Here is a 57,671-nt window from a genome sequence, read left to right on the forward strand (position 1 = left end):
AATAAACCAATTCGGAATAGCTCTTATTTTTCCTGAATTTTGTTCCAGATTACCAGACCTAGATTATTCTATGTCTAAGAATAATACAAATCCGAAATACCTTACAAAGTCTAAAAATTCTTTTTTTGAAAATCTAATAGTAAAACAACAGTTTTTAAACAGACCCAATGCCACTTTTGAGTGGGATGAGCTGCTTGCCGAAAAGGAGACTCTAAAAAAAATAAAAAGAGATCCAAACCATCTTGAATTCTTCGCCTACATTGAATCTCGATTTGCTTATGACCATGCCAAACTTTTTGATGTCAAATTAAGAGAAAAACATTCAAGTACCGAAGAACACTTAAAGGTTCGAGAAACCTTACAATATTTTATTAGAGAAGGCATCAGCAAGCATGCTTCTCAAGATGTGCAAATTCATGCTTTTCGCCGATGGATTGATACCGCAACCCGGTTAAGGCAAAGGCATAATTATGAGGGCTATTTTTTAGTACGTGATACCTTAATAGAAATGGATAAAGAGTATCAATTAACAAAAGATAAGGCATTTAGGCCCTATCTCAAAAGGTACCATCAACTAGTACACGTCGATGCGACACTCATTGATGAGCAATTAAGAGCAGATTATAGCAAAATTCCACTAAGCGATTTTGCAAACCCTGAGGGCTTTTCCAAGAAACCAAAGGCAAGCGCAAACCTTAAAACATTTTTAGCCGGTAGAGACTACTTAGAAGATGAGCTGAAAAGGAATATTATGGAAGCTCAAGGAAAGGCGCGCATTAAGGCTTTTTGTCGCTGGATTGATATCGCCGTTGAACTAAGGAACAAGCATAATTATGAAGGATATGTTTTGGTGATTATGAATTTGAGCTTGATAGATCAAATAACTACAAACAAAGATTTCCCTAAATCCTATTTGCAAACCTATGCTCGACTTCTTAACCATGCCGATCCCTCCATCAACTTTTTAAAACTTAGAGAGTTATGGAATAAAGATAAATCTCCCAATAAATTAAAAGCTACATTTTACTGGTCTAAAGAATTAACGAATCTTAATGAAAAGATTGAGATAACATGCAATCCCGGTGCGCAATTATCTATGCGACAAGAAAAAAATAGAAAACTTGCGGAGATCGATAGAGAACAGCGAAGTTTTAGGGATAGAGCAATGACTTATTCAACCAACATACCAGACCATTTGGAAGTTCAATTTGCAATGATGCAAGAAGAATACAACGATGGCCCAAAAGAACAAGCAGCCTCGCAAAGCAATACGCCCGTAGTTTAGTAAGCAATAGCCTGGTTGCTTGCAACCAGGACACCTTAATCTCTAAACTCAAGTAGCTAGGGCCTTGGCTCAACACATACGTTATCAGATTGTTTCAATAACGCTTTTATGTAATTAAAAATGACTATGAAATAAACCGCTCGAGAACCATGAGTTTTGCTAAAAGGACCGCCGCAAATTGATTGACGAGTACTAACCATGCATCACATAATTCCATGGGCTCCATCGCTTGCAAATGTATTTTTTTGCAGCGAATTTGATCGAAAAGGAAAGGAAGCATCAATTTGTTTGTGAGTTATTTCGATGGCAAATACTAAATAAGTTTAACCAGAGAACTTTGGACTCTCAAGCAACAATCAACACGGAATCATTTAACGGAGGTTAAATAGTTATGAAAAAGTTTCTTGATATTAGGCACATTGGACATCCTAATGTAGCAACAGTTATCAACTTTGGTAAGAAAAGATCGATCCCTCAAATGATGATAAAGCCAGCTCGGTATACTTTGTCCAAACCATACCGTTTGCTCACTATGTAAAAAATCGAATTATCGACGCAATTACTGCAAATTAACGTGACGAAAGTTGCTGATGTCTAGGCCAGTTTCTCTAGTTTTATATTGTTCTGCTTACACTGAGCACACAATCCCTTAACTTCTACAGTGCAATTGATAATTGAAAACTGAATTGAGTTTGCAAATTCTGTAACGGATGTGAAGTCAACGATGCATTCTAATTCTTTGACGAAATCACATTGACTGCAAATAAGAAATTGGGCTTGTCCTACATGATGTCCATGCAAACAAGCAACATAAGATTTAAGACTATCAATACAATGAATAAAACCCTCTTGATGCCAAAACTGAATAGCGCGATAAACTGTAGGCGGTTTTGGATTCTCAATTTGTTTGGATAATCTTTGCAGGATTTCATAAGCACCAAGAGGTTTTCTCTCTTCAACCAATATTTTGAGGACGCGCTCTCTTGGCTCCGTAAATCGATAACCATGTATTACACAGTGCTTATAAGCCTTGTCCAGCAAATTGTATTTCATTAATCATTTTTAAGTTTAAATACGCTGATATTCCATTGTACCACAGTCCTTATTTTACAGAAAAATAATCAAATCACTTTCTTGAGTAATCTACAAAAATTCTTTTGGTTTAAAAATCACTAAATGTGTCTTGTTCTTTGGCAACAGAATGTTACAATGTAACACTTTTAGGTATTAAGCAAAATGAACAGTCACCATCCTAGTGATTACGAACCGGATTTCTTTGCTTAGCCAGATTTTTCTATCGTTAGGTTGCAACGTTACTGTAATGGTCATGATATGTATGAAATTAATATTGACGCACAACTGATTAAATTAAGCAGGCGCTCTGCCAGCAGGTTTTTGCAAAAAATAGGTAGTTGCCTCTCATTCACCTCTATATATCCAGTAAACGGAGGAAGCAATGCATCTTAATTATTATAGATTCCATCTTGCCGGTGACCCAGAACTTTTCGCTGACCAACAAACGGCAGACAAAATCGAACAAATTTTGCAAGAGATAAATGACCTGCAGTTAGTGCGCACAGCAATCGATTTGACGCCCCCTAATCCCAGCATCAGTTTGTTATGTAAATCCTCAGATACTGAAGCCATCGCAACGAAAGTAAATCAGCGCCTATGGGAAGAGAAGATCGCATTTGCCGAATTGATAGAGACAGAAGTAATTGAATATAAAGCAGAAAATGGGCATGCAGATCATGTTTCTTCCTCCACCCCAGAACATTCTGCACATGGTAAAAAGAAACGAAAAAAACGTCTTGCTCACGCCTCCGCTCATGACCATGAGCATGACCACTCTCATGACCATGAGCATGACCACTCTCACGACCATGCGCATGGCCACTCTCACGACCATGAGCATGGCCACTCTCATGGCCATGAGAATCATTGGCTTAAAGCGGCATTAGGTTTGATTTGGGGAGTAGGTCTACTTGCTCTTTCCATTGCCAGTTTTAATATTCCACTGATTGCCTATTTACTTATCACCGGACTTACCACATTGATGACATTATATTTAGGATATAATGTATATAAATCAGCATGGTATTCATTGCTGGAAAAGAAATGGGATACCGCAGCTTTATACACCATTAGTACATTGACCATCGTCGCCGTGTCAATTGCAAGCATGTTTATTCCCGGACTACCGATGATGTTCGAAGCAGCACCATTGGTTTTGGGGTTTTGGCATTTAGGTGAAGGTATTGAACATACTTTAGTCGGTGAAATCCAGAAAAAATTAGATGTCCGTGACTGTTTGCCTCTCTCAGTCTTATTAAAGGGTAATCCCGATAGAGAAATTTCGGTCAAAAACTTAATCCCTAACGATAAGATAATCATTAAAAAAGGCGAGGTGATCCCTGTTGATGGCATATTAACGGAGAGAGCGCTTCTTTATACTACTCGCGTTGATGGTTCGCCTGATCTGAAAGAATTTAACCCCGGGGATGAGGTGCTTGCCGGCATGCGTTTAGCCGATCATCTTCCTTCCGTGGCAATGCGCGCTACCAAAACATATCAAAAATCTTATCTTTCATTAATCGCTGAGAATAATGCTAAAGCAAATAATGAAAAAGCACCAGTGGAACGATTTGCAAACACCATATTGAAATATTTTGTTCCTGGCCTCCTCCTAGTCGCTCTTGTTTCGGGTATTGTTATAGGTTCATTGTTTACCCCCGCGCTTGCTATTCAATGTGTCGTCTCAGTTCTTGTCAGTGCATGCCCCTGTGCTTTGAGCTTGATTACGCCCTTGGCAGTTAAAATCGGCATGAAAAAAGCATCTGAAAACGGAATTCATTTTAATAATGGCAAGGCCTTACAAGCAGCTGCAGATATAGATGCTACCGCTTTTGATTTAAATGGCACCCTGACTCAAGGGAAAATTGTGGTGCAAGCAGTAAATGTCCAGAAAAAGTATTTGCCGTATCTCGCATTATTAGAAAGTCAATCCGACCATCCGTCAGCAAAAAAGATTAAGTCTCATATAATAAATCGTCTAGGTATTGTTATCGACGAGCAGTTAAAAATAGACCGTGACTCCATTGACCGCCATCATGCGGGCATAAAAGCCGAAATTAATGGTGAGACATTCATGGTAGGCAATAAAAATATGCTCTTGGAGCACGGAGTTACAGTTTTTAATAAGCCTTATGATGACCCTAGAAAGGGTAACATTTATATGGTGCGCAGAACAAAAGTACACGATAAAGAAGAAACTGAAGTAATAGGACAAATTGACTTATTTGACCCTCTCCGTGAAGATGCTTTTGCTACCGTGGCGCAATTAAAAGAGCTCGGTATAGCAATATATATTATAACAGGAGCAGATCAAGATACAGCAGAAAGATATGCTGAGTTACTGGGTATTTCTCCAAAGAATATTTTTGCCAATACAGTTGGGGCTGTTACTAAAAAAGGGTGTGACCTTCATTTGCTGTCCGAATTACCCAAAAGGCCTGCACAATACAAAAACAGCTATGTATTTATCAAAAAGAACGATACTCAGGAACTGTATTATGTTAATCCCAATAGGGAATATGAAAAAGTAAAAATTTTAGATTTCGATTTATTTGAAGAAAAAATAAACACCATTAAAAATAAGGATGAGGCCACATTACATCTCAGTAAGAAGCAAATTAAAGAAATTATAACAGCAAACGGAAGCCACACCCCTAAAAAATGGCAAATATCTAAAGCAAGTTGCATTAAAAGAATACAAAGAAAAGGCCATAAAGTGGCGATGGTAGGTGATGCCGCGAATGATGACACCGCCATTGCCACCGCGGATGTCGGTATTGCGGTTAAATCAAATATTGGCGACACCGCTACCCAGCAAAATGCAGGCATAGTACTTCAGCAAGGCTTATTATTTCCTATCGCTACTGCATTTGATATCGCTGCAAAAGCAAAACAAAATATTGCTCAAAACCTGTTCGTAAGCTTAACTTATAATTCAGTCATTACTCTAGTGGCTGCCGGGTTGTTTGTTGCCATAGGTTTTGCACTGAATCCCGTGATTGGTGTTGCCTTAATGGTGCTTGAATCTGCTATTGTTTTATCCAATTTATACCTGTTTAAACAACAGGACGTGGTGTTGGCAGAACGGAAAACGCCCTCACCTGCTGATGAAGTTGCTGGAGATACAACCACCAATATGTTGCATTCCTTAGGCCATAGTTTTCAACCTAAAGCAGAAGTTACAGAAACACAAACAGCTGGCTCTTATGTTAAAAGTTTATTTGCTGGAGAACCTCAGTATTCTCCGGATAAAGATACACCTGAGTATGCATCATCATGTATCATGCAATAAAATTGAGGATATTGAAACATTGTAATTTACAATGAAGTCCTCGACTAAATAGGGCCACTGGTTGGCTCATTATTATCAGCGGGCCAAGACTTCTTTTCATTTTCAGCCCTATTCATGTCCACTTTCCAAAAAAGTAATCTTCGGTCTATAGACTCATCCAGGCACTGATTCTCAGTAAACTCCTCCCAAACCAAGGAACATGGGTCCTCGAGTTTATAGTCCGCTAAATTGGTTCCTGGAAGTAATTTATTTTTAAATCGCTCCCCATATAAAACGCACTCATAAACAGAAATAAATTTTTGATACTCCAGAAAAGTAAAATGCGCATAATGTTTACTTCGATGCTCATAAAGGATACACAATAAATCGTGCACTGTAGTTGATGATTCCAGGTCCAGGCTTATTGATTCCGCACTATTTTTTTTATTCATTATAAGTTTCATTGAAGTCCATTTCTCAAATGATCCTTATCCATTAATATATTTTAAATCGCGAAAAATCAATAGAACCTGGCTGTACTTCATATGGTCACATCTCGCACATGTCTACATGTGTATCAGGCCACACGCCACATTGAACTTGCCCGATATGCTTTTTTTGCAACATCAGCATCACCAAACGAGATTGGCCTATTCCCCCACCAATGGTTTGCGGCAAAGCACCCGAAATCAAGCGCTGATGCCAATCAAAATCCAAACGTTGTTGGTAGCCTGTTAATGCCAGTTGATATTTCAATATGACTTCATTGACGCGAATACCCATAGAGGAAATTTCAAAAACATCTTCGAGCACGGGATTCCAGACTAAAATATCACCGTTTAACCCGGTAAATCCTACTTCATTGACTGAACTCCAATCGTCATAATCTGGAGCACGTAAATCATGTGGTTTGCCATTGGATAGCGAGCCACCGATTCCAATTAAGAAAACAGCACCATACTTTTTAGTGATGGCCCGCTCCCTATCTTTAGGCGATAGATGAGGATATAAAGCGAGTAATTCTTCTGTATACATAAAATGAATATATGGTGGCAAAAATGGCGTTAAACCATAAAGCTCGCTCACCATTTTTTCCGTTTTTTTTATGGCATCAAAGAGTTCAATGACCGTTTTCTTTAAATAACTCAAACTACGGTCTTTATTGTCAATGACACGCTCCCAATCCCATTGATCCACAAAAACAGAATGTGTCGCACTTAATACCTCCTCATCAGGTCTTAACGCAATCATATGCGTATAAATGCCTTCCCCGGATTGAAAAGCAAATTCTCCGAGTAGCTTTCTCTTCCATTTTGCTAAGGAATGTACGATCTCAAAAGTACGATCTGGGATGGCTTTTACCTTAACTGAGACTGCTTGTTCTATGCCGGACAAATTATCTTGTACGCCATCGCCAACGCAAGCCAATAACGGTGCTTGTACTTCAATGAGACCTAATCTTTGTTCTAATTCTCGAGAGAAAAAAGATTTAACTAAACTAATTTGTTTTTGTTTTTCAATAAATGCCTGCTTCATTATACTACCCCACAATAAATTGATTTAATATTATATTGAATTTTTCGAGTATTTTTATTGTAAAAATAAAATAAACATGGATAAAAAACATAATATTTAATAAAATATCAATTTTATTAAATACTATTTAAAAATAGCTTATGAAAGACCTAGAAAATTATCAAATCGATGATCTTGACAAAAAAATACTCCAGACATTAATAAAAAATGCGCGTACCGCTTATGCGGAATTAGCTAAGGCTTATGCGGTAAGCCCGGCAACGATCCATGTACGCGTCGAGAAAATGCGACAAGCAGGTATTATTGAAGGGGTACATGTACACATTAACCCCAAACGATTAGGCTATGATGTCTGTTGTTTTATTGGAATTACCCTGAATCATGCGAAAGACTACCAAGCCGTTCTAAAAAAACTGGAAGATCTAGAAGAGGTTATTGAGGCTTATTACACTATTGGGCATCATTTTAATATCTTTATTAAAGTCATGTGCCAATCAATAGATGCCTTACAGCAACTATTAGTAAATAAAATCCAGCTTATCGAAGAAATACAATCAACAGAGACTCTTATCTCCCTACAAAATCCAATCATGCGTTCCGTAACGCCCTAATCGTTCACGCCCCCGCCATCTACAAAAAAAGCTAAATAAACGTAAATGCGATGAATGCTTCAATGGCTGCCGCCAAAAAACAAAACGAAGCAGCACAACAGCAAATATTACAAACCGAAATTAATGCAATGCCTGTTGATAACTCCAACCAATGGTAGTACTTAGCCTGGGTGAATCGTGAAACTCGGGAGTTGGTTCTTCACCCAGACTACCTTTAAGTTGGCATGAGTACGTGTGCACCTAAAGTTTTGGGCTGCTGCTCGATTCCGATAATGTTGGCTCGACAAAGTTCTTCATTAACTCATCAAGAGCTTTTTTTTGCTCCCTAAATTCCGCTAATTGTTTTTTCATCTCATTTACCATTTCAGAACTTTGTTCTAAAAGTTGATCACATTGACTGATTCGAGCGTTAATTTTGACACTGTCAGGAAAATCCTTTTTTAACTGAGACAAAGAAATTATTTCTTTTCTCAATTGGAGCATAATTTCAAGCATTTTTTTCTGTGCTTGAGCCGTTTGTTGAATTAATTCTTCCCATTTATTTTGCTGCTCTAGCAGCTCATCGATTTTATCCATTGCCATTGTTTTTCTCATATAAATTTGGCTACAATTGGAAGATTATATCATTAACCTCAAAGCATATGTCTTCTCAACCTGATTTTTGAGTCAGTATTTGTGATGGTTGTGCATCATCGTTCTTAATTCCATTGACTCTCTCTTTAAATTTCTGCGTGAGTTTTTCCATTTGCAAATGCATTTGTCTCATCCGCACTTCAGTTTCTGCAGTTAAGGTTGCACCAGTACTCTTAATTTTTGCCAGCTCTTGTTGTAACTTTTCCAACTCTTTACCTAGGGTAAACTCGCCTAACTCTGGTTCTTGGGCATGTGGCATATTCAGTTTTTGCAGCTCTTGATCATTACAATACATTTCTCCAGTATTCATATTAATTTCGTAATTCATTTGTGCAGGAACACCATCGATAATCATTTCAACCGATAATTTAAAACCTTCAGCCTGATAGCGCTCGCTTCTTGCAAGAGTAATTGACTGGAACACAACCTGCGTATCATCAGGAGACTTTTCAACAATAGAGCGTTCTAAGTAGTACAATAGCTCTCTGTAAGTGTCCGCTTGATTGACTTTCAGAAATAACGGTGACTTGATTCCTTGATTAATCAAAGAGTGATCATCACTTAATTTGAACGTGACACTTCTATCTCGATAATTAAATTTGCCATTGGCAGGAAGATTTAATTCCGGTGAAATATCCCTATTCATTATGCGTTCGAAATGTGCTGCAGCAGCTTCCGAAGCCGCTTGATATACTTGTATAGAACGTCCTTCATTGAGAGAACTATTTTTATCGCATTGAGCAAAATAGCGCACCATTTGTAATTTCGTTTGTTGGCAATAGGATTGAAAGGCATCCCAGTTATCCTTCTTGACCCCTTTAGGTTTATCCATGTATGCAACGTTGCTAAAAAATACAGAGAACGTCTGGTATTTTTCTTGTGGTGTTGCTGCTTTTTTATCAAGAATACCAGCAGTTATTTCTTCACTCTTAATACCTAAGAGAGCAGCCTGCTGTAAAACAAGCTTGACATTATCAAACGTATTATCGGTATTAGTATCCAGATCTTCTGGAGCCATTGCCGCCTGAACTTTAAGCTCCAGTTCATTCAGGTATTGATACAAACGACCATGAACACTGCTTTTCAATGAACGAGAATGTGTTACATCATGCTCCAGCAATCTTTTTCGGGCTTCAGCAATATGCTCTAAAATTTGTTGCGGACTTTGATTTTCTTTTTGTAATTTTTTAAGCAACTTGGTAACCACCTCTTTGCGATCAAGACTCACATAACCTCGAGACCACCAATTGTCTCGATAAGCAGTTAACCAATTTACAGCTTGCGTTTGTATGCCTGGAGCTTTATCACCTCCACGCCACCATGTGGCAAAATCATCTTTCTTCCATTGGTGAGCCTCTTTGGGCAATAGCCTACGTCCTTCAGCCATAAGCGTACTTAAATACTTCACTTTTTGAGATTCATGTTCACTGCGATGATGAGTCAATATGTTAAAATGTCCCTTCCGTGCTTGAATCACAGCGCCAAGCAATTTCTTATCCTGGCTCCATAGCATTTGCTTTTCAAAACGTTGACACTCCTGACTAAGACGTACATACGCAACGGGATTCCCATCACGATGAGCTTGGTACCTTAAATAAAGTAATGCCCCCATGATTTCCTTGACATTCTTTTCAGTAAAATCTCCGACAGCTATGTCAAATTTGCCCCTTAATTTTTGGCGATGGGCCTGAGAACTTAACCATTCGATTTTCTTGGTAATGTAAGCTTGGGTGGCCTCGGTTCTTGCTTGAGCTACTGCTTCTCCCATCATACTGAATTTAGAAGCAGCCATAAAATCACTATAAACTGCCGCCTCGGGTACTGATGGGTCCACTTTGCCATATTGTTGTCTTCTTTTTACATAGAACCGCTCTAGGCGAGGTTTTTGGGCTCTAACCGTTTCGAGCAACTCCAGGGAATCCAGCGGTTTTATCTCAGGGAGCTTTAGAGACGTCAGTTTATTGTATTCCGCCCAACCCTTTATATCAGCTCGCAAAGCCCCATTGTCTTTAGCAAGTTCATTCCATTGCGCACATGCAAATTTTGCGATCTCTTCCAACTGCTGACTCATGTTTCCCTTTAAGTTAGGATCATGTTGTAACTCTTCCCAGCGGTCATCAATGCGGCTTAATACAAGATTCCATTGTTTGGTTAATTTCTCACGGATTGCTTTTTTGGGAACATTTTCAGCAGTTGCATTAAGCACTTGAATGTATTTGAAAAACTCTTGATAAATAATGTCTTTCACATCATCGAATGATTCTCGCAATTGCCGTTCGACAACACGTTTTTCATTACGTACTCGGTTTAATTCGTAAATGGCTTGATCAAGACCTTCTATGGTCTCTGGAATTTTGCGCATTTGCTTGGGCGTGTAAATATCCGAAAACTCACTACGTCGAACAATTAAACGGGTAAAGCCTTGCTGACCAGCACGCCCAGAACGACCAATTTTTTGCCGTTTGGAGCGCTCTAGGTCTTCGGAAGAATAAGGATTGGTATCAACAAACGTATCTATCGTATACAAGCCATTGTCATGTGTTGGTTTTATGTCAGTTCCCCGACCAAACACCGTAGAAATGGTAATCATTCCATCTTGACCTGCCTTATCTTTTATAGCTATTTCTTCTGCATTTCGCGCTGCTGGCGTAGATTGTTCGCTGCTGTAAAAGCGTTGAATACCTTGAGATACACCTTGAAATTTAGACTTATATTTCTTTGGATCTTTTTCAATAGCCTTTTTCAGGGCATCATAAATTTTCTCCCCTTGTTCTTTATCCGCACAATGGATCAACATTGGCCCGGCGAGTCCTTTCTCTTGGCTTTTTAAATAATGAAGCGTTTCCTTAACAATACGATTAATATGATCGCGACTTTCTGCCTCTGGATCGGTTACATACTTTGGATTTGTCAGAATCGGTTGTAAATCCTCACGGTTGGATTCATCGAAGGGTGGTATATCCACAAAGCGAAAACCATATTTCGCATGTTGCTCTTTAAGCTCTTCTCTTGAACCGACGGTTCCGCTCATCCCCAAACGCTGTTTATAAGTATTGAACAAGATTTTACTATTCAGGGTGGTAATATAAGTTTTTTCAGGCTCAACCAGAAAATCAGGCATTTTTCCTGCATCAATTTCACTACGGTATTTTTGACGTAGGCGCACATGCAAAAATTGCTGAATTGCATCACTGAATTCTGCTTGAATATTAGGTCGTCCACCCGCTAGAATGCACGCCTTGGAAACTGAGCCATATTTTTTATGTTCTAAAGGAATTACTCGGAAGCGAACCTGCTCCATTTCAACCAGCTGATTGGTCTTGCCTGCTGCAACCAACCAAGTTTCCAAGCGTTTCTTATAAACCTCTGGCTGCTCTTCCAGAACTCTGAGCTGTTCCTTTTCTTCTTTAGTTTTAGCGGTGTTTCTTAACCAGCTTTTTGCTTGTGCCAAAAACTCTTCATCGCTTTTGGGTGCCTTCTGAGAGTCAACAAATTGCACCAATGACTCGTAAATCCATGTATACGGACTTTTATAGGGATCGGTTACCGGATCAAGGGAGGTTGCATAACGATAGCGAGTACTATCATCCAAAGTTGAAAAGTCAACTTCATCGGCAATTAAAGTACAATTTTCTGGGAATACTTTACCCAACAGCTGCATTTTGGAGCGATGCAACGCCAATTCTGACATGCTGGAATAATGAATTGCTCCTTCTTCATATTCATCCTTTCCGGAGTTTGCATGAATAAGTTTGGCCTTCATCCCCAAGTATTCGAAAAAGCCATGATTTTCCTCTAATCCTTCGTTCGCCAAAAACAAGCTGCTTGTGCAAATATCAACAGTTTTTCCTTCTACATTTGCCATTGCCGCAGCCAAACCTGCCGTCATTGACTTGCCTTGGCCTGTTTGAATTTGCGCGACAAAATCCTGACCACTCTGCATTGCAGTCAATAAATAAAGAATTTGGGTGGGCCTTGGGAATTTACCAGTGCCGCGGTACATTGCTTCACGCAATAGGGCAATGGTTTCAAGGCGTATCTTAAGGCGAGCTTCTTCAGAGAGGGAAGTCGTGTCTTTTAACTGAACACGGTAATGTTTGAGTAAGCCTTGTATTTCCTCATGGGACATCTCTTTAACAGGCTTACTCGCGCCACCTTCGGGAGTCCATGGCTGAGTTGGAATTCCCCGATTGTTACCAATGGCATTAATATATAAAAACCACCGCTGTAGCTCTTCCCGTTGTGAGAGCAGCAACGGGCGCTCGTAATTCAGGTCCTGCAGATTATCGAGATACTTGGCAAGCTGATTGGCAATAAACTGGGAGTGGCCTCGCTTTGATGTTTCTTTAAGAACAAGGCTGCACACCTCATGCATTGTACATGGGGATGGCCTCGCAGCGGGCTGGTCAAAATTTTTATTTTTAAGTACAGCCTTGATCGCCTGGTCATCTAAATAATGATTTTTATTGTCTTGCGTCTTGTAATAAAATCTTTCAGTTGCGTCTTTATATAGATACAGGTGATTTTTATCTGATTTCTTGATGTTCAAATTACCTGACATCAAAAAGAGGTCACACCCATAAAAATTCCTATGCATGTTCTTAGTTTTCAGCCAGTAATCACGATCATAATCTGCCTGCAAAGTTTCCAAGACCTTCGCATTCAGAGGTGTGAGTGGATCAGAAAGCAGAACATTTAAAGAGGACAACTCAGGATGTTTGGGCGAGCGATACAATGCATCCAGCTGCTTCAGAATTTCTGGGTCAAGCTTGTTTAGATTGATTATTACCTGACGAAGCAGGTCACCTTGATAGGTCTCAGGATTTTGTTGCGCGGCTTTCAAGGCAATAGCCAATACCAGCGAACGTTTTGGTTTATCAGCTATCTTACCAAGCTCCGTGATGACCGATAAAAAATCCCTTCCTCTTTCCTTGTCTTCGGTAAAAAAGCCCACAGTTTTTGCATTCAGTTCAGCTATCGTCAGCTCATTAAGAACCTTAAAGGCATCGTCTATATCGGTTAGATTTTTGGCTTCGACTTTTGCAAATCCAGAAAGAAGTTTCATCCGGGCAGCAAATAAATCACCGTCAGCTGCTTGATAAGCTAATATTTTCTTTATATATTCTGGAGCAGTTCGCGGATCGACGGCAGCGTCACAATAGCGAAGGGCCAATTCGCAAAGCAATTTTTTTTCAGTATTTTTTAAAAGACTCGTCTTTTCTTTATCTAAAGCTTCATCAACAATACCTTTTAATGCTTCTATGCTCTTCGGATTAACGTCCTTAACCGCCAGGAATTGATACAGCAGATCGCTGGGGAAAGGAGTGTTTTTATCAAAATTTGTTACCAATGCACTGGTTATATGAGCAAGCAAAGGTAAAGGATAGGCGTTAAGATTCGGGCTGTTATCTAATGCATCAAGAACATTGCCGAAATCAATAGGCCATGCTTTATTCATAATTTGCAAGTTACCCAAGAATTGGTTAAGGGATTGCAACTCTCCTGCATATCCCTTACAAAACCGCTCAAAATCATCCTCTTTTTTAATTGGATGATTCATTTTATTGTTAAGGATTTTAGCTAAGCGCCCCTTAGCCACATTATCTTTTATGCCGATACGCTCTTGACCATCACTCACCACACCATCATAAACTTTGAGCATCACGCCTTTAATTTTTCCCTGGACAATCCCTCCAAGAAGTCCAGTCATATCAGCAATATTTTCCAGGCCATCTAATAATCTTCTTGTGCCTTCAGGAGTAGCAAGACCGTCAAAAAATCCTTCGCCAAGCTTGGCATCAATTTGAGTTTTGTAATCGACTAACTCCGCTCTAATCTCAGCCATATATTTGGTAATAATCATATGTAAATTACCCGCGGGCTCGACTGGGGAGGCAGTCACCTTTTCCATTTGTATCACGCAGGATTCCGGCAAGTTGCTTTTTACAGTGCGTTCAAGAGTGTTATAGTCTGGTTTAGCATGTTCAGCTATTCCTTGGATAAGTGTGGTGAGCTCTTTGAGTGATGGTAAATCCTTTGACTTCTCCACATCAATATTGCCAAGCAATTCGAGTAAATCATTTGTTGTTTGGGCTCCATGAGCCTTGAAGCATTTCTCCACTTCCGCATATAAGGCTTTAGCCGTTACCAGCGCGTTAGACTCATCTACGCCTGTTGAATTACAGACCGCCAGCAGTTTTGCTGTAGCAGACCTTATTTTAGGTTCCAGGTCTACTTCTGCTTTGACTTCTCGCATACTATTGAAAGGAACATTTAGTCCTTCGAGTTGATAAACAATATCTATAAAATTCTTGGCACCCAGGTTTTGCTTATTCTTGCTTAATATCATCAAAGCTTCGAGAAAGTTTTCTGCGGATTTTGTGCCCTCTTGGCTCATTAGAGTATTATATTTACTCATGATGCTTTGCACCCTTTTAATGCAAATCCTTGGCATACCGGTAGTAAAAACCAGTCTGGAAATATCTATTATCTCCGCAATAGTAGGACGAATAGATTGCGCCAGTAATGAGCGCCAAGAAGAGAGCACTTTTTCCATCTCCCCAGATTCATCAGAAGGGCATTGGCCAACCCAATCTATAAGGCGCGTTATTTCATCTTGAGTGAAACATTTACCTCGTTTTCCAACTCCAAAACCTGCGACTATAATTATCAAATCCTCCTGTTTCTTACCTTCATCCTCCTTACTTTCTACTTTTAAGATCTTGTTGAATGCCTCATGGTATTCGCTTAGTGGGGCACGATGATTAAAAGTTGCGATATAACGTAGAAACAGCGACTTTCTTTTTTCATTTGAATCGACAGCATAGTCAGCAAAATTTCCTCCAAATTTAGTTTTATCGTTTCGGAAACAAAAACCTTTTAGTGCAAACACCATATTTGCTTTTGCTCTTTTTTCAGGTGTAGGAGCCTTATGATAACTATTTTCTAAATCCAGCATCATCTCAGCAGTCACTAATTTATACCCTTCATAACGTGATGCATAAAAAGGTCCTAGTGGTGCGAGAGACAATCCCTGTAATCCCTGGTAAAATTGCTCATCCACATCCAAGGCATTGGGTAAAATAGTAGTTAACAAACGATCCAGGGCCACCCGCATATCGGCGACCTCCGTTAGAGGACAATACTCAGTCAGTGCAAGTCCAGGACTAACCTCGTCCAGTTGACCGCAAAAATAGAGAAACCCATCGGTCAATTCCGCCAAATTCGCCCAACGTTTGCCCGGAGCTTGTAGTACGGTGAAATCACTTTGGTCGGATTCGGGCTCATACAAAAGATTGCTGGAATGTTGCTCTGTTAATGAAACCCACCACGCGGCCTGTGCGGATGACAAAGTTAACAACTTCTGCATCGCAGCACGGGCGCTGTCCGTCGTCAATTCGTTAAGATTTTTTGAGGGATCGATAAAACACGTCTTAAAACTTGCAAAAAACTTCTCTCCTTTGATTGTCTTAATCTGATTCAAGTCCTCTAACAGGTTAGATAAACCTTTCGGACCTTGCTCATAAAGCACTTCGCTTATTGCTTTGATATTAGATGACGTCAGTTTCGCGCCAAAAATGTTTTCAATTTGTCTCTGGATGGTGCTGGCCTCTTCTTTGCTGACCATCGCAGCAATGAAACCATTTAAAATTTTGACTCGTTGTGAATCGTTTAGAGTGATATCTTTGTTTTCTACAGTGAAAGTATCACTTTTTAAAAAGAAAAATTGACTGATGCAGGCATCCAAAGTAGGTCGTTGTTTCTTCATAGGTTCTATGACACTTTTATAGAGACTTTCAGCCTGTTCACGAGTCATAAACTGTAAGGCATTACCAGACCATTGATTAGGAGCCATTGGTTTGCTGAAGCGAATCGTCAGTGGCGATTCATTAGGATTGACTGCTGGATTAAACGCGGTATAGGCAAGCACCAGCTCCCCATCCTTCTGTTGCTGCAGCGAAAATCCTCGGGGTAAGTTATCTGGATGCAGTCCATACTGTACATCTTGCAAGTTTTCAATCAAAACTTTGGCGGCAGAAACTGTCATATTCTTAATGCCGTACTTAAATAAATCGGCATTGGCTCCAGTAATCAAATCCCAACATTGATCAGGAGTTAAATGCGGATGACGCTGCGCAATAAAAAATGCCAGGCGTGCAATTGTTACTCGATTGATTAAATCCTCAGTGCCCGCATAGGGGAGAAACGGTTCTCCTGGAAGCTCTTCTTCTTCCGGAAGCTCCTCATCATCGAGCGCCGTTTGTAGTTGCTGTTGGACTTGTTGTTGCTGTTGTTCCTGAATCTGAACTTCAGTATCCAATCCTGCCAACCCTTCTGTTTTCAGAATGGCTTTACCAACTTTACCAAGAACAACCGCTTCTGTTGTTTTAGCCTTTAGAGCGTGATGGCTAGGGCTCGCAGTAGAAGCCAATCCTAGGCGTCGGTTAGATAATGCAGCATTCTCCAGCTCCTGCAATTTTGCCTGCAGAGTAGGGCTAATGGTACCCTTTGCTGCCTTAAAAGAAAGAACTGTTGGATATTTTTTCTCTCGTATATGAGTAATTAAGGTGTCTATAGTTTGTTCCGGAAACTTTGCCAGAGAGTCGGTATTAATTTGCAATTTTTCAAGCCCTGGCGCTTTCATCGCTGCCAGAATTGCAGTTAGCTCTTGATTCAGTGTTTCATGATTCGCTGCCAAATTGGGTATGTCAAAATTGAATTGTTTAAAAGGAATGTAGGGCTCTTCAGATTGTAAATGTGCTCTTAAAGCAACCAAAAAGCTAAGACCGTCCTCTATACGTATAGGCTCTTCATGCTGAGGATTGACCTGAGTCATATCGAATTCTTTGAACGGAAAGCCACTATCTTCGCAGCGATCTTCATGAGTCGCCATGTACTGTAACAGTTTGGCAAATCCTGTCGCCCCCATGGCAGCTACAGCTTTAGCATTACTTTCGTAGTAGTGGTTCATCCATTCAAATCGCTCTCCAGTCGGAAAATCAGCAGGCGTAAACAGGATGTGTTCAAACAAAGAATCCCAGGGGTCGCTTCCTTCAGGCACAACAATCGTTCTGCCATCAATTAGCGTATTGCGTGCATTGATGAGTTCTAGATATTTCGTTAATTTGGGTTCGTCAGAAGTTAACTTAATTCGGAGTGGCAAATTATCAATTTTTTCATGCAAAAGTTGCTGCCCTATTTTATCAGTTCCAGAGAGCTTCAATGTTTCTAAATCCATGTTTTTTGCAACTTGCTCAAAAATAACTCGTAACACCAAATTGGGATCCGCCACTTTTACTGCTACAACATCAAGAATACTTTGTAAGTTTAATTCAAGCGGCTCATCCTCAGATGTAGCGAGACTCTTAATAACCTCCATGTCACGTAAAACATTAATTTTTTTATTTTGTTCTACTAGCTTTTCTAACTCTTTCAATTGTTCGTCGTTGAGTTTTCCTTGTTTTCCTTCTTTCTTCACTTTTGGTTGCGAGAAAGTGAGCAATTGTCCTTCAACCAGTGCAGGCTTTACAACAAACACACCCCCGCTCGCTGCTTCAAAAACACTTGCAGGTAAGAAGTGTTGCAGTACTTCTTTTGTTTCATTTGAAATAGATTGATTTCCCAACAAAGAACGATACACGAAGTTACGAAGACTGGTAGCGTCCGCACAATCCAGGAATTTTTGATAGTCTTCTTTATCCCCGACCTTGATCACATTCTTCTGAATCAGATCGGCGAGAATCCCTTTTAACGCGCGATACCCACATGTGAATCCATCTCTTTGCTCACCTGAGCCACTTATATTAATCGTTGGATTATCACACTCCGGAAAAGCTTTATAAACTTTTAATGGTTCATCCCTTGAGTATCCGCCAAGCTCTGTCCGATACTGTATCGCTTGATTAAGGACTTTTCTAATTTTTTCTTGGCTACTTTCATGTAAAAATAATTCATCATTGTAATCTACAGTAATCGTTGGTGGCGCAGTCCTAGGATCTACTGTAACCATCATGCGAGTCCAGTGAACTCCGCGAGAATCAAGGCGACTGTGACCATCTTCTCCAAGATTAACGATTAAAGGAATCACATAGGGTTCCTGGGGATCGTCAAGTTCATGCTTTTGCCTTTCAAAGTGCAGAGCTAACCCGATATCATCTACTTTGAAAGGAACAATATGAACCAGGCGCTCTAACCCCAGGAGGGCCAGCTCACGTCGAATGTCCAGATCGGAAAGCCATTCATCTCTTTTTAGCTGCCCCCCCAGAAATCTTTCAAAAATACCAGGATGCTCGCTCTTAGAGGGATCAAAACGAATATGAGTTGGGCGAGTACTTTGCCATCGCAACCAATCGGTTCCAGCGGCCAGAGGGTCAAAATCAATTGTATACTGATCACCCAATTCTCCTGGTTCCACTGTGTAACTCATATGTTTGATAAAAACATTGTAAAACGTTGCAAAATCATTGAGGCTTACTGCAAGGGTTTGATCATTCTGTATGGCCAATGGCGACAAAGGTAGATAATCACCATGTTCACTATCAAAACGCTTGAGCCCCTCTATTAAGGGTGTAGCATCTTTTATAGATACAGAAGGGGCTTTTTTTATAACATCATATAGTTTTTTTAACGAATTATTCGGTGAAGTACTGATATCAAGGCTACCGTTTACCAGAGACTCCCATTTGCTTTCCAAAGAGACGGTAGATTGCTTGCTAATGGTTTCCAGTTCTTCAACACTTATAGCCCCGTCTTTAACCGCTTTGGAAAGAGCTATCATATGGTTAATCAAAGTGGGGGTGCGAGATTCAGAACGGTGATCATCAAAAAAAGGCATCGGCATATCGAATTCAACAATTTATCTATCCTTATTATAAAAATAGCACAATTACCTGATTACAATATTAAGACAGGAGAAAATGGGCATGAAGAATATAAATTGCAAAAAAATCTGAGAATTGAGCCTAAAAATGCTTAGGATTCATTCCTTGGGCATGAAGCTCTTGAGATACGGCCTTATTTTTATGTAAATTTAAATTCATCCCCGATAGCATTTTTCGGGTACGCATACGTTTACGTATGCGCATGTAAGGCCAGAATCAGCATATGTTGTATGGTCTTTAATGTTCATCATTAGGCGGTACTACAATCGCAAAGGGCTCGCTGGCACTACCATCGATGGATTTACTTAGAAGTTGTACTCTGACTAAAACCTTCATTGTTTTGCTGTCCTCAGAACAGTTGGTTGCCTGTGGTTCGCGCTTACAATTTGCAACTTGATGCACTGTATCTATAGGACTGTTGTCGCTATCAATCTCCTTTTGGTGTTCCAAATCAATAAGCACTAACGACAAATGACTCAGCTTCCACTCATTGCCTTCTGCACCATATCCCACGCGTCGTTCATGAACTAAGGTAACTTTTTGTCCTCTTTTCAGCGTGGTTTCATATTCCCATATTGGTTTTTCAACAGTTAACTCGCTTTCTATAATATTGTCTTTCTGTTGATAAGCTTTTTCCATATTGAGATAACCCCAACCATACGTTCTATTCCATGCAGAACCCATGATTTCCGAATGCCCAGAATCGGCTGTACCGGCATCAGCCCAGGTATCGGCGCTATTAATAAGTAAGGCTTTGATGGCCATAGGATTCTGAATACCAGCATCTTGCAGTAACAATGCCGAAGCACCTACATGCGGTGCCGCAGAACTGGTGCCACCCATAAGACGATAGCCATCTTTGTACTTCATCGCATTAGAATAGACAAAGCCATATACTTTGGGATCAGGCGCGCAGGTAAACGTATCATGGCCTGGGGCCGTTAAATCAGGTTTACGCCGACCAAATGGGGTAGGCCCTCGACTGCTGGTTTGCTTTATTATATGTTTGCTTCTATCTGCAGTTTTTACTACAACCGATTCATTTTCGGTAATCACTGTATTCATATTAGCAATCGTCAGCCCATTATAATTATCACCAGGCACTGTTAGCGTGGAAGCAAAAGTATACTGATGTGCGGGTTCTATGTATCCCGCATTTCCTGCCGATTTGACCCAGAGAATTTTTTGCGTATTCACCACATAGTCTATGACTTTTGCAAGCCCACTCCATTCAGGGCACGCAGGACAATTTAAATCCAATCGACCATTGCCCATACTGTAATTAATGATAGTAGGCTTCTGTTCCGTGCGGCTCAACATCCAGTCCAAAGACCCCATGGTGCGCATAATACTTGCAGGATCAGCTGTTTCCTCTCCCGCCAGTCCAGAAATAATGGTGGACGCACCATAAGCCATGCCTTTATATTTTTCATGATTACTCGTATAAATACAGGCTACACCTGTGGCATGTGGCTCTTTCACGCCATTAAGATGATTTGAATACCCAGAACTTCCATCCTGTTGCAGGATTAATTTTTTATTAGATAATGAAGGGTGCAATGGATCTACACCGGTATCGATTATACCAATAATCCCTTTTTGACCAGTGTAACCATGATCCCACCAATTATTTACATTAGGATAAAAGGATGAAGGAGTAAGTTTTAAAACTTGCGCATTAATATCCAACTCTGGCGTTGCGGCAGTATGTGAAGAAATTTGGGCTGCTGAATCCAAATTGGCAATTTGATAGAGTAAACCGCGATCTCGTGGAACTTGTATTGCTACTGCAGGCATAAAACCTAAATCTTGTATGTACACACCCTCAATTTTTTTTATTTCTTCAATAAACGATACTTTTTCTGTCTGATTATGTAAAAAAACTACCAGAGATAATGTGCCCCGCTTTGATCCTTTAGGATATTTGAACTTTTGGATAACGTCCGCGTCAATAATGGCCCTTGCAGAAAGAAGGGGGCTTATAGCGATTAAAATCATTGCCAGATAAGATCTTTTGAATGCATGCCACATAGAGTGCCTCATTTGCGGGGTTAACATAATAAAATAAACAATTTCTTACCGTTCTAATTGGCAACTTATTGTTTTTCATCCTGTATGTTAGAGAGATTTTAAAGCAAGGGGGAACAAGAGAAAAGCGGTCGATATAAAAAATTTTAGCCAATACAAGCCTATAGCCTCAATTTTCCTTTTAATTCAGTGGCCTGAAAGTACTGTGAAGATTTTGGCGAAAAAAATGGTCATTTCCTCTCGGGGAACTTTTTTCACGGTTTTCATTGTCGAGATGAAGCGCATGCGGTGAATGTGAATCGGCTTGGGTTATTGCCATTACTGCATAAAAAATAATCTTGAGATTTCTTCGCTTGCAGAAATACACCACGAAATATTGAGTGCATCCGCGTATTGTAAGGGCTTGATAATGCAACCAGATACGTGTAACTCACTTTTAGCAAGCTTTTCTTTAGTGGTATATTCACCTGTAAGTAAAAAAACCTTAACTTTTTCAAAATCAAAAGATTTTCTAACTTCTTTCAAAAAATCGATGCCGTTCATCCTGGGGAGGTTGAGATCAAGTAATATCACCTTCGGCCTGAGTTTAGGCTTACCATTTCGTCCATACAACATATCCAGTGCTTCTTTCCCATCCTTGGCGATAGCAATATTGACCTTTTTTTCCATTTTGGCAAACTCACGTTGCATCGATTCAATGTCAACGTCATCATCTTCTATATATAAAATATCCGCGTTCATAGCCATAATCTCCCTATAAGTGAGCAGAGCAAACTGATGCTATAAATTCCTCAGTTACTTTATATTATAATATACATCGAGGCCTTCAGCTGATTTAGCCACCAAAACACGTGGCCTATCCGTATTCAGCAATTATTACACCAAACTGAATGAGTCTGAACCTTCAACTGCAGCAATCTTATCATTGGAGCCTGTTTGTTGATGTTGAGATGCAGATTTCCAGAACATATCTCTGGGGAGAGTACTAGAGGTAGCTGGACACGTGCTTAAGCTTTTACCTGCTTCATCAATAAGCAAGCTAATTAATTTATCATTTGCACTCTCTTGTGGGCGGCGTAGATTTGCAAATTTGGCGGATAATCTTATTTTTTCATTGAGCGGCTTAATTTGACTAAGATAATAATTCAGTTGTTCTTCAAGATTATGTGCATCTGCTGATTTTAAATGGTTGGCCAAACAAAGATCGGAGTCTAATTCGATAAAGACCTTGATATCAAACCTTGATCGTAGTTTCTCATCTAAGAAAATATCTGCTCCAAAAACAATAACATCACCGGATGCATCATTGATAGCAGATAAAAGTAACTCGCTAGAATTATAAGCAGAACTATCAATGAGTAAGGTGCTCTTTTTATTTAATAAAGAATAACATTGCTCACTCAACGCTTTAAAGCCACTACCTATAGGTCCACAAACGGCCAATACTGTCATATAAATTACCACGCTGTTTAAAATGGCGGCAATAATACCAGTTTGGAGCAGTTAAAACAAATGATATTCGAAAAACCTGATGTATCCCGCCCAAATTAGACAAGTGTATTGATATTATCCATAGGATCTGGTCTTCAAACCAGATAAGATATACTGGCTTATTGGATTGGTCTCATTACTTCACTATGTCTAATATGATAAAAATTTGAATGGAATTCTCATTAATTAAATAAGGAGTTTATTATGAAAATAAGCTGTTTATTAGGCGCTTTGTGCTTATCCCCCTTTCTTGCTTTTGCCAATTCGGCTCACAATTTAGAGGGTCTTATTTTTTCCCCTTTGCCGAAAAATAAAAATACGATAGTCAAACATTATAGTAATGAACAAGAAATACCTGATCTGCAGCAAATGGCGCAAAGAACCGTTGATTTTCCAACTCAAATCGTTCGCGTTCGCGGAAATGTTGAAGGATTAGGACTCAGTTGCGAAGAAGTAACAGATAAAATAGACCAGGTCTTTTCAGAAAAAATCTCTCCCAACTTGTTTACCTACAACACCTACGTCAATTGTGGTTATGATCAAGATAGCCCCGAGGAATATGCAACCAGTTTTTCCATCCAGAGTTATTTTGATCCATTAACCGATAAAGCCGTTGATTATTTAAAATCCTATCTCAAAGAATATAATGGCTACAACTTATTTAATACCGCAACCTTGCATATTGAAAATGCCAAAGGTGTTATTATATCAATGAATCTCAATGCGGGTTTAAAAAACAACCCTGATAAAGTGCCACTGATGCTTTATCGTCAAGATAGAGGCAATTTTCATTTCAAAAGTAATTTTGACATGAGAAAAGAATTAATTGCCGATATTTATCAACGATTTTATTCAAATGCCCCCGAAATCATTCTACCCTTTTTAAACAAATGGCTTTTTTCCTATGCAGGAACAGTTTATTACCCAATTCTACAAGCATCCAATTATCTTGAATTGCAACCTGAAAGAATATTTGTCATGGAAAATGAAGGAGATATCTTCGTATCTGATTTAAGATATTATTTCGCCAACCTATGTATGAAGAGAAACCCTAATAAACATTGCTTGTAACTCATTGCAGAAAATGAGCCAGGAGACGAAGTCTGGGTGAAGCAAAAGCAGGGGAAAGGGTGTCTGATTTTTTTATTTGCAACCCGGGTCACGGTTTGCTTACACCCAGGCTGCTTTCTGACTGCCGGTAAGCATGGCAACTGACTTAAATTTTTAATTCAAGACAGTTGCCCCCAGACCTACGGACTATTTGCATTTAAGATCATATTCTCGCCTATCGTTGCAATTGAAGGAGGCGTTTGGTTAATTCAGCAAACGCTGGGCTTAACAGCCCAGCCTCCGCTTACTGACTTCTAAAGCTGATTTCCCAAGTGTTTCTGTAACAATACCAGCGATTTAGGATCACAATGGGCTAATGATAGTGTTTTAAATAGATTCTTGTTGTCTATTGCTGATAAGTGAACGTCAACAACTTGCGCTCAATTTTGTCTTCAAGAGTTCGTGATGAGTTCGCTATATTGTTCTTCATCAAAGCCCACCGCAATGGTCTTGCCATTTTGTACTAAAACCGGTCTTTTGATGATTGATGGATTGGCGATGATAAAATCAATTTTTTCCGCCATACCTAATGCTTCATAATGGTCTTTATATTTTCGGTATGTCGTTCCTTTCTTGTTGACAGGTAACTCACCGAAGTAGTCACTCCACGCTTGGAGCTGTGTTTTTGTTGGTGGCGATTTTTTGAAATCAATAAATTCATAAGCAATTTTATTGGTTTCTAAAAAAGTACGCGCTTTTTTTACCGTATCACAATTGGGAATAGCAAACATTGAAATCATTTTGGTCCGCGGGATTCAGTGACTAACATGGCAACATCTTATAATGCGGCGCTAATTTCTCCTAGAAAAAAGTGCGGAACTGTCTCGAACGAGAGGATTATACAACCAGGATTGTAACTAGTGTGCATATAAAATATGCCGAGACTGATGATATAATTTCGCCAAGATACTTGATTTCGATGCATCAATTAAACTCAATCTCTTAATTTCCATCAATGTACTAATAAATTAATTTTTAGTTAATTTATTAGTACATTGTCGAACCAAGACCCGCCCCTGACCTACGTTTGCTGCATCTTGCTCTTCTATTTCTTCAAGTACATTATTGAAATCACAATTTTTTTTTCGATAAATCGATTCAGAAGCCTTTACTCCAATCCTAATCCAAAGACATAAATAAAACTTTTTGCCACGATCAGAGCGATTTATTGTATTTATCAATTAATAAATTCTTAATAAATAATTATCTATGATAAAGAAAAGCACTATAGCTTAATTGTTTGGAGGATCTATGCCTAAGAAAGCTGCTTTTGTAGATATCGATGGGTGTTTGGTTATTGAAGGTAAACTAAATCAAGCTTTAGTGGAGCAACTTAAAGCCTATGATGAGATTATCTTGTTTACCCAAAGAAGCATGTATCTGCAGGTTGGACAAATTTCGCGCTCGTATCTCCTCTCGGGAGAAGTGGGAGAAGATACTATTGTAAATACTTGTGATGCCGTTGACGCACTAAGTAAAGCAATCGGAAAAAAAGTGAAAGTATCCACCTCTGTTGATCAGTGTTTTGGACCGCCAACTGAATATTATGAAACAGCCTTAAAGCCATTCGAACAACAATTAAAAGAAGAAGCGGCTAGCAAGAAAGATAAGTTGGATTTTGCTCCATTCAACAAACGTGTAAGTGACGAAGCTGCGGTAGTAAGAAGACATTTTGGTATTGAAGATGAAAGAGCGGCTCCGGACACCTTTTACCCTCAAGGTAAAGTAGAGCAATGCCAAGGACTTATGTCTCATTTACCTCAATTGTTGGGCACAGAAGATATTACCGTTGATTTTTTTGATGATAGCAAAAGAAATCTCAATGAAGTCATTGACAGCGACTTGCGCCAAAAACCAAATTGCATGGTTGTCTCTGGTACTTATATTTGTCCCATAGCTAAGTTTCACGAAAAATATGGCATAGATGCAGATCCACGTGATCGTAAAATTCAAGCCAAATTGCAAGAAGATCCTATTGCAAAATTAAGCCAATATATCGCTATTCGTGAAGCTGAACGTGAGAGTTCTGATCCCCGGTCTGAGTATAAAAGCAAATGGGCAGAAATTTTTAGGCCTGATGTATTGAGTGCTACAACAAAAATCAGTGCTGCCAAAAAGGCAATTAGAATTTTACAAGGAGAAGAAAACGTAGTTATGACAGAAAATGAACTGAAAGCTTTGCAGCAAGGCCGCTCTAAAGACCTCATTGGTGATGCAATTGATATAATAAAAGAGTCACAAGAACAAAATGATGATAGACATGTATTCCACTAAGAAACTTGCTTCTCTCTTCAAAAAAGCTATAAGTTTTTAACACTTACTCCAGAAACTCAACGTACCGCGGGCAAGCCGCGGTACGTTGGCAAAGTAATTGGTACCTTCATAGGCATCCTATTGATAGCGCAAGTAGCTTCATGAAATAACGATAATTAAAGACAATTACCACCTGATTTGATACAACAGGATCAATGAGTCAAAATTAAAGGTTTAATCAATGAGGAAAATAAATATTCTGTTGCTTTGTTTTACCTTATTTTTTCAGTTGCCGCAAACGTATGGAAAAACAAACAAAATGAATTCTCGATCCCAAACACAAACAATAATTGGCTATCAAGAAGGTGATTTTATAATTCCTAAGTATTCATTTAAAAATGGCCAAACCTTAAACAACCTCCGCCTCCATTACATTACCGCTGGGACGCCGCAGAAAAATAATCAAGGTGAGATAACTAATGCGGTTTTATTTTTGCATTGGACCGGTGGCAGTGGCAGTGAACTGCTTGCGCGTTTTGAAAAAGCATTATTAGCACCTGGAAAACCTTTTGATATGAATCATTATTTTTTAATTTTCCCAGACAACATTGGTCAAGGACAATCAAGTAAGCCCAGCGACGGCCTCCGCATGCAATTCCCTAATTATAACTATCATGACATGGTCGCACTGCAACATCAGTTAGTCTCTGAACATTTAAAAATTGCACATTTAAAAATGATTGTTGGCACGTCTATGGGCGGCATGCACAGCTGGATGTGGAGTGAGTTATATCCCGAATTTATGGATGGGATTATGCCTATTGTATGTCTTCCACGCATCGTTGATGGGCGCAATTTGCTTTGGCGACAAATCGTGATTAATACTATCAAAAATGACCCGTCTTGGCACAATGGAAATTATACAACGCCTCCTTATGGAGTAGAGGCCATTTGGCCATTAGTGGCAATGATGGTCGATGGGGTACCCCATATACAACACATGATTGCTAATGCGAACGAAGCAACGAATTACATCCATGCAGCAATGATGGCAGGCAGCAAAAAAGATGCTAACGATATCATTTATATCATGTCAGCCTCTAGAGACTATAATCCAGAACCGTTGTTATCGGCGATTAAAACAAAAGTATTTGCCCTGGATTTCACTGATGACGCGCTAGATTCACCTGAGTTTTATCGTATGCCCGCTTTAATAAAACAAGTAAAACATGGGCGATGGATTCTACAAAAGGGAACACCAACTTCGCATGGTCATTTTACTTTGCTCTACCCGGAGTTATGGATTAAGCAGGCAAAACGTTTTGTATCCTGGGTTAATCATTCGCAATGAAACAGCATGAAGTATTTTTCATGCTGTTTCATTGTTAAGACTCAGAGTTTACTTACACTCTGGATACTTGAATGAAGCAATTTGAGTACTCCAGTTGTCCTTCCCTGACTCCTGCAGAAACTCGTTTGTATACCAAAACGTGCAATCATCACTCGGGTCAATGGCCATACTGCTGTAGTCACCCCAGCGGTTGGTCTTGCCTGGCGCAGAAGGTAATTGATGTCCGCCTCCATTCATAATGATATTTTCACCACGCATTCTGTCACGAGGGTCATAATGTTTGCGTCCAGTATAATGGATGGATGGAAACAGTGCGGGGCCAGAAACGCTAAAGCCTAACGCCATATTTCCCTGTTTATCCATCGCAATACTACCCATCCAGCGCCCATTGCCATCAGGTTGTGTATATGTACCTTGCTGATGAACCGTTAAGTTACCTCTGTAATTTACTCTGAACTCATACCAACGGGTAGCCGGAATTTGATTTCCAGTTTGTACAACATGATTAAATACTAACGATTGATGACTACCCAAATTACGATATGCCAAGCGATACATTGGTCTGTCAGATATCACATCAAGTTTCGCGTTAGTTCCTTGTTGTACAGCGCAATCACCGTCTGCATTATCTGGAGTTTTATTACAAATCGTTGGGTTGAACTCTTTTACTCTCAGTGCAGTAGGCCCCATAAATGTGCTGTTATTGGGATTTTGCCAATCCACATGGAACTTCCATACTGCAAGGTGGTGGCGATCTGTTACCCCATTTGCGTCTTGGAGAAGCCCGACAAAATAGTTTGGCTCGCCTGCATGCGGCAGGGTTTTACCATCAAGATCCGAGGGCAGGAAGAAACCTGCTGCGGGCTGTGGTTGAAAACATTGCATCGTCGCTGGGGAGCCAGTCAACATACTGTTACGATCAAAAGCGCACGCAGCAGGTCCAGACTGAGTGGGTATCGCTGGTGCAAATCCTTCATCATCATCAAGAACGTCAGCGGGAAACATGGCGAACATCATATAATAAGCATCTGGCCAAACACCCAATTTCCCATAATCATTAAAGTTAGTGCCGAAATCAAATGCATAGCGATAGTATGGACCAGTCGCATCCGATGTCGTAGAAACCGCAATACATTGGGTCTGATGTGCTTTGTCCTCAACAGCAAATTGAGTCATAACCCAACGATTTGCTAGTTGGTCGTATTTCACAATAGGATCGCCGCTATTCTGATTTTGACATGGCCCACCAAAGCCTGCCCATAATGCGTTCCCAGCAGTTGGCCCCATCACAAGAGTTCCTGTAGCCTTATCAAAAACAGCAAAACTGGCATTTACCCACTGGACTATTTGAGTCAAGCCTACTGAGGCATTAGGATCTGGTGGAGAAATACTAGGTTCAAAATTTGGAAAACCAGCACCTAAACCTAAAAAGCTAAGACCCGGGGTTGCCACTAGTGGCAATGTAACATTAGGCTGTATCGCCTCATCGATGAACGTGCCTTCAATTGGCTTCAGCTTTAGTGGCTTTCTATATAAAGGAACGACGCGATGTGCTGGTTGAACTAGTTGAACAGTCGATGCCATACTTTTTAATGTTTCAGAAACATCATGTTTCACTTCAGGGATCACTAATTTTACTGGCTCAGCGGCTAGCGAATTCCCGGAAAAAATACTTACAGCCAATCCTAATGCAATGTTGAATTGTTTCACGATCGATAAACTCCTTGTAAAAATGTTTGAATTATTTTTGATAATCGAGCAAGTAACTTATTGGCATCCTAATCGCAATCAGGGACGTTATCCTCTAAAAATGAACTGTACTCACAATATGATTCAACATCATGTCAGAAAAAAAATGCGCTATAAAAACAAGGCATGTACATCCATTCCAACATAGCTGATTATCCTATCACACCCAATAAATCATTTGAAATCAAATGGCTATAGTTAACTGTAAGCCTGTAGTCGATTACGTGTTCTCATTACTTTTAGCTTCTCAGAGTTTTTTTTATTTAACATGTATACCCATGGTCTCAATACAGTGGGTATCGAAGCAGATACCAGTAGACTGTACAGCTACTCTTGGCGTATACAAACACAACAAATACTTGCTGTAGCAAAACTTTATTACCGCCACGGAACTAAATTTAGGAACACTTCTTACACTACTTTTTGCGCGAACAAATGACCGAATAATCCCTGTATTGGTCTGCCAAATTCATCGTGTTGGTGCAGTAGCCCTGCAGACTCTTTATATTCCAGTATTGACCAACCACTGTCCTGATAAAAATGATACAGCTCTTCTTTTTCTGGTAAATAAATAAATGATGCAGGTAATGAGTACAGCTCCGATTGGATGGGGAATATTAGAAAATGGAACCCTTGCCTCAGCGTTGCTTGTTGTAACTCATGGAGCAAAGAAGGAATCCGTTCGGGTTTTAAAAACTGTAACGTGACGGTTGAAAGTACGAAATGATATTGTTCTTTTTTAAGAGGCAAAGGCTCATGCAAATCATGCACTATTGTTTGCACCTGCGGTAAGTTCTCTTTTTGGGCAATTGTTGAAACCTGCTCAATAGCAGATTCATTGATATCAATGCCTGTTATCGGGTAACCCTCTCGAGCTAAAAATAAAAGATTCCTGCCGGAACCACAACCAACATCCAAGCTAATTAGTGGATCTTGAGCGTGCAAATGGGTAGCGTAAATAGAAAACAAATCATGATGAACGGCACCTAAGCCATACTTTTTACTGAAATAACGATTTGGTTTACAGTAAAACGCCAATGAGGCATTAAAAGGCTCACTAATTGGTATAATTTTATGCCACGCAGCAGGTGGAATTAGTAACTGCGGATTATTTTTATTGATTCGAGTTCGAGAAAGCTCTTCTCCGTCGCCATTCAGAAAAATAAAATCAATTTCGCCTTCATTAAGATGCAAACTTCCCCAAGTTCCTTCTTTAGTACTGTGCTTTTCAAGGAAGAATTTAAGTTTGCCATGGCTGTCTATTTGTGTCTGCTTGTAGCACACTAAATCATGATGTTTGAGATCTTTATTTTCTTTGAGGTGAGTATGAGCCATTTGTATCTCCTTAACTCCAATGCGAATTACATGATGATTCTAAAATCACTGACGCTCTTTGTCTGGAACTTTATGCCATAGACGCATGGATCTTAGCAATTGTCGTCCAATTACGTGCAGTGCCTTGTATGCCAAGTTTTTTCTCAATCAAATGATGTGTCAATTTAGAACGTCCTATCCCATCAGGATAGGTTAAATAAAGGCACTGAGAACCGGCAGTAATTTGTTCTCGCCCCTGTATACTCTTGATTAAATCTTCTAAAGCAGAGAGTGAAGGATTTTTTGCAAGCAACATCACAAGTAAATGACTTGGATTTGCAATAGCCATTTCAGAAAACGGATTGTTGTGCATGGTTTGCTCAAGAAACTCTTTTTGGCGCACAAATACAGTAACCACCAATTGTAATTGTTGATAAATAGCCGATGCAATCTGCTCCTCCAGAAGAGCCTCCGGCACACCATGCTCTACACTAAAAATAATATTTCCCGTTTGCAGAATAGTTTTTACCTGCTCAAGCCCATGATTTTCCAACAAAAGACACAAGTCCCGCATTGCGACCTTTTTGTGACCGCCTACATTAATTCCACGAATAAATGCAACATAATTCATTTTTCTATCACTTGCATCCTAAATCCAAAATTGTACCATCAAGTTTATAATCAGTAGTTACCAAATGAATGGGAGCAGCCGAGTAGTGACTTTTTTTTGATACTCAGTATATCCGGGCAAATCCCGTACAAGTATTTTTTCCTCATTCAAGATACGGGCAACTAGGAGTGCTAGGAAGGCGGGAGCCAGAAGTAGGGTCCACCATGAGCCGAGTGCCAGTGGTGTGCCAATGAAAAGAAACATGGCGCCAAGATACATCGGGTGGCGCACGCATCCATATAGTCCCGTCATAATAACTTGTTGCCCCTCCTCAACACGAATGTTGGCGGCAGCATAAGTATTCACTTTCGACACGAGATAGAAGATATAGAATGAGAATGCAACGAGCGCATCACCTATGATCGATACATACCATGGTACCAACGACCAGTCAAAACGGACATCGAGCGGTGACAAGACGACAAGTGCGATACACAGAATGTAGAGAATAAAAATAATGATTTTTTGGGCGGGCTCCTTTTCATACGCGATGCCTGCCTCAGTACGACGCTTGAGAAGCGCTGGATCATATTTTGCTAGATACACGCTGTATGCGGCGGATGTAATAACAAACACTACCATGTAAAGCCAACCTTGCCAGTAGCTTAGGGTGCCAGCAGAGATAAACAGGAGCGCAAATAGAACCAGCGTCCCGAAAATTGAAGAGCGAATCAGTTGTTGGTAAAGAACGTCCATATTTTCTTCTTTTCTTAGAAATTATCTTTTAAATTCTAAAGATTGAATTCATCTTACACTTGCGGATTATTTTAAACAACCATCAGGCCATGCTCATTAGTTAAGCATTTATAGTCCGGCTTTAAGAAGTCTAGACAAAAATTGAACCATGGATTTGCCCTGAAAAAATCCAAAATACACCCAAGATAATCTTGCAGAGCAAATTACAGGCATTATATTTAATGGATAATTAATTTCGACTCCATATCTCGAATTTTTTCGTAATCTAATAAAATTAATTCTCGGTTTCCAGCCAAACCAACAATGCCAATACTCGTTAAATAATCGACTGTTTGTGGTACGCGATCACCATTTTTAAACCAAATATGTTCATTAAGAAAAGTCGGCAATTTAGCAATATCAGCGAAAATTTCAGCATTCACTATTGTTCCTGTAGCAGGTGATTTTAAAAAAACAGGCATCACTGTTTTTTTAAATAGATATTTTTTTGTTGTAACATCACCGTCAGCATAGATCTCAACTAATTTATCCGCCTGGCTACTCCCAGTAGCCTCTCGTGCAAAGCCAACAACGGGCCCTCCGCACATCCTGGCACCAGTTTCTATAAGGCGAGGACCGTCTTTAGTGAGCATGATTTCATTGTGGGCCGCCCCCCAGCGAACTCCCAAAGCATCTAATGCTTTTTGCGTATAAGCAAATAACGCTCCATACATTTCTTCGCTATAAGGCACAAACTCAACATAGTCATACACGGTTTGGCGACCGTTAAAGGATGTTTTATTGTATTTAATTAAATGCGTTAAATAGTGTTTTCCATTGGCACTCACAGTACCTACAGCAAACTCCGTCCCCATAGCCTGCTCCTGGACCACAACCGTTTCATTCATTGCCCCAGTCAGTTTAGAGGGCTCAGATAAAACGCAGTTGAACGCCTTTTGCCAATCGCCTCGTGCTGGAATGTGAAAAACCTTATCACTACCAGCAGAGATTGGGGGTTTAATTATCAAAGGAGAATCAATTAATCCATTTGTCTGAATCCAAGATTCAACTTCATTTTCGGATGCGGTATTGAGTGTCTTCAAAGCCGGAACGCCTGCTTCCTGTAACGCTTTTTGCATCAGTGCTTTGTGTAATCTATTCTGTGCTTTCTTAGGATCATTGGCGAACTGAGGTGTTAACGCTATCGCTAAAGCGTCTGCGAGGGGAACCCCTTCTTCTGCGCCGGGAATAATGGCCAGTGGATCGTACTTTCTAAGCATCTCTACAAGATTAGGTTGATCTGGAATTATCTCAATAAAGTCAGTAGCTTGAATTGTTGCTCCAAAGCCACTCCAATCTAGCGGTTTAAGCGTAACGGCAATAGCAGGGATTCCCCGAGCTTTAAACGCAGGAGCCAACTCGATTCCTGAGGATAACGGCTCGACAATGACAACAGGTCTATTCATGAACATACCCCTTATTCGCGTTGTGAGTTAATAGTAGCTGCACGATTAATACGAAAAGTAATAACGTTGCAGCAGAAAAAGGAAGATAGATTTCTCTGAATCCAGACGCAATAATTAAGCCGCCAAGCAAGGTCCCCAAGGCCCCTCCCAACCCTAAGGCCGAAGAATTCATAGCAGCAAGGATGCTCCCCTGATTTTCATGTAATTCATATAAAATTTGTTGTTGGGGATTAGCAACAGCCCATCCGAAAGCACCCCACATGAAAAAAGGGATTAATCCAAAGTAAGGCACGTTCTTAGTCAATGGTATCGCAATCAGAGACAGCATGAGGCCAAATAAAATTAAAGCCATAATAACCCGGGGTTTTCGGGTTCGATCAATAAAGATTCCAACCAATGAGCTCCCTATGAATCCTCCCAATCCCCAACTAAAAAGAGTCGTGCTTAATGAATGAGGAGAGCCTGATTGAATAAGGGTGACATACGAATATAGTCCCAAACTTGCCAGAGCTGTAAAACATGTAATGCCAATTACCGATAGCGTTTTTGGCTCAATCATAAGACGTAGCCTAACTGCAAAGGGTGGTGACTTAGGCAGTCTTATGTTGGCATTTTGCAGCGAAAAACCAATTAAGGCGATGAAGCTTAAAATAACAAGATAAGCAATCGACAACTGCCAATGCAATAATGAAGAGAGGTACAGTCCAAGAGGAACGCCAAATACTACGCCCGCACTATTAGCACTCCAGAAAAAACTTAATGCGCGTCCCTGAGTAGTAGTACTGGCGAAATAAACAGCCATGCTGATACATAACGGAGTAAAAATTCCAGCCCCAATGCCTGCAAGAGATCTGCCAATTAAAAACGGCAAGAGATGCTCAGAAAACAGGGTTACTAAATTGCCAACAATGAATACCGTAAGTGCAAGTTGAATAATACGCTTTATCGACTTATTCGCAAAAAGGATGGAAAAAATAGGCGCCGAAAGAAGATAAGTCACACTGAATAGACTCATTCCCTGACCGGTTACGGCAACAGGTTGGCCAATAGTTTGGCCTATTTGCGGAAGAAGACCGGCGATGAGGAAAGTATTGCAACCTACAGCAAACATTCCTATTGCTAAAAAAATTAAAGTGGTCAGCATAAGCTTCCCAATTCAAATAAAGACTCAATTTTATCTAGCGGTGCCGAAGATCGAATGTAGGAATCAGGTCTGACTAAAATTGCCTGATTTTTATAGACCGTACTGTTAGTCCAAAAATGCTCCTGACATTGGTTTGGATAAATGTACATGACATTTATAAACTCTGGAAGTTTTAGATCCACGTCACAAGTACCGAAAATGAGTAGGGTGAATTTCATATAATCGAGATGAGAATAAAGTCGTGTTTTGACCATGCCGTTAAAAAGCTCGAAATCAAAGATCCGCGAACCACAAAGTTCTCCTGCCCCGTAACGTACCCCCATCCCCGTGATATTCCCTGCCCGCTTTTGTACAATCTTTACGTAGTCTTGGGCATGCGTCCCATTTAGTGAATACTTAGTCGAACGGACAAGCTCACCCGCAGTATTTATCACATCATGAGCGACTGGCTTGCGTTCGTCTTCATAACTGTGTAACAGTTCTTCAGGAGCCCCGCAACGTATGACCATGTTTAACTTCCACATGAGATTAAATGCATCTGCAAGACCGGTATTAAGGCCTTGTCCACCGTTTACGGAATGAATATGGCATGCATCGCCTGCAAGAAAAATACGATCCTGCACGAAAAAACGCTCAGCAACAGATTCCTTAACTGAAAACTGTGAAAACCAGGCAATCTTTTTAAAAGATAGGGTATGCGGTTGCATTGCCCGATTAATTTTCTCAATTGCTTCATTCAAAGTGAAGTCTTGAGTGTCCATTCTCACGTAAAACCTGTCGATCTCCCCCTCCCTTGGAATCCAGGCCACATCCGATGTTTCTGCCTGAAAGACGATGATTTCAGGAACCTTGGGAAAATCGGTGGTTATAATGCCATCGATTACAGCCCAAACAATTTGCGGACGTATAATTTCAAAAGGGATTTCAAAGTGATTGCGCACAAAGGAGCGTGCACCGTCTGCACCAATGACATATCGAGACTGAATACGCTCCCCATTGGCAAGAGTTGTAAGGCAGCCTGCCTCATTAAGCTCAATGTCGACAATGACTGCTGAACGTTTTACTGCTACCGCAGACTCTTTTAGTTTCTTATCTAACAGTTTTTCTATATAGGATTGATCCAGCATAAGAAAGTGTTTATGCAAACACCCCTCCAGTTCTTCCCACCATGACGATTGTCGAGAAATGAATTTGCCATCTGCCCAAACAGAACTGGTATTGCAGGTCTTTCCTAAAGGATAGAGTTCATCAAATAAATCAACCAATTCAAGAAGCTGTAAAGTGCGTGCGTTAAACGCATCCGCTCTCCCAACTTCTAAAGGACCATCAGACTTATCGACAATCACCATCTGCAAACCACAAAGTTGTGCTAGGTAGGCACACATAAGACCGACTGGACCTGCGCCAACAATCATGATATCTGCAACCTGTACACTCATATGTACGACTCCAGACCTGGATTAGCAAGAGGAGGATTACTCAAAACATGAACGCGCTGAATATGGCGCGGAGACTTAGAGACAAATCCTTCTCGACCATGCAATAGTGAAAAATTATCTGCAATAACGATATCTCCAGTTTGCCACTCATGGGCATAGAAATTATTCGGAGAATAAAGCGCTCTTTCTAAACTTTGATGGAAACGAGCTAACTCTTCATGGTTAATACCCGTAAATTCAAGATCGGGTGGGTTCACAAAATGACCTTTCTCTGCGGAAGGAGGCTCATTGTAACGAATTACAAAACAATCCTGTTGCGGGTGTTTCGTAATAATTGGTGATACCGTCTTACTACTATAAAACTCCATTTTTCGTTGATAAGTACCAGTCACCTTATGCCAAAGCTCTTTTAATTCAGAAGATGTATTGTTTAAAGCTAAAATGGTATTTGAAAAAGTGGTCCTTCCCCCATGTCCAGGCAAAGGTGCGTTGACACAATGAAAAATCTGGTATTCAGGAACTTGAGGTCGATACATACCATCCCAATGCAGTGGCATATAACTATTATCAAAAATGTGATCTTCCGGATCCTCTCGCTCAATTAGCTCCAGCACCTTGCCAAAAGGCCACAGACTCACTTCTCCCCATAATTCACAATAGTTAGAAAAATCCTCGGCATTGTGAAATGTAGCAAACCCTCTTAATACCACGAGTTGATTCTTTCTAAATAAACGCCGTAAGTCCTCTACATCCACCTCGCTCACCGATATCTTTTCACATACAGCCTCTAAGAGCACACCAAATGGTTTTAGATGAGTTACTTGATAATTCATATTACACCTCCGCCATTAACTGATAATGACTGTCCCGGCCGTCTGCAGCATAAATTAATTTTGCACCTAAAGCCTCCGCTTCTGAGCGTTTCAGTAAGACATACCCTTTCTTACTTTCCACAGCAACACCATGCCAAGGGGTCATCCAGCTTTCATTTCCTACTAAACGAATTCCTAATTTTTTTGCGCCACACGTTTGGGGATGAATGGACAAGCGCACTGCCTCAGGAAAGCGCTCAGCAATTAACATGCTCCAAGCATTACTTCTTCTTATGACCTCATATGCTTTAGAGCGAGATTCTTTTTGGATGGCAGAACGACTTTTTGTTTGCCCCGCATGCATGGCGTCTTCAAATAAAAACCGCGTGATGCCACTGTACATACGATTTGCTTCTTGCTCATCAGGACTTGCTGAGGGTTTGGCGCCGTTACGAATCTTAAGCTTAAGAATCTCTAAGGACTGTCCATAGCGTTTCATAAGCTCATCACGCATTTGCACAAAGTGAAGATTCTTGTAAAAGTAATCCAGATTAAAAAGGGATATGTCTGCAAAAGACATTTCTTTTATAAGCTTCTCTAGCTCAACTTGGTAAGCCGTGACATTAGCTTCTTCCATGCCAACTACATCACTAAAAACCCTGCCATCGGAGCACAGGACAATTTTAATTCCGGGGGTATAAATTTTTTTTATGCGTTGACACAATGTTCCCAAAAAATGCAGAGAAAGTCGTTCCGCATAATCAGGTAAGGGACCCAAAACTTTTTCAGGGTTTGGGGACTTTCCGGGAAAGGCCGGTAATATAAAAGTAACCGGTTCATTCTGTTTCACCGCGGAGATGATTTTGGGCAAATACGCAGAGGCGCACTTTTGACATCCTCTATCACACAAACGAACAGCCTCTGGGACGCGACGAAAAATCATTATTTCAGCTAATATTCTTTGAGCCATTTCTAGAGAAGAGCCTTTATCTAATGAATTTTTAAGTACGTAATCTTTAGTGTCATGATTTTCGGTAATTAAAGTGAACGCTGTATTTTTCATGTTCCGTACCTCCTAAGAATAAAGAGTACAGATCTTCAACAAATCATTAAAATGATTTATTTCAATGATTGTGATAAATTTTATTTATGCCTAAATATTCAATTGATGATTTATGTCTTTATTATTGGATGATATAAAATATTTTATCGCGGCGAGTGATACGCTCAATATTACGCGGGCTTCGGAAATTATTGGGATATCGCAACCGGCGCTTAGTTACTCTATAAAAAGGCTGGAAAATAAACTTGGCGGAGCACTATTTATTCGGCTTAAAAATGGGATCCAACTGACAAAACTCGGAGAAGAGTTTAAGCAACGTTCCCATCGACTCATCTATGAATGGGAACAAGTCCAAAACATAGCCCATCCTGAATCAGGCTTTGTGCAAGGAAACTATACCATTGCCCTGCACCCATCAGTCGCTCTATACGCACTTCAGTACTTTATGCCACAACTGCAAGTTGAATATCCAAAGCTGAACTTTAATTTTATCCATGGTCATTCAAGAGAGATGACTGAAAAAGTAATTAGTTGGGAAGCGGATTTCGGTATTGTTGTTAACCCCATACAACATCCTGATCTCGTTATCATCAAACTCTCTACTGATGAAGTTTCAGTCTTTCATGCCCAGAATGCACAAAATAAGCTTATTTATGATAAAAAGCTTGCTCAATCACAATATATACTTAAAAAAATTGACAAAAAGATCGCCTTTAACGGGGTAATTAACTCTACTAGCCTTGAGGTTATCGCCAAGCTAACAGCCTTAGGTCTTGGATATGGCATTCTACCCACAAGGGTTACCCATCAATACCAACATCTTAAAAAACTAAGTAATGCGCCCATATTTAAAGATGAAATTTGTTTGGTCTACAGACCTGAAAAACATAACAATTTAGTAAGTAAAAAAATTATTCAAATGATTAGAGCATCGATAAGTAATGATAACGCCCAGATTTAAAATGCATCATGATTCATTACCTTGTAAAAGGCTGAATTTGACTATTTTACTGCACACCATCACATCATCTAATTCACTCAATAAATAGCCTGGGATTCTTTATAAAAACTGCCTGTCAAGATATAAAATCAAAATCAATGATTTCATTCACTCAAGCAAGCTACTAACATGGGATACAAATCTCCCGATATCTATATCTAGTATTCAAAATTGTTTCAGCCCAGCTCTGACATCATTGAAAAAAAAACCCGAATTAACTATGCTTAAAATATTGACACAATTTAAGGATTTGAGATGCCCAAAGGTATTGTTCCCTTCCGCGTAGATTTTGAGAAAAATGGCGTTGGAGTTTCAACCAGAGCACAAGCAGCGCAAATTCTGGATGAAGTAGCCAGACAACATGCCAATGGAGCTAAAACGGTGGGGATCACTTATTCTGCCAATCAAGCGCAAACAGATAAAATTCAAAGTACTTACAAAAATGGCGGTTGGAAAACAGGAACTGATGGATCGAATCAAGCAGCTGTAATCTCCGAAATCGAACAACTACTCACTACGCCCAAATATCAACATTTACAGGGTGTCTACCGCACAGTTCCTATTACCACGATGAAATACGACAGCACAGGAAAGGCTGTGAAAGCTAAAGATACTGACGTAGAAGAAAGCCTTAAAGGTGCTTCTAAATTTATGGATGATGGCGGTGTATTATTAGGCTGGACGAATCAAACAACCGCCCCTGGCCGGTTGGCAATTGGTGGCGGTGTAGCGTCTGGTGTGCAAACATCCGCTCAAAAGAGCATGATTAACAACTGGGTAAAGAACAATCTCTCATCGCCCACTTTAGACGATGACCTGCCAATGGCACCTCTTAAACCAACAGTATCCGAGACTTCTTCGGTACAGGCACTACAAGCTTCCGAAGAAGAAGAGGCTCAACGCAAGAAAAAAAGCATTGGTATTCAAAGTGAACAGGTTGAAGCACTGCTTGCAGCCTATAAAAAACATTGTGGGGAGCAATGGTTTAAGGATAATCCACCTGAGAAAGGTGAAGATGGTCGATTAAAACTGACTTTTAAATCAGATGAAGACATGACTGACTTTTTCAAGAAACAAGCTGAGTCAGGAAATAGTTTTATCATGGTTGATGAAAAAACCAATAAAGTCATTGCCTACTCTAATGGTGATGGAAAACTCTATAAACCAGGAAAAGATGGGCCACAAGAAATTACCGGTAAAACTTTACTGCCCAAAGCAGGTGAAATGAATGATCTTCCTGATCTTAAGGATTTTAAGATGCCCGCAAAAGCAGCAACACAAGAGTCTGTTTCCCAACCACAGTAAACATAACCAATATAGTATCCTGAAGACGTGCCTCTGCACCGAACTCTTAACCCTTTGAGGTTAAGCAAAATCTGTACGTGTTTAAAGACTTTTAGATAGCCAGCTTACGGACCAGCACGAAACACTCAAGACTTAAAACATCCAACTTTGCCGGCAAGTGTTAAAAATCAAATAGAATCATTGTTTGTAGTCTCATTGTGTTAGGATGTAGTTACAAGTTCTTTGATTTATGTCAAGATTCTCTCGACACTAAATGTATTAAATAAATACGTAACTCTTTTTAAGTTTATGGATTGACTGATGATGAAATACTTAAGGAATATAGTTGTTACATTACTGTTGATAGTTTATCAAAGTGCTTTTTCAGCAGGTGGCCTGTTTTTTAATGTTTCGGCAACGGGTGAACCCGAAAATCTCAATATTACTCTATGTTTGAACGGTAAAGGACCTATATCCTGTCAGAATTATAATGTTTCTGCCTTAACATTAATTATATTTACGACAATACCCAATCACTCCTATCCATTTGCTGGGATTAAAATTAATACCCCAGGTTATGTGTTGTCTGGTTGTACAGCAATCAATAATGGTTATTGTCTATTCACAGTAAGCGATAAAACTGCGGCAAATATTGAGATAAAGCAGAACAATAATGCCCCATGGTATCCCTCTTTAGAAGCGTTTGAGCATTATAATTCTGGCCGTTCTCATGTATTTTCACAGGCCCGCTTTGGTGGTTCAATGAATGGAAATAATGTAGTCAATACCATCAATTCCGCCACAAACTATCCTTCTGGATATAACATGTCTTATCTTAATTCCAATTATGCTTTCATCTATGGTGGCGGTTATGGTGATGTCCCTGGCTCGATTGGTGCCTATGTAGCTCGAGTAAATCCCGCCACACTTCAACCTATTTGGTATAATCAGTTAATTAATACCTATGAAAATGGAGAATGGGATTATCCCGGTTCCTTAGGCATTTTAAATGATGGATATCTTTATGTAAGCTACGGTTACCGATTAGCAAAACTTAATCCGGAAACGGGACAAGTCATTACAACATTAGTACTTCCGACTGGACATGGACTTCCTAAAAACACTTCATTCAATGGTTTCAATGCTACGGCAGATGGAACTATTATCATGAAATCAGTATACCGCCAAGCAGGTTGTACTGTTCAAGGTCCTGACGCTTTATTGCACTGCCCAGATCCAACGGATGTGCCACCTTCGATTTTAATTTCAGTTAACCCAAAAACCATGCGCGTAATTGATAACATCACTCTGCCAGCCCCTGTAGGTGCAAGACCAACGGTGACTCAATATAAGAATAAAAATTATGTTTATTTACTTGAAGCGACAACAGCTATTCGCTATATAGTAGAAAATGGTATCTTAATCCAAGATAATTCATGGAATCCTGGCACAATCACATTGCCCGGCCAAACGCTGTGTACTTCGTTTGTGGTGATAAATGATTGGGTCGTAGCACAAACTAATACGCTCCCTTCAGCAACAGCACTGAGTGTAATTAGCATTAACCAAAATAATGCAGCGAATCAGTTTTCTATTCAGCCATTTTTAGGAGATTCTATCCCATTGGAGATTAGAGAAGCATTTTCTACTGCTACTGCGGATATGGGACAAGCGATAAGCTGGGCACCTATGTCTGTTTCTGGTGATCCTACTACTAACTTGATTTACGCAAGTGATTCTTTACCAGGAAAAATTGCTGCCATTAAAATTTCTGAAAGCGGGTTAAATATAATTTGGACCGCTAATCAAAGAACCACTGAATTCACAACCCTTATTAATCCCCAAGAAAGTCGCGTATTGGTTGGCACCGATATTCCTAGTGGAGAAATTCCTGGTAACAATCACAATGATTTCGCAGTGTGGAGAAATGCGCTAACTGGCGTGGAAATCGCGCGCTCACCATTACTTCCGGCAATGACTCAAGGTACTATGATCCAACCGTATTACTTTGGCGCCATGTTTTTCGAAGGACAATCAGGAACGTTGATCAAGCTATCGCCATTATCAGCAAACTCCTCCCAAAAAGGATAAGCAAGCAGACTACGCTGCTCATTCAAGTGTGAGCCGTCACTAGGGGCCCAGTTATTATTGGTGCTACTTTTAGCACCAGTTAAATTTAGTGCGGTGCGTTAGAAGAGGTTTGCTCTTTTTTTTCTGGCTCTTTCTCCAGTTCGCTGCCTTTCGCACTTCTGATACCTTCTTTAAAGTGGGCTATTTCATGTGTATGTGCCATCTGATATGGCTCATAAGATTTATATTTTTCTAACGTCACCGCACTTTTACACCCTATTGCTTGATAACCTTGTGGAGCTGGTACAGGTTCACCTTCGTAGCCTTTGCGTTTTAAAGCAGCGAAAAGGCTATCTGTTGCAGACTGTCCTGCTAATTGAAACATAACACCTGTGTGCCTAACCGTCCTATCTTCTTTCATAGACCCATCTCTGAATTGAGCAGTTCTTCCTTGTATTAAGTCATCTTTTACACTTAATTTTTCTGCCCCATCCTGTATTTCAGTAGTATCATGAGTATAGTGCGCTTTTAAATATGGCTTGAGATCCTTAGGTTCTGTTTCTTTCCAAACCCATTTGTGATGCCCTTTGTCATCTAGATTGGGGACTAATGCCCCATCTTTTTCTGCTATAAGGTCTGGTGCAAGTGTAAAGAATGTTTCTTTATATGCATTTCCTTTTTTCTTTACTACAGATAAAACACCGGTATAACTTGTTTCTCTAATAAACCATCCACCCTCTTTCATGTGTTGCAAAGTCTGGATGAACATGGGTTTCTGTTTGGGATTATTGGGGCTAATGCTCCAAATTATAGGTTTATTAGGCTCTTTTTCTTTAGGTTCATACATGATATTTCCCCAAAACAACTATAATACTCATTTTAGCATATTGGGTACTTTTTGTTTTTCAGTACAGTCCATAATCAGTAAGCCTAGTTGCTCTTTTGGACATGACCTCAAAAGTATCCTAAGATTCGTTAGAGATGTATAAAAATGGCAAATTAAGTTTGAGTTGATAAATAATTCCAGAATCTCTATGGTTTTCGACTAATTAACGAATTAATTATTATTAAATAGATAACACCCATCGAAGCCGCAGTGGTTATTATTTAATAAAATTTCATAAGAATGGGTTTACGGATTTTTTTAATGAATAATCATGTTCTGGACGCTGAAAAAACACCCTTTTTGAGTTTAAGACAAGAGCTTATTTGTCACACTTTATTAGTATTAATTCCTTTTGTTTTAATATCTATATTAGTAATGCATTTTACTGATAATCATTTTATTTATACTTTAGATGACCCATATATCCATTTGACTCTAGCTAAAAATATTTGGCATGGATTTTATGGCATTAATATAGGTGAAGTATCTGCCCCATCATCAAGTATCCTGTGGCCCTTTTTATTATCACCGTTCTCTATCTTTGGCAGTTATTTTGAATTTGTTCCATTATTTATCAATTTATTATGCCTGGCTGGATTGGTGCATTTATTATTGTTGATTTTTAAAGACATACCGATTAAGTCGCGGGTTTTATTAATTTTTATAATTTTGCTTTCAATTAATGGCTATGGACTTGTTTTTACTGGTATGGAACATAGTTTACAAATTTTCTTAATCGTATTAGGTGTCTACCCTCTATATAAAGAAAAATGGTGCATTCAAACCAGCGCCCCCCCCAATTATCAGATGATTGCTTTGGTGGTATTGCCTATGGTGCGTTATGAAGGTTTAGCGATATCAATTCCTATATTATGTTATCTTTTCTATAAAGGTTATCGCTTAAAGGCTTCTATTGGGCTGATATCGATTTTATTTATTCTCGGTTTGTTTAGTACTTTTTTATATTACCAAGGATTGGGTTTGCTACCCAGCTCAATTACTGCGAAATACATTCCAATCGTTAGTAACTTAAAAGTAAACGTACGGCAATATATTTACTTATTGTTAGTCATCGTAGCCATAGAAATAATTTTATGGAAAAAAGATCCGCAACTTGCTTTAGTTGTTTTTTTTACTAGCATGCTGCATTTTTTATTTGGCCACTTTGGCGGGTTTGGAAGATATGAAGCTTATTTTGTTTTATTTATTGTTATCTTAGCAGTACGCTTGCTAATTGACCTTGATTTGCCAATCTTTCCAACAGTCTTTGCATTACCCGTTATTTGTTATTCTCTCTTCCTCATTAATTTTTTAATCCCTCTTGCATCTGCAAATATTTTCTATCAACAAGTGCAAATGGCTAATATTTTCCGTTTGTTAAATGACCCAGTTGCAGTCAATGACGTGGGTTTAATCTCCTTTCGTAGCCATGGAAAATATGTACTTGACCTTTATGGTTTGGGCTCAACTGCATCGCAAAAAAGTCGTATTGCACAACTCAATCGTGCAAGCTCAGATTGGATAAGTGACTTGATGAGCAAAGAAAATGTTAAATATGCCTTTATCTTTGATCAGTGGTTTCCATACAAACCAAGTTCTTGGATTAAAGTTGGGAAACTCAAAGTAAAGGTTATGCGCGTGGTGACAACCTTTGCTACCGTTACCATGTATGCAGTGGATCCCATTCACGCCCAAAAATTATTTGCCGCACTAAAATCATATGAACCCTATATCAACAAAGATAAAGTTGAACTTATTATCTACTTTGGGGACGAACCGGGTCCGGTCCGCCCCCATCTCAGAAAGAGTGAACTACATTCATGGACACGTTATTAGATAATGTTAAATTGCTAAAGCAGATTATGAAAATTCAACCTGTTTTTGCCAGTGCACACTTTGATCTGCGGGTTTTTATACAACTTGCCGCGAATGAAGTACATAAGATCACCCCGGCGACCGAAACAGTAGTGGAGTTAGTCGAAGGGAGTTTCATGGTTTATAAAGCAGTGACTGGAACCGTTACTGATTATCATGAGCTAAAATTGCCTATTGAAAATAGTATTTCAGGACTCTGTATTCTCACTAATCAAGTGTTAATCTCTCACGATAAAGAATGCATTTTTAGACGCAATAATTTAAAAGGTGCTTAGATGAACATTACGGAAATTCATATTGCGCAATTAACGATTCCATTAATTCGTCCATTTATAACGGCCGTAAGACGCACTGAATGCGTTGAGGATGTGGTCATCATAATTAAAACGGATAGTGGCAATCTAGGTTATGGTTCCGCAGCGTCAACTCCAGCCATCACTGGCGACAATACGGAATCGATTATCAATGCAGTTAAAGCCATTCTGGGGCCACAGTTAATTGGACGCAGTATTTCTGAACTGAATGTATTACTCCAAATGAATAACCAAGCCATCGCAGGTAATACTTCTGCAAAGGCGGCCATTGATATGGCATTGCATGATTTGTTTGCCCAATACTGTGGTTTGCCTCTTTATAAATTGCTGGGAGGGAATACGAACAGTATTAGTTCGTGTATAACTATAAGCGTTAAAGAGATTGATGCAATGGTGCAGGATGCAGTTGAGCTGGTCCATCAAGGACACCAAACCATTAAAATAAAATTAGGCTTAAATCCAATTGAAGACATCCAACGCGTCCAAGCAATTCGCCGCGCAGTAGGCAATTCCATCACCTTACTTGTAGATGCCAATCAAGGATGGTCTTATGATGAAACCTTAAAGGTTATTGATGCTTTGCAACAACAGCATTTGCATATTCCGATGATCGAACAACCCATTAACGCACGGGATCTACCGCACTTAAAGACTATTAGCGAACAAGTTGAATGTCTCATCATTGCCGACGAGGCTTGTTTTTCCCCTGAGGATACACTGAATATTGCCAAAATTAATGCCTGTGATGGTGTCAATATTAAGTTGATGAAATCGGGGGGCCTTGAGAATGCTCAAGCCATTTATCATATTGCTAAAGCCGCACACATGAAAATAATGGTCGGTTGTATGTTGGAATCGCCAATTGGGGTTGCTGCAATAGCCAGTTTTGCTGTAAGTAAGCCAGATATTGCCTACGCAGACCTTGATCCTATTTATTTGATTCGTGACAATTATATTTCTGGTGGGGCACAACGTCTTGGCAATAAAATCATCTTGTCAGACAAACCAGGCTTAGGAATTGAAGGCATTGCCCAGGGATTAAATAAGATTGGAGTGATCCATTAATGTCTTTTTACATGCAGTTAGCCAGTTTAGTCATTATTGTTCTTTATGTCGTGATGTTATTTCGCAATGTTGATCCTTTAATCGCGACGGCACTCTGTGTTGGCCTAGGCTATTTGTGGAATCTAAGCAGCCCCATTGCCATCGGCAATTCTATGGCTGCAGCTTTAGGCTCATTCATGGCCTTAGTTGGTTTTATTATCATGTTAGGCCATGGCTTAGGTGAGGTCTTAACGCATACCCAAGTCAGTCATACTTTGGTGCACCAAATTGTTTATGGGATTGGGGTTAATACACAACGACGAGCTAAAATTGGCATAGTACTTTCGTCGTTTGTCATTGTCGGTTTGCTTGGCACCTTGGCTGGAGGATTGGCTATTTTAGCACCTAGCTTACGCCCTATTGCAGGTTCGGTGGGGCTCTCACGCCCAAGTTTGGCGGTGTTAATGCAGGCTTCGGCTGAAGAAGCTTTAATTATTGGGCCTTTTGCGCCGCCTGTAGTGGCTTTACTGGGCATTACCGGCCTAAGTTATCAGTCTGTCCTTTTATATGCATCTCTCCCAGTAGCCATAATTACTTTAATGACTACATGGGTTATGGCTAACCAATTACAGCGACAATATGCACATGAGTCTTGCGAAGACGAGGACACCTCAGAGCCATTTGTTCCCAGTAAACAGCAAAAGCGCGCCACATTACTTTTTTTGCTCTCCTTTATGGCGTGCGTCGTCTATGGTTTATTGACTCAGGCCAAAACCTCCTACGTTATTTTTGTTATGTTATTGCTCGCGCTGCTTACTGGATTAGTGAGTAAATTAAGCTTAAAACAAATTTTTAAATTGTTAGTTGAAGGAATGCGCAAAAGCCTACATCTCTTCTTTTTGTTTATTTTGTTTGATCCTTTTATGGTTTTGATTCATCAGGCAGGGGGATTTAATGCCTTAACCGAACTATTAACCCCATTAATTAATTTAGGTGGCAAACCTGTATTGTCAATGTTAATTGGCTTCACTGGAGCGTTTGGCATGCCAGGCGCTGCTGAAGCAACCATTAAAATGTTACATCAGCTTTTTTCGTCTAGTGTACTGCAGATGCAATTGCCGATGATAACGTTTGCGTTATGCATGATCTTCGCAACCCGTGTTACTAATTATGCCTATCCAGGAGCGAATATGTTTGCAGCCATGGGTTTTGCTGGCAGCGAAAATGTTAAAGCAATGATACAAAACGGACTCGCAGTGAGTGCCGTACAAGTCTTATTTCTCATTATATATAGTTTATTTCTATAATTCTGAGCCGATGTCAGCATAAGAGTAGAGTCTGTTTTTTTATATTTTTAGTCCGAATACAAGCTCTTCAGGCTCCGCCAATGCTTCTACCCGAGCATATGAGACGTGACGCGCAGGCCCATGCAAAACATCGACTCCGCCTTGCTGATAAGGCGCATCCGAATAACTGGCAGTCCAGGCATTATGTGCAGCTACAGCCAATGCTTCTTTACTATACTGATTATAAGGATGTTTTCCAGGGTGCTGGAAGTGCACGCGTTGTGGATATCCTGGGTCACTAGAATACAGCGTTGCATCTGACTTAGGGCCTCCCGCCGCATCCGCGTCTTCGATTTGCAAATGTCCATTACGGATATAACAAATATAGTTAAGTGCCATGTTTATTCTCCTATTATGGGTGAATATCGCAATTTACTAAATTTAAAAAGAAATTATCCATTATTGCGACACATCTAAATTCAGAAATCCTCTAGATCTGACCACAGATCTTTTGAATGATGATTCGTCAACAGTTTAAGCTCTTGTTATACTCTTTCGCATAAAATATGCAACAGGATTTAGCACGCGTAGGCAGGGCTAAACGAAGTGCAGCCCAACAAAAAGAACTCATACTCTCTTAAGCGTCAACAAAGTAATTTCAGAAGGAACGCCAAAGCGATTAGCTGGTCCCCAATAACCAGTTCCAGGGTTTACGTAGAGCTGTAAATTCCCATGTTGGTTGGCTCTACGATAATATTTATACGCCAAAGGAAGTAATAAATTAAATGGGAAAAACTGCCCAGCATGAGTATGTCCAGAAAGTTGCAGATTAACACCTAATTTTTCCGCCTCAAAACACACATCAGGCCTATGCGCTAATAGTATTTTAAATTGCGTTATCTCATCAGATTGCAGTGCTTTCTCGATGTTCGGTTTATGGCTGTGATGAAAGTGACCACCAATATGATCAGTAACACCTGCAATCAATATATTAATACCATTCGCATGAATCACTTTATGCTCATTAATTAATGGCTGAAACCCTAATTGCTTTACTTTATCCAGCCAACCCTCTATTCCCCAATAGTATTCATGATTACCCGTCACATAATAGATGCCATGACGTGCTTCAAGCCGGGCCAAAGGCTCCAGGTGTTGCTCAATTGATTCAGCTGTTGCATCGGCAAGATCACCGGTAACCACAATAAAATCAGGGTTGGCGGCATTAGCCAGCTTCACAACGCGATCAACATAAAATTGGCGAATAGTAGGACCAACATGCAAGTCACTGATTTGAATAATGGTCATGTCATCTAATTCTTGAGGTACATTGTTCGTAGAAATAGTAATCTTTTTTACCTTCGGTCCTCCAAGCGCCCCCAAGAAGCCTATTCCTGCAAAACAAGCGGATAAGATTAAAAGAAAATAATTGATTTTCTGATGCACAGTAACCAGAGCTACAGGATTGTGGGCAGAGGAATTAAAAATCATCTGCACGACATAATTTCCGAGAAAAATGACATCAAGAGGAATAGATAATAAAATGAACGTAGCCCAAAGCCCCATCATTAAAGTACCAAACCAGATAATTAACCGAAACCAGAGTCGCTCAACCCAATCCGGATGAGCATGATAAACAAATAACCAGCCTATCATCACCAAAAACAGTAAGAGGCTGCATGGCACAATCAATAACTCATGAGCCGGAAAAGTTTGAATCGCCTTATAGTAGGTATAGCTCCAAAGACTCGCAATTATTAAAAAAAATCTCATTCTTTTCATCCTTAACCTCAGGGTATAAACCACTCATTTTTAAAACTCAGCAAGGTGGCAACTGTCTTGAATTAAAAATTTAAGGCAGTTGCTACGCTTGCTGGTAGTCAAAAAGTAGCCAGGATAAAGCAAAGCCATAACCAGGTTGCAGATAAAAAAATCAGGCTCTGCTCCCCGGGTTCGGCTCGCTTTACCCAGGCTACAATTTAGTAAGTTGAGCGAAACAGTGCAGCCCAACAAACAGTTTTTTTTATTATCATGATTACATTCCCTTTGTTTAAAAGATAAATACCATAGGGTAAGTGTAGTAGTATTTTGTCTTCAGGTAACAACAAGCGTAGGCTGGGCTGAAAGCCCAGCACAGGTGTGTATCATTTCTTAGTTGAGCTTTGCAGTTCTCTCTAAAGTAGGAGCTCCATTTTTAATTTGGTATGTATTCAATATCTTTTGCCAGAAGAATATTAGATAAAGGCTGCTTATCACTAAAAAAATCAGGGATAACATTTTTAATAATAACCCCACGTTGAGTGTCATTGGTGTTTTGCGATAATAGCCATAAGCACCAATTAGGCCACAACTACTCCCTAATAATGCGCCGGCCACCACATCGGCTAACCAGTGAGCATCTAATAAGATGCGTGCACTCACTACCGCTATGAGTATCACAATAAAAAGAATCAGCGTTATTTTCTGTTTTGCAGAAGAAAAATAAGGAGTAATCAGCGCATATAAAAAAACCAGATAAGCACTACAAAGAGTTACATGTCCGCTTGGGAAGGAAAAATTTTTAAGTACTGCCGTCATAGCACCAGGGCGAGGAGAGGCGATAACGATTTTGAAAACAAAAGCTAAGATTGCTGCAAGAGCAATAACCCCAAACAGATATAATGCCAATCGCGTTTTTTGTTGATAAATCAGCCAGGCACTGTTTATTGCAAACACAGGGATAATGACTTTCTTATCTCCTAAAAGACAGATGAAGATAGCAACTAAATCCAGAAAAGAAGTTCGCAGTTGATGAGCGAATTGATAAGTTGCTGTATTAATAAAAAAAATAGACCCTTGCCATTTAATGATAAGTGCTAATAACAAAAATCCTACACTGCATATAAAAAAGAGAATAAGACGTCGAGCTTGCTTACGTTGCATTGCTAATAAATTGAATGATGACTCCATTATTTTCCTATAAAAGATTAAAAGACAATTTGCGTTACATAGCGAGTATGTCAATCCCAGGTGCATCTTTATCAGTAAATCACCTTGCTGACTCTATTGTTTTCTACCATAAAGATATTATGAATAGTTGAATAGCTCAATAGCAAGGTGGCGCGGTTGCAAGCAAGCGTAAGCGGATCCCTGGGCGATACATGGGCCCGACCTACACATGCAACTTCGAACAGGTTCTATACAGAATAAGCCGCACGATGAGAATAAGAAACTTCATCATCAGCAATCGGCACTTCATAGCCTTTTTCTAGTGCATGGCGGCGCAGTACAATTGCATTATGAATTGCTTCCGTTATTTGTTTGGTGCTATGCACTAAGCCTGGTCTTTGTTGACGCATATTATTAAGTATCTCTAGTATGCGCTCGGTAATTACATCAGGGTCATCGCTTGAAAAAATAGCTGAATAATTCTTTAAGATTTCCATAGTGAGAATGAGGTGACCAGTTCGACCATGGCCGTGTTTACAGTGGACAAAGACAGGATGTTCGACTGAAATCTTAAAAATCTTCCACAGTATCTCTTTTTTCTGATCATTTGGATCAATATTTAAATCAATGTAACTCCCGTCTTTTAATTCAATCCCAATTACCCCTACACGTTGATTATTTCCTTCAGTGCTCACTGTGATTTCAGATTCAGTAAATATATTGGGTTTTGACTCCTCATGTCCATGATGAAAAACATAACTACCGCCGAGATGTTTCCTCGTAACATGATAAGGTCCAACATCATAACTCTTTTTTTTCATGTAATAATTTAAAAAATCAACACCTGCAGGACAAGTATCTAATTCAGAGACACGATTACCTATTGCGATGATGTATGCTATAGGTGGGTCGCGGAATAGAGTGTCTTTAAAGAAACGAATCAAATCATCTGCATTTTTGGGACCAGCTGTAGCAGAAAAATTAGTGTTAGGAATGCTATTTGAAGGGCGAATAAACGATTTGTCCTTAATTCTTGCATGCTCTTTGGCGTAAATTGGACCTTTAATAAAACGTTTTTTTACTGTCCTGATTACTTGAGCAATAATTTCAGGGGAAGGTCCTACTTCTTGTTTAACCGTTGGTTTTTTATTTTTCGATAAATTTCGTTTGATTTCATGTAGAAAAAACATTTCTATCTCCCTAGAGAAAAAGTAATTATTTCATAAACAGAATGTATCATAGACATATATTTTCTATTAATCGAGAGCTTAAGCGTTTTATATAATTATTAAAAATCAATGTGTTAACACGTAGGTTGAGTACACCCAACAAAACTCACTCATCAGCGAGACAAGAATTGCAATTTATTTACAATAGTTGATTGTGACAATTACATAGTTGAGGCTAATTTATTGATAAATTATGCTATTGCATCTAGATTTAAGAATAATCGAAACAATAATTAGTGTTAGGGAATCAAAATTGTTGTGTGAGTTCAAATTCAAGGAGGAAACCTATGTCGCTGTTAATCAATTACATGAAGACGTTCCGCTTCCTCTTAAGACGGAATGACTTGAGTTCTTTTGTCCAAGAGCACGACCGCCTATTCTCTCTTGCGAAGCAAACTCATAATCATACGGTCGTTGCCTCCCATTATTATGACCTTATGGCGGAAGTGATTGAGATCGCTTACGGCACCAGTTGGGTTTTTTATCCGCCCGATCATGTAGGACAATCACGCGAGGAGACCATTTCCAACTTGCATAAGCAGATCAATTCAGCGCTCTGCCTTTTACCCGGAAAAACAGCGCTTGATATGGGCTGCGGTCTTGGTGGCGCAGCACGTGATATTGCCCGGATTTCCCAGGGAAAAGTGCTTGGGGTCACATTGTCTCAGGCCGAAGTAGATCGAGCGAACGCCCTCAATCGCGAACAAAATCTGGACCACTTGTGCGAAGTCACACAGGGGGACTATACACAAAATTTGCCGTTTCCTGATAATTCCCTGGCCTCGGCTTACAGCATTTACTCACTTAAATACATTTCCAATGACTTGCTGCCCAAAGTATTTGGACACGTCCATCGTGTCATGGAGCCGAATGCAAGATACGTAGTCTATGACGCAGTTCTGACATCTAAATACGATGCAAATAATCCACAACATCGCGCTCTGGTTGAGCGGATTGAGTTTGTGACTGGTATGCCGCCCCTGCACTCGAGTGAAGATCTGATAAATGCAGCCCGCAGCGTCGGCCTAAGCCTACTTTCTGAAACAGAAATTTCAAAAGAGCTTGGGTGGAGCTATTTCTTTACCGAAAACAAGCTGCTGGCTGGTACGCTTCGCTCTCGGGCAGTAGGGAACGCGATTTCAGGCCTTGAAACAGCTCGTCTGTTTCCAAAGGGCTTTTCAGAGTTTTACAATATTTTCATTGCAGGGACGGTGAACGCCCTGGTCGATGCGGACCGCTTAGGCATCGTGTCATTCTCTCGGTTGTTCGTCTTTGGCAAGACCGACTCCTGATGTTTTTAAAAAGGGCTGGATATAACTAAATATAAGTTAAAAATCATGAAAATATTAGTCACTGGAGCTAGTGGACACATTGGAAATAACCTCATTGCTGAGCTTATTAAAAAGCAATATGATGTCCGAATACTTGTGCGCAGTGAAATACCCAAATATCTCTCTCATTTTCCTTTGGAGGTATGCAAGGGAGATATTTTACATCAGGAGTCGTTGTATGACGCGACTCACAATATCGATACAGTTTTTCATTTAGCCGCAAAAATTTCTATTACCAATCGAGAAGCAGACGATGTCCGTAAAACAAACATCCAGGGCACCCAAAATGTGATCAATGCTTGTCTTAAAAATCAAGTCAACAAGCTCGTTCATTTTAGTTCCATCCACGCCCTCACTCAAAGTTCTAAAAAATCCAATACGCCTCACATTTTAAATGAAGATTGCCCGCTTGCTTTAGAATCCGTGAATATTTACGATCAATCTAAAGCCTATGCTGAAAAAATAGTGCTTGATAGTTGTGAGCAAGGATTAAATGCGGTGGTGGTTAATCCCACAGGAACAATTGGTCCCAATGACTATAAATTGTCCCTCATGGGAACAGCAATAATTAAAATATACAAAGGACACATCCCTATTCTGGTTCGAGGAGGATATAATTTTGTTGACGTTCGTGACGTGGTTCAAGGGGCGATAGCCGCTGCTGAAAAAGGCAAATCTGGAGCGCGCTATATTTTAGGTGGCCACGACATAAACATGCATCATTTGCTCAGGTTGATAGCCATTGTAAAACAAAAAAAAATGACTCGTTTGTTTCTTCCCCCAAGCATGCTTTCCTGTGTGGTACCCCTCATGGAGTTTTTTTCTAAAATCACAAATACAGAACCGCTCTTTACAAAATACTCAATTGAGACGTTGATGTATCCACCCAAAGTGGATTGTACGAAAGCGGAAAATGAATTGGGGTACAAGAAAACTGAAATCGAGACAACGATCCATGATACGCTTCATTGGCTTTCACAGTCTGGCAAGATTAAAATATGACTCAAAACAATCTCACTTTATTTCTTTATTTCTGGAATGCTATAGCCATTATGGTTTTCTTCACGCTCTTTTTCAAACGAGCGCCTTATGGACGTTATGAGCAAGGGAATAAATCTCTTAAAATCCCAGCGAATGTTTCTTGGTGTTTGATGGAATTGCCATCTGTGATCACATTTTTGCTTATTTTTCTAATGGCCAAACCATCTGCTTATACCTGGGTATTTTTTGCAATGTGGCAACTCCATTATGTCTATCGCTCATTAATCTATCCGTTTCGCCTGAAAAATGCGAAACAGGTTCCAATTTTTATCACGATATCCGCCACGTTTTTTACGACAGTGAATGGTTTTGTAAATGCCTATTGGCTGACTCATTTTCAAGAAATTACATTTTCAACATTGCAAACGCAACACTTTATCGTTGGTTTGATACTTTTTGTTTCAGGATTTGTAATCAATGTAAATTCGGACAACATTTTGTTTGCGATTAATAAAAATAAAAAGCCCGGAGTTTACAAAATACCCTACGGCGGCATGTTTCGTTTTTTGAGTAGCCCAAATTATTTTGGTGAAATTCTCGAATGGATTGGTTGGGGAGTGGCGACTTGGTCAATTGCCGGTTTTTCTTTTACTTTGTGGACAATAGCCAATTTAGCTCCTCGAGCGCTCGCCCATCATCGGTGGTATCGCGCACAGTTTTCCAATTATCCTAAGGAAAGAAAAGCGCTCATTCCGTTTCTTTATTGAAAAACTTCATAAACGCTTAGTTATAAAGCGAGACAATAAATTTTAGAATTTCTATCAGGAAAAGAATATCCATTAGGCAGATTTTGGTCGTCATTGACGAGTTCGAAACCATTTTTTTCATAAAACCGGTGCGAGGCTACCGCCACTCCTGGTGTATCAAGAAAAATATTTTTAAGATTTAAATTTTTTGCTTGCAGAAGAAATTGATGGAAAAGTAGCATTGCAACACTAGGATAGGTTCCACGAAGTTCTTTTTTAACAAAAAACTTTCTCATAATACCCGTCTCAGTATTCAGTTTTTGCAGTCCAATTGAGCCGACAATTGCAGATCCTGCTCTCGCAATCCAAAACCCACCACCAGAATAAAAGCTTAAGGGGGCAAAAAGGTCCGGTTGTTCTTCGGCCTTAAGGTTCAACTTGAATTCATTATTTTGGATATCGATAGCAAAACTACGAAGTTCAGCTTCTTCATCCTGAGCAAGAGGAGCAATAAAAATTTCAGACACAATGAATCTTAATAAAGCGAATAGAGTAAGCACTATTATTAATAAAATAATCGAAAACACAAGGGACAAGCCTTTTCCAGAATATTATTCATATACCTTTAAATGGTATGCATGGCCTGGTTGCTTGCAACCAGGCTCGCTCACTGAAGATTCGCATGTCCAAACAATGAAACTTAATCGCTTCAACTTGATTAATTCTTGATATTTAATTCCACTTAAACTAAGTTAATCTCAAAAAATGAAGCCGAATTAACAGATACATTGTGTTCATCAGCAGCAATAAAGGAGTGGGGGATGAGAAAACAACTATTATGCAAAAGAACACTAGTTGCACTATGTATGCTACTTTGCAATACCTTAGTCTATAGTGGCTCACCTTTGCAGACAACTGCGCATATATCTCCTAAGCTCGTGAACATAACCGCCAACAGTACTGCAAAGAACTCATTGATTTCTATGAAAAAACGACAATGCCATCAATCCAATAGCTCAAAAATTACAAAAAAACCTAATCTCTTTGTGATGAGTTTAAACGTGTTAGCACCATGCTGGGCGAGTCCTGATTTTTATTCACCCGCCATAGCTCCTTACTTAGATACTAAGGCGCGCAGACAACAAATTATCCATTTTTTAAATAGCATCAGCGATAAAGCAGATATCATAGCGCTTCAAGAGACCACTGCTAATGAATTTAATTATTACAAAGAAGCTTTAGAGAGTAAGTTCTATTCGTTCCAAGCCTATCACGATAAAGATTACTGGTCAGATTGGATTTCACCAGATATCCCATGGGAGCCCAATGGGGTCGCTATTTTTGTAAAAAAATCAACCTTTAGCCAAGTATCTTTTCAAGATTTAGCGTTAACCAATGATGGAAACCATTCGGCCTATTTTGAAGGAGCGCTTTGCAGCACGGGGGAAAAGATACGCGCCGCGTCAATCCATCTTGATACAGCACTTGATAGCAATCGCTATCTTGAATTATCAACCCTCATGACCTTAATGCCCCCGGCCTCTGATGTGTACGATATTATTGCCGGCGATTTCAATTATGGGACTCAGTCAGCTCCCATACAAGAAGTCTTAGTGAATAACCATTTTATAGACGTACTTTATTTTTTAAACAAAGAGGAGTGGACCCATCCTTTTGATAATCAAGGAGATATCAACTCAGGAATTATTGATCATATCATCTCACGCAATCTAACCCCGATTGATGGTCAGGTAATCAGTTCCAATCTTTGGGAATTATATCCAAACGATGAAGACCTGCGTGCTATTGGTAATTTAAAACTCACAGGCTCTGATCATTTTCCTCTTTACACCATATTAAATATGGATAATAACCAGACTCAGAGAAAAAGCTGACTGCTCGGAAAAATGAAGCAAGGGTAGGCTGGTTGCAAGCAGCCAGCCTACCCTTACTGCGAAACAGTGCACACCAGCCTTCGGTTTTATTGGAAATCTGGAGATTAAATTTGGTGGAGGTGGCATATTTTTAACTCATTGATTTATTTATCTTAAACTACTGTGGCTACAATGGTGGGTCACTGATGGGGCAATTTACACCTAACTTAATTATGAAATATTGCCTTTATAGCCGTTTCTCTATTCTCATACTATAATCCTTTGTTTCTCTTAAGATGAAACCAAAAATAAGTAACCCAACAGAAGCCACAAAAGCTAAGGATAAAAATCCAATAAAAAATCCATAGACTGATGTGATGTATCCAGCTACAAGATTACTTATTGATGAACCAACACCGACACATAATCCAAGAACTCCTACTAAAAAATTAAATCGGCCAGTTCCTGCTGCCAAATCGGAAACAATAACAACAGCAACCACTCCAAAAATACCAGCACTAACTCCATCTAATAATTGAATGAACAGCAGATGATAGGAGTTTTTCGTGATTGAAAATAATAAAGCACGTACGATTAGGAAAATAAATGCAAATAAATAAATGGGCTTACGCCCCATTTTGTCTATTATGAATCGCAGACTAAAAGCAACAATCACCATCACAAACTGTGCCAATACAATGCAGCTTGCCATAAAAATTGAATCTCTATTGGGATTAATTTCTGCAAGTTCCTGTCCAACTAAAGGCAGTTGGGCTGCATTGGCGATATGAAACATAATGACCGAGCTAAAAAATATTACTATGGGTTTTGACTTTGTTAATTGTAAAAAACCAATCGGTTTTGCATCTGGCTCCACTGTTGGTAATTCCCTAGCAATGGAATGATCAATTTCGTTTGAATTAATAAATAACAGTGGAATCAAAGCAATGAATGAAAAAATAATGGTT

Annotated in this window: 42 protein-coding genes (1 of these 42 running past the window's edge); 17 read left to right on the forward strand and 25 right to left on the reverse strand. The window is 39.7% G+C overall.

Annotated elements, in window-relative coordinates; genetic code table 11:
- Positions 1-1,285, forward strand: a 1,285-nt coding sequence (locus BGO44_RS02710; RefSeq protein ID WP_286822653.1) for a RasGEF domain-containing protein, incomplete at its 5' end; no start/stop codon positions are given.
- A 594-nt stretch (positions 1,286-1,879) separates the two neighbouring features.
- On the opposite strand, the gene BGO44_RS02715 is transcribed toward BGO44_RS02710, so the two are convergent.
- A complete protein-coding gene (locus tag BGO44_RS02715) occupies positions 1,880-2,338 on the reverse strand; it encodes a Fur family transcriptional regulator (protein ID WP_058511182.1) in 459 nt (152 codons plus the stop codon).
- A 403-nt stretch (positions 2,339-2,741) separates the two neighbouring features.
- Here BGO44_RS02715 and BGO44_RS02720 point away from each other — a divergent pair, with 403 nt between their 5' ends.
- A complete protein-coding gene (locus tag BGO44_RS02720) occupies positions 2,742-5,651 on the forward strand; it encodes a heavy metal translocating P-type ATPase (RefSeq protein ID WP_273198175.1) in 2,910 nt (969 codons plus the stop codon).
- Between the two features lie 44 nt (positions 5,652-5,695).
- On the opposite strand, the gene BGO44_RS02725 is transcribed toward BGO44_RS02720, so the two are convergent.
- Positions 5,696-6,082 carry a hypothetical protein gene (locus BGO44_RS02725; RefSeq protein WP_272947121.1) on the reverse strand — a complete coding sequence of 129 codons (387 nt, stop codon included), beginning with the start codon at positions 6,080-6,082 and terminating at the stop codon, positions 5,696-5,698.
- A gap of 97 nt (positions 6,083-6,179) precedes the next feature.
- Positions 6,180-7,166, reverse strand: a complete 987-nt coding sequence (asnA, locus tag BGO44_RS02730) for an aspartate--ammonia ligase (protein WP_058511184.1) — start codon at positions 7,164-7,166, stop codon at positions 6,180-6,182.
- A gap of 140 nt (positions 7,167-7,306) precedes the next feature.
- On the opposite strand from asnA, the gene asnC reads away from it, so the two are divergent.
- The gene (gene asnC, locus BGO44_RS02735; RefSeq protein ID WP_058511185.1) at positions 7,307-7,777 is read left to right on the forward strand and encodes a transcriptional regulator AsnC; all 471 of its coding nucleotides are present in this window, start codon (positions 7,307-7,309) and stop codon (positions 7,775-7,777) included.
- Between the two features lie 240 nt (positions 7,778-8,017).
- Here the strand turns inward: asnC and BGO44_RS02740 are convergent, their stop codons facing one another.
- From BGO44_RS02740 to BGO44_RS02760, 5 genes are all read right to left on the reverse strand, one after another.
- Positions 8,018-8,359, reverse strand: coding sequence for a hypothetical protein (locus BGO44_RS02740; RefSeq protein ID WP_273198174.1), 342 nt, complete (start codon positions 8,357-8,359; stop codon positions 8,018-8,020).
- 67 nt (positions 8,360-8,426) lie between these two features.
- Entirely contained in the window at positions 8,427-19,250 is a 10,824-nt protein-coding gene (locus BGO44_RS02745) for a preprotein translocase subunit SecA (RefSeq protein WP_273198173.1), read from the reverse strand.
- Positions 19,251-19,527: 277 nt separating this feature from the next.
- On the reverse strand, positions 19,528-21,321 hold the full coding sequence (locus BGO44_RS02750) for a S8 family serine peptidase (protein ID WP_058511188.1): 1,794 nt from the start codon (positions 21,319-21,321) through the stop codon (positions 19,528-19,530).
- 315 nt (positions 21,322-21,636) lie between these two features.
- On the reverse strand, positions 21,637-22,059 hold the full coding sequence (locus tag BGO44_RS02755; protein ID WP_058511727.1) for a response regulator: 423 nt from the start codon (positions 22,057-22,059) through the stop codon (positions 21,637-21,639).
- 135 nt (positions 22,060-22,194) lie between these two features.
- Positions 22,195-22,770 carry a nucleoside/nucleotide kinase family protein gene (locus BGO44_RS02760; RefSeq protein WP_273198170.1) on the reverse strand — a complete coding sequence of 192 codons (576 nt, stop codon included), beginning with the start codon at positions 22,768-22,770 and terminating at the stop codon, positions 22,195-22,197.
- Between the two features lie 243 nt (positions 22,771-23,013).
- On the opposite strand from BGO44_RS02760, the gene BGO44_RS02765 reads away from it, so the two are divergent.
- The gene (locus BGO44_RS02765; RefSeq protein WP_273198169.1) at positions 23,014-23,880 is read left to right on the forward strand and encodes an Lpg0189 family type II secretion system effector; all 867 of its coding nucleotides are present in this window, start codon (positions 23,014-23,016) and stop codon (positions 23,878-23,880) included.
- Between the two features lie 431 nt (positions 23,881-24,311).
- Here the strand turns inward: BGO44_RS02765 and BGO44_RS02770 are convergent, their stop codons facing one another.
- On the reverse strand, positions 24,312-24,659 hold the full coding sequence (locus BGO44_RS02770) for an arsenate reductase family protein (protein ID WP_058511191.1): 348 nt from the start codon (positions 24,657-24,659) through the stop codon (positions 24,312-24,314).
- A 511-nt stretch (positions 24,660-25,170) separates the two neighbouring features.
- Here BGO44_RS02770 and BGO44_RS02775 point away from each other — a divergent pair.
- Together BGO44_RS02775 and BGO44_RS02780 are read left to right on the forward strand one after the other, a co-directional pair.
- A complete protein-coding gene (locus tag BGO44_RS02775) occupies positions 25,171-26,193 on the forward strand; it encodes a hypothetical protein (RefSeq protein ID WP_058511193.1) in 1,023 nt (340 codons plus the stop codon).
- Between the two features lie 220 nt (positions 26,194-26,413).
- Positions 26,414-27,523: an alpha/beta fold hydrolase gene (locus BGO44_RS02780; RefSeq protein ID WP_058511194.1), complete on the forward strand. Its 1,110-nt coding sequence runs from the start codon at positions 26,414-26,416 to the stop codon at positions 27,521-27,523.
- 48 nt (positions 27,524-27,571) lie between these two features.
- Here the strand turns inward: BGO44_RS02780 and BGO44_RS02785 are convergent, their stop codons facing one another.
- The 9 genes from BGO44_RS02785 to BGO44_RS02825 form a co-directional block, all read right to left on the reverse strand.
- Complete coding sequence (locus BGO44_RS02785) at positions 27,572-29,233, reverse strand: hypothetical protein (protein WP_058511195.1); 1,662 nt, start codon at positions 29,231-29,233, stop codon at positions 27,572-27,574.
- Positions 29,234-29,683: 450 nt separating this feature from the next.
- Positions 29,684-30,607, reverse strand: coding sequence for an SAM-dependent methyltransferase TehB (gene tehB, locus BGO44_RS02790; RefSeq protein WP_273198168.1), 924 nt, complete (start codon positions 30,605-30,607; stop codon positions 29,684-29,686).
- A 70-nt stretch (positions 30,608-30,677) separates the two neighbouring features.
- Positions 30,678-31,217: a DUF1697 domain-containing protein gene (locus tag BGO44_RS02795; protein WP_058511197.1), complete on the reverse strand. Its 540-nt coding sequence runs from the start codon at positions 31,215-31,217 to the stop codon at positions 30,678-30,680.
- A gap of 57 nt (positions 31,218-31,274) precedes the next feature.
- Positions 31,275-31,952: a methyltransferase family protein gene (locus BGO44_RS02800; protein ID WP_273198165.1), complete on the reverse strand. Its 678-nt coding sequence runs from the start codon at positions 31,950-31,952 to the stop codon at positions 31,275-31,277.
- A 218-nt stretch (positions 31,953-32,170) separates the two neighbouring features.
- Entirely contained in the window at positions 32,171-33,397 is a 1,227-nt protein-coding gene (locus BGO44_RS02805; RefSeq protein ID WP_273198162.1) for an ATP-grasp domain-containing protein, read from the reverse strand.
- Positions 33,390-34,541, reverse strand: coding sequence for an MFS transporter (locus tag BGO44_RS02810; protein WP_273198161.1), 1,152 nt, complete (start codon positions 34,539-34,541; stop codon positions 33,390-33,392). The genes BGO44_RS02805 and BGO44_RS02810 overlap by 8 nt, the downstream gene beginning before the upstream one ends.
- The gene (locus BGO44_RS02815) at positions 34,535-35,980 is read right to left on the reverse strand and encodes an FAD-binding protein (protein WP_058511201.1); all 1,446 of its coding nucleotides are present in this window, start codon (positions 35,978-35,980) and stop codon (positions 34,535-34,537) included. Before BGO44_RS02815 ends, BGO44_RS02810 begins: the two co-directional genes overlap by 7 nt.
- On the reverse strand, positions 35,977-36,813 hold the full coding sequence (locus tag BGO44_RS02820; protein ID WP_273198159.1) for a TauD/TfdA dioxygenase family protein: 837 nt from the start codon (positions 36,811-36,813) through the stop codon (positions 35,977-35,979). The genes BGO44_RS02815 and BGO44_RS02820 overlap by 4 nt, the downstream gene beginning before the upstream one ends.
- A gap of 1 nt (position 36,814) precedes the next feature.
- Positions 36,815-37,855, reverse strand: a complete 1,041-nt coding sequence (locus BGO44_RS02825; RefSeq protein WP_058511203.1) for an L-tyrosine/L-tryptophan isonitrile synthase family protein — start codon at positions 37,853-37,855, stop codon at positions 36,815-36,817.
- Positions 37,856-37,967: 112 nt separating this feature from the next.
- Here BGO44_RS02825 and BGO44_RS02830 point away from each other — a divergent pair, with 112 nt between their 5' ends.
- The 3 genes from BGO44_RS02830 (at position 37,968) to BGO44_RS02840 (ending at position 42,230) form a co-directional block, all read left to right on the forward strand.
- Positions 37,968-38,816: a LysR family transcriptional regulator gene (locus BGO44_RS02830; protein ID WP_058511204.1), complete on the forward strand. Its 849-nt coding sequence runs from the start codon at positions 37,968-37,970 to the stop codon at positions 38,814-38,816.
- A 294-nt stretch (positions 38,817-39,110) separates the two neighbouring features.
- Positions 39,111-40,160: a hypothetical protein gene (locus tag BGO44_RS02835; protein WP_273198154.1), complete on the forward strand. Its 1,050-nt coding sequence runs from the start codon at positions 39,111-39,113 to the stop codon at positions 40,158-40,160.
- Between the two features lie 300 nt (positions 40,161-40,460).
- A complete protein-coding gene (locus tag BGO44_RS02840; RefSeq protein ID WP_273198152.1) occupies positions 40,461-42,230 on the forward strand; it encodes an SMP-30/gluconolactonase/LRE family protein in 1,770 nt (589 codons plus the stop codon).
- 85 nt (positions 42,231-42,315) lie between these two features.
- Here BGO44_RS02840 and BGO44_RS02845 read toward each other — a convergent pair whose 3' ends face one another.
- Positions 42,316-43,056, reverse strand: coding sequence for a hypothetical protein (locus BGO44_RS02845; RefSeq protein WP_273198150.1), 741 nt, complete (start codon positions 43,054-43,056; stop codon positions 42,316-42,318).
- Between the two features lie 300 nt (positions 43,057-43,356).
- Here BGO44_RS02845 and BGO44_RS02850 point away from each other — a divergent pair, with 300 nt between their 5' ends.
- Genes BGO44_RS02850 through BGO44_RS02865 form a run of 4 tightly spaced genes read left to right on the forward strand, consistent with a single transcriptional unit; the run spans position 43,357 to position 47,635 of the window.
- Entirely contained in the window at positions 43,357-44,931 is a 1,575-nt protein-coding gene (locus BGO44_RS02850; RefSeq protein WP_273198149.1) for a DUF8728 domain-containing protein, read from the forward strand.
- Positions 44,916-45,245 carry a hypothetical protein gene (locus BGO44_RS02855; protein ID WP_273198148.1) on the forward strand — a complete coding sequence of 110 codons (330 nt, stop codon included), beginning with the start codon at positions 44,916-44,918 and terminating at the stop codon, positions 45,243-45,245. The genes BGO44_RS02850 and BGO44_RS02855 overlap by 16 nt, the downstream gene beginning before the upstream one ends.
- Complete coding sequence (locus BGO44_RS02860; protein WP_273198147.1) at positions 45,246-46,349, forward strand: dipeptide epimerase; 1,104 nt, start codon at positions 45,246-45,248, stop codon at positions 46,347-46,349.
- Positions 46,349-47,635, forward strand: coding sequence for a TRAP transporter large permease subunit (locus BGO44_RS02865; protein ID WP_273198146.1), 1,287 nt, complete (start codon positions 46,349-46,351; stop codon positions 47,633-47,635). The genes BGO44_RS02860 and BGO44_RS02865 overlap by 1 nt, the downstream gene beginning before the upstream one ends.
- Before the next feature lie 39 nt (positions 47,636-47,674).
- On the opposite strand, the gene BGO44_RS02870 is transcribed toward BGO44_RS02865, so the two are convergent.
- The 4 genes from BGO44_RS02870 to BGO44_RS02885 form a co-directional block, all read right to left on the reverse strand.
- Positions 47,675-48,013, reverse strand: coding sequence for a hypothetical protein (locus tag BGO44_RS02870; RefSeq protein ID WP_273198144.1), 339 nt, complete (start codon positions 48,011-48,013; stop codon positions 47,675-47,677).
- Positions 48,014-48,241: 228 nt separating this feature from the next.
- Positions 48,242-49,387, reverse strand: coding sequence for a metallophosphoesterase (locus BGO44_RS02875; protein ID WP_273198143.1), 1,146 nt, complete (start codon positions 49,385-49,387; stop codon positions 48,242-48,244).
- A 378-nt stretch (positions 49,388-49,765) separates the two neighbouring features.
- Positions 49,766-50,563: a phosphatase PAP2 family protein gene (locus tag BGO44_RS02880; protein ID WP_058511215.1), complete on the reverse strand. Its 798-nt coding sequence runs from the start codon at positions 50,561-50,563 to the stop codon at positions 49,766-49,768.
- Between the two features lie 227 nt (positions 50,564-50,790).
- On the reverse strand, positions 50,791-51,732 hold the full coding sequence (locus BGO44_RS02885; protein WP_273198141.1) for a protein-tyrosine phosphatase family protein: 942 nt from the start codon (positions 51,730-51,732) through the stop codon (positions 50,791-50,793).
- 326 nt (positions 51,733-52,058) lie between these two features.
- Here BGO44_RS02885 and BGO44_RS02890 point away from each other — a divergent pair, with 326 nt between their 5' ends.
- The 3 genes from BGO44_RS02890 to BGO44_RS02900 are packed head-to-tail and all read left to right on the forward strand — an operon-like array spanning position 52,059 to position 54,850.
- Complete coding sequence (locus BGO44_RS02890; protein WP_273198140.1) at positions 52,059-53,063, forward strand: SAM-dependent methyltransferase; 1,005 nt, start codon at positions 52,059-52,061, stop codon at positions 53,061-53,063.
- Positions 53,064-53,108: 45 nt separating this feature from the next.
- Positions 53,109-54,104 carry an NAD-dependent epimerase/dehydratase family protein gene (locus BGO44_RS02895; protein ID WP_273198139.1) on the forward strand — a complete coding sequence of 332 codons (996 nt, stop codon included), beginning with the start codon at positions 53,109-53,111 and terminating at the stop codon, positions 54,102-54,104.
- Positions 54,101-54,850 (forward strand): methyltransferase, encoded by a 750-nt coding sequence (locus BGO44_RS02900; RefSeq protein WP_273198138.1) that lies wholly within the window; start codon positions 54,101-54,103, stop codon positions 54,848-54,850. Before BGO44_RS02895 ends, BGO44_RS02900 begins: the two co-directional genes overlap by 4 nt.
- A 20-nt stretch (positions 54,851-54,870) precedes the next feature.
- On the opposite strand, the gene BGO44_RS02905 is transcribed toward BGO44_RS02900, so the two are convergent.
- Positions 54,871-55,356, reverse strand: coding sequence for a GNAT family N-acetyltransferase (locus BGO44_RS02905; RefSeq protein ID WP_273198137.1), 486 nt, complete (start codon positions 55,354-55,356; stop codon positions 54,871-54,873).
- A 294-nt stretch (positions 55,357-55,650) separates the two neighbouring features.
- On the opposite strand from BGO44_RS02905, the gene BGO44_RS02910 reads away from it, so the two are divergent.
- The gene (locus BGO44_RS02910; RefSeq protein ID WP_273198136.1) at positions 55,651-56,724 is read left to right on the forward strand and encodes an endonuclease/exonuclease/phosphatase family protein; all 1,074 of its coding nucleotides are present in this window, start codon (positions 55,651-55,653) and stop codon (positions 56,722-56,724) included.
- A 226-nt stretch (positions 56,725-56,950) separates the two neighbouring features.
- On the opposite strand, the gene BGO44_RS02915 is transcribed toward BGO44_RS02910, so the two are convergent.
- A protein-coding gene (locus tag BGO44_RS02915; protein ID WP_273198135.1) for an MFS transporter crosses the window boundary here: on the reverse strand, positions 56,951-57,671 show its 3' portion. Its footprint extends 506 nt past the window's final position; 721 of the gene's 1,227 nt are visible here — the last part of the coding sequence; its start codon lies off the right edge, out of view; it ends in the stop codon at positions 56,951-56,953.

This window comes from Legionella sp. 39-23 (assembly GCF_001897665.1).
GTDB lineage: Bacteria > Pseudomonadota > Gammaproteobacteria > Legionellales > Legionellaceae > Legionella > Legionella steelei.

Bases quoted from the DNA above. Each gene is read 5' to 3' on its own strand.
- BGO44_RS02890 (WP_273198140.1), top strand. From the start codon at position 52,059: ATGTCGCTGTTAATCAATTACATGAAGACGTTCCGCTTCCTCTTAAGA.
- BGO44_RS02780 (WP_058511194.1), top strand. From the start codon at position 26,414: ATGAGGAAAATAAATATTCTGTTGCTTTGTTTTACCTTATTTTTTCAG.
- BGO44_RS02875 (WP_273198143.1), bottom strand. From the start codon at position 49,387: ATGAGATTTTTTTTAATAATTGCGAGTCTTTGGAGCTATACCTACTAT.
- BGO44_RS02830 (WP_058511204.1), top strand. From the start codon at position 37,968: ATGTCTTTATTATTGGATGATATAAAATATTTTATCGCGGCGAGTGAT.
- asnC (WP_058511185.1), top strand. From the start codon at position 7,307: ATGAAAGACCTAGAAAATTATCAAATCGATGATCTTGACAAAAAAATA.
- BGO44_RS02825 (WP_058511203.1), bottom strand. From the start codon at position 37,855: ATGAAAAATACAGCGTTCACTTTAATTACCGAAAATCATGACACTAAA.
- BGO44_RS02765 (WP_273198169.1), top strand. From the start codon at position 23,014: ATGAAAATAAGCTGTTTATTAGGCGCTTTGTGCTTATCCCCCTTTCTT.
- BGO44_RS02870 (WP_273198144.1), bottom strand. From the start codon at position 48,013: ATGGCACTTAACTATATTTGTTATATCCGTAATGGACATTTGCAAATC.
- BGO44_RS02880 (WP_058511215.1), bottom strand. From the start codon at position 50,563: ATGGAGTCATCATTCAATTTATTAGCAATGCAACGTAAGCAAGCTCGA.
- BGO44_RS02855 (WP_273198148.1), top strand. From the start codon at position 44,916: ATGGACACGTTATTAGATAATGTTAAATTGCTAAAGCAGATTATGAAA.
- BGO44_RS02860 (WP_273198147.1), top strand. From the start codon at position 45,246: ATGAACATTACGGAAATTCATATTGCGCAATTAACGATTCCATTAATT.
- BGO44_RS02715 (WP_058511182.1), bottom strand. From the start codon at position 2,338: ATGAAATACAATTTGCTGGACAAGGCTTATAAGCACTGTGTAATACAT.
- BGO44_RS02725 (WP_272947121.1), bottom strand. From the start codon at position 6,082: ATGAATAAAAAAAATAGTGCGGAATCAATAAGCCTGGACCTGGAATCA.
- BGO44_RS02865 (WP_273198146.1), top strand. From the start codon at position 46,349: ATGTCTTTTTACATGCAGTTAGCCAGTTTAGTCATTATTGTTCTTTAT.
- BGO44_RS02745 (WP_273198173.1), bottom strand. From the start codon at position 19,250: ATGCCGATGCCTTTTTTTGATGATCACCGTTCTGAATCTCGCACCCCC.
- asnA (WP_058511184.1), bottom strand. From the start codon at position 7,166: ATGAAGCAGGCATTTATTGAAAAACAAAAACAAATTAGTTTAGTTAAA.
- BGO44_RS02720 (WP_273198175.1), top strand. From the start codon at position 2,742: ATGCATCTTAATTATTATAGATTCCATCTTGCCGGTGACCCAGAACTT.
- BGO44_RS02770 (WP_058511191.1), bottom strand. From the start codon at position 24,659: ATGATTTCAATGTTTGCTATTCCCAATTGTGATACGGTAAAAAAAGCG.
- BGO44_RS02760 (WP_273198170.1), bottom strand. From the start codon at position 22,770: ATGACAGTATTGGCCGTTTGTGGACCTATAGGTAGTGGCTTTAAAGCG.
- BGO44_RS02810 (WP_273198161.1), bottom strand. From the start codon at position 34,541: ATGCTGACCACTTTAATTTTTTTAGCAATAGGAATGTTTGCTGTAGGT.
- BGO44_RS02900 (WP_273198138.1), top strand. From the start codon at position 54,101: ATGACTCAAAACAATCTCACTTTATTTCTTTATTTCTGGAATGCTATA.
- BGO44_RS02835 (WP_273198154.1), top strand. From the start codon at position 39,111: ATGCCCAAAGGTATTGTTCCCTTCCGCGTAGATTTTGAGAAAAATGGC.
- BGO44_RS02755 (WP_058511727.1), bottom strand. From the start codon at position 22,059: ATGAACGCGGATATTTTATATATAGAAGATGATGACGTTGACATTGAA.
- BGO44_RS02850 (WP_273198149.1), top strand. From the start codon at position 43,357: ATGAATAATCATGTTCTGGACGCTGAAAAAACACCCTTTTTGAGTTTA.
- BGO44_RS02795 (WP_058511197.1), bottom strand. From the start codon at position 31,217: ATGAATTATGTTGCATTTATTCGTGGAATTAATGTAGGCGGTCACAAA.
- BGO44_RS02815 (WP_058511201.1), bottom strand. From the start codon at position 35,980: ATGAGTGTACAGGTTGCAGATATCATGATTGTTGGCGCAGGTCCAGTC.
- BGO44_RS02800 (WP_273198165.1), bottom strand. From the start codon at position 31,952: ATGGACGTTCTTTACCAACAACTGATTCGCTCTTCAATTTTCGGGACG.
- tehB (WP_273198168.1), bottom strand. From the start codon at position 30,607: ATGGCTCATACTCACCTCAAAGAAAATAAAGATCTCAAACATCATGAT.
- BGO44_RS02740 (WP_273198174.1), bottom strand. From the start codon at position 8,359: ATGGCAATGGATAAAATCGATGAGCTGCTAGAGCAGCAAAATAAATGG.
- BGO44_RS02910 (WP_273198136.1), top strand. From the start codon at position 55,651: ATGAGAAAACAACTATTATGCAAAAGAACACTAGTTGCACTATGTATG.
- BGO44_RS02845 (WP_273198150.1), bottom strand. From the start codon at position 43,056: ATGTATGAACCTAAAGAAAAAGAGCCTAATAAACCTATAATTTGGAGC.
- BGO44_RS02895 (WP_273198139.1), top strand. From the start codon at position 53,109: ATGAAAATATTAGTCACTGGAGCTAGTGGACACATTGGAAATAACCTC.
- BGO44_RS02885 (WP_273198141.1), bottom strand. From the start codon at position 51,732: ATGTTTTTTCTACATGAAATCAAACGAAATTTATCGAAAAATAAAAAA.
- BGO44_RS02820 (WP_273198159.1), bottom strand. From the start codon at position 36,813: ATGAATTATCAAGTAACTCATCTAAAACCATTTGGTGTGCTCTTAGAG.
- BGO44_RS02805 (WP_273198162.1), bottom strand. From the start codon at position 33,397: ATGAATAGACCTGTTGTCATTGTCGAGCCGTTATCCTCAGGAATCGAG.
- BGO44_RS02750 (WP_058511188.1), bottom strand. From the start codon at position 21,321: ATGTGGCATGCATTCAAAAGATCTTATCTGGCAATGATTTTAATCGCT.
- BGO44_RS02840 (WP_273198152.1), top strand. From the start codon at position 40,461: ATGATGAAATACTTAAGGAATATAGTTGTTACATTACTGTTGATAGTT.
- BGO44_RS02775 (WP_058511193.1), top strand. From the start codon at position 25,171: ATGCCTAAGAAAGCTGCTTTTGTAGATATCGATGGGTGTTTGGTTATT.